Below are 57,671 nucleotides of genomic sequence, written 5' to 3'. Positions count from 1 at the left end.
TATCTTGATCAATGCCTCTTAAGTTGCAGATCGTTGGGAAAGGCAGCATACATCAAGAGACGCAAATGGATAACGAATGTGTCTATTATTGATTGTGTTGCTTCAGTTGTTTCATTTTACGTTGATATCTCAACGCTAGCTAATCAACTCTAGAAACGATCAATCGAATCTTCTTCCAGACATTCAGGCTGTAGGATCCAAGAGGCAAATCCCAGATCCAGCATTTCAAAATTTCCAAGCGCGGGCTGACCAGTCGGGAGGGGATTGGGAAACTTATTAATATAGAGACTCATTTCCGAACTTGTCTGAAAACGGAGGATATTAATGGTCACGAAAAAGGCTAAAGCAGCGACCAGAAAAGTCAAAGATCGATGGAAGGCGAAGGAGTGGTACAAGATTTACGCCCCTAAAATGTTCAATGAGATGCAGATCGGCGAAACGCCTTCTGCCGATCCCAGCTCACTCATCGGTAGGACAACAGAAGTGACAGTGCACGACCTCACTGGTGATTTCTCCAAGATGCATATCAAACTGAAATTCAAGATCAATGAGGTTAATGGTTTCGACGCAAGGACGATTTTCGTGGGACAGGATCTGACGAGCGACTATGTGAGACGACTGACCAGGCGACGAAGAACGAAAACGGATCACGTCGTCGACGCGAGAACGAAGGACGGATATCTCGTTCGCATCAAGCCGATGAGTGTGACTGAGAAACGCATCCAATCATCACAGGAAACAGCAATACGCGCAATAATGACGGAAACGATTCAAAAGCTTGCAGCAGACATGACGATGACGGATCTTGTCAAAGCGATCATTTCTGGCGACCTCGCAAAAGAACTGGCAAAAGCGAGCAAAGTCGTCGTGCCGATAAAACGGATGGAAATCCGGAGAACGGAAGTTCTCGAAATGGGAACGCCTCTACCAGAGGGTGCAGTTACGGCATCTTCGGCGGTCGAGAGTACCAACCCAGGAGGTGAAGGAGAGAGATCTGGAGAACCCCAAAAGACTTCCGCAACTCCTATGGAAGAGAAAATCGGCGACGACGTCGCCGGTGATCACCAGGAAACTCAAGCCGGGGTGGCTCAGCCTGGTGGAGCGTCGGACTCATAGGGCTTTGTTGGTTAATGATAACCCACCAGGGATATCCGAAGGTCACGGGTTCGAACCCCGTCCCCGGCATCACTGGATTGATTAATAGTACATAGTCATTTCTTTATTTTCGAATTTGCAGAGGTTCTGATCGTTTTTAGGGTCTAAGTGCATCTGTCATATGCGTTTGTGGTGATCGTCGGTAGAGATACTTTATCGTTTGCGATTTTCAATTCTGGCGATTTCAATACGATACATAAATATGATCGCAGAAATGCCAAACTGCTCGGTTATTGAGCAGAATGGCTTTATAAAATCTTGTAAGGGAAAGCGCCAGATTTAAAAGAAGATTTACGCACAAAGACATATGAAAAAAATGGCGATGATCAATCATCCCTACTTAAAGCCCGATTTTACCATGAAAAAAGCAAAGAGTAGGAAAACGATCACCAAACATTGAAATTGTCTTGGGGTTGAGAATCTTTGAGGGTCATCATCTATACTGGAAAAGGAGGCGTCGGCAAGACATCAGTGGCTGCAGCGACCGCACTGCGGTCTGCGAGACGCGGCTACAGGACAATCGTGATGAGCACTGATTCAGCTCATTCCCTTTCAGATTCGTTCGAGATTCAGCTTTCTGGAAGAATCAAACGAATCGAAGAGAATCTCGATGGTATCGAGGTTGACGTGCTTTACGAACTCGAACATAGGTGGAAGGAGATTCAGAAGTATCTTTCCGATTTTCTTGCCGCAGTCGGCGTCGAGGGAGTTGCGGCAAAAGAAATGGCAATATGGCCTGGTATGGATCTGATGTCTGCGCTCTTTTATCTTTGGGATTTTCAGAGGTCGAATGCATATGATGTTATCATCATCGATACCGCACCGACGGCAGACACACTAAGGTTACTGAGTTTTCCCGAAATTTCCAACTGGTATTTCGACAAGCTGTATCGCGCATTTCGAAACTTATTGAAAATTGCCAGGGTGACGGTCGGCAAAGTGATGAAAACGCCTTTGCCCTCTGAGGCGGTACTCAGCGACATTGACGAACTCAAAGAAAGAATGAAGGTCGTGAAAGAAATTCTCACGAATCCTGATATCACCTCGGTTCGGCTTGTTGTGAACCCTGAGAAAATGGTGATCAATGAGACAAAACGTGCCTTCACCTATCTTTGCCTTTATGATCTGACCGTCGAATGCCTTGTCGTCAATAAAATTTTGCCAGAATGTAACGAGGTGTATTTTAGGCAAAAGCTGGAAGAGCAGCGATGTTACATGGATCTGATCAACGAAGCCTTTAGCCCTTTGAAGATCCTCAGGGCGGTGCAGATGCCCACAGAGCTTGTCGGGATCAAAGCGCTCGAAGCGCTGGGTGACATGCTGTTTGGCGACGAAGATCCAACTGTCATTTATTCGCGGGAGAAGCCCATGGAAATCTTCGAAGAGAACGGCACTGAAACTCTTTCCTTAAAACTACCATTTTCAACGAAGGAGCAGGTAGAATTATATAAGGCCGAAGATTCATTAATCATTCAAGTCGGCGCCTATCGACGATCGATCACCCTACCGTACTCACTGATCAACAGGGAGGCGGATAGGGCGGAATTCAGAGACGGCCGGCTTCTTGTCAGGTTTAGGAGGCCTGTGCAGAATGACGGAGGAGAAGAAGGAGACAGAAGGGATGGACGAAAGTGTAAAGAAAATCAGTGAATCGATCTTTTCAAGGGAAGCACGTGATCATCTCGTGAGAGCAGGAACGGAGATTCTGCTCGCTCTTGATTCAATGATCCCGGAGTCAAAATTTCCACCTGAGGCACGAAGACATTATCTCGCCGCAAAACGTGAGTTTCTTCTTATGATCAAAAGTGTCATCGATGCAAATCTCCAGGTTATCGACAACATTCAGAAGAGAGAGCGCTCGATCAAGAAGATTGATGTTCAGTGAGTTTTATATTCCAATATCGCTCGCGTGTCGAGAATTTGGATATCATTATCAATTCTTCGTCAATCGTAATGTATAATCAATCTTATTATTAGAACGCTCGCGAAGTCAGGCAATCATTTTATCAATTCATGGTAATCTCCCAATGGGGTCTCGGATGTCTTTATGTCTTGTACCATATCCCGAAAACTGCACGGGTTGCCGCTTCTGCGAACTCGTATGTTCCCTTTCTCATGACAAAGTTGTCAACCTGAAAAAAGCACGATTGAGAATTGTTCGCAAGGACATTATCAACGATATTCCTGTGGTCTGCGCCCAGTGTACCAATCAAGAAGAAGAATGCTGCGCCAATGTCTGCCCTGAAAAAGCGATTTCATTTGACGGTACAGCGCTTGTTGTTGACGAGGAGAAGTGCACGGGCTGTGGTCTTTGCGAGGATGCATGCGCGTACGGAGTCATAAGAGTCGAGGGCATCGCCCAGAAGTGCGATTTGTGCGGGGGTGATCCTCTTTGCGTCAAATTTTGCCCGTTTGGTGCAATTAGGTACGAGGAGATGAAGAAAGAGAATTTCCAGAAAGTTCTTTCGTTGCTGGAGGGTTGATTGTGGAGGGTTACGGAGGCAGTATACTTTACATCAATCTCACGGACGGGAGTTTCAAGAAGCTGGGAATGACGAACAAGTTCAGTTCTAAATACCTGGGAGGGGAGGGCGTCGCGGTCAAGATCTTCACCGATCACGTAAATCCAAAAATTGATCCATTCGATCAGAAGAACGCAATCGTGATGGCACCAGGTCTCCTCACAGGTCTCCCGGCGCCGACGGCTAGTAAGACAGCGTTTGTCTCGAAGTCTCCTTTGACTGGAACGATCGCGGAATCGATCATGGGCGGTGGGATTGGTGCGCAGATGAAAGCGGCCGGTCTCGATGCAATCGCAATTACTGGCAAGAGCAAGCATCCTGCGTTATTGTTGATCGACGATGATCTTGTTAGATTCGAGAACGCATCCCATTATTGGGGAATGTTTACGCGTGATGCCGCGAAAGCAATCAAAGAGGATTACGGAGATTTCGTTGTTGCGACGATAGGTCCCGCCGGGGAATCGCTTGTTCGATATGCATGCATCGAGTGCGAGGATCGACAGGCGGGACGGGCTGGGCTCGGTGCAGTTTTCGGATCAAAAAATCTCAAGGCGATCGCGATCAGGGGGAGCAAAGACATTACCGTTCACGATCCAGATCGACTAATCTCCCTTGCACTCAGGTGGCAGGAAACGATAGAAAAAAGCAACGCGTTCATCGAGGATACAAAATACGGTAGCGGAGAGTTCCTTGAGTGGGTTAATGCGGAGCGTGGTGTTTTTCCGACAAGGAACTGGAAGGAAGGGGTTTTCAACGAAAGGAAAAAGATTGATCCTTATTACTGGGCGCCAAGATATGCGATAAAAAACAAGGCGTGCTTTGCATGCACTAAATCATGTGGTAAACTTTTTGTCGTTCGCGATGGCCCCTATGCAGGCACCGTCCTCGACGGAATTGAGTACGAGACGCTTTATGCACTTGGCAGTCAGTGCGGAAACCCCGATATCGAAGCCCTTGCCAGGGCGAATGAACTTTGCGATCAATACGGCATTGATACGATTTCAACGGGTGTCGTCATTGGATTTGTTATGGAGCTTGTTGAGAAAGGATTGATCAGTGAGGAAGAGCTGGGCTTCGATTGTCGTTTCGGAATTGCTGATGCTGTACCGAAGATGGTCGAACTCATTGGTCAGAGAGATGGCCTCGGCGCTCTCTTTGGAGAAGGTGTTCTCAGGATCTCCAAAACCATTGGCCGCGGATGCGAGGATTTTGCCATGCATGTAAAAGGAATGGAACCTCCAGCATATGACGTAAGGGGTATGAAGGGAATGGGCCTTGGTTTCATGACATCATCAAGGGGCGCCTGTCATCTCAGATCCGGATTCTATGCTCTCGACCTTACCGGAAAATTCTGGCGTTTCAGTGGCGTTGATCGACTGTCACCGATTGGCAAGGGAGAAGCGGTTAAATTGATGGAGGACTTCATGATGGTCTACGATTGCCTCGGTGTCTGTAAGTTTTCCAGGGGATTCTTTAAGATCGAGGGCTTCATCGAGCTGCTGGATGCGGCGATCGGAAAATCGTTTACGGAGGAGGATCTCCTTCTTATTGGCGAAAGAATCAACAACCTAAAGCAACTGTTCAACCTAGGTGCGGGAATCGGAAGGGAAAGCTATCGCTTACCGAAAAGGATCACTCATGAGCCGATTCCCGCAGGTGTTTCGAAAGGGGCAGTCTTAACGGTCGAGGAAGCGGAGAGGATGCTCAGCGATTACTTCACCGCGCGTGGCTGGGATGAAAACGGTTTCCCAACAAAAGAAAAATTAGCACAGCTCGGATTGGGGTGATTTGATTTCCAAAACCAGAACGATTATAAGAGCTGGTCGTAACACGATGAACAGAGGAGTTGTCCTTCATGCATCCGCAGCTCGTTGGAATAGGAACCGCAACTGTCGCAGTATCCCTCAGCGAGTCTAGCAGTTGACGCATTCACCGATGCTCGGCCCCTGATCCGCGCCCACTCCCTCGTAATCTCGATAAGTGAAGGAGATAACTTCAAGATGTCATTTTCCGTCAAAATGCCAATGAGCTTTCCCTGCTTTACGACGGGCAATCGTCTGACCTTTAACGTTGACATTTTCTTGGCCGCAGAGGAGACGCTTTCCTTCGGACCGACGGTGATCAACGGCGAAGACATGATCTCTTTTACTTTGACCTTCGATGGTACCTTGTTCTCCGCGACGACTTTGTTGACAAGATCTCTTTCTGTGATAATGCCAATAGCTTCACCATCTTGAGCGATGACAATACTTCCCACTCTTTCCGCCCTCATCAATTTTGCCGCTTCTTGAACCGTCATCTCCGGATCGCCAATGATCGGCGTTTTCGTCATGATTTCCTCGACAAGGATGTCGTCTGCCCTGCTGCTCATGATAATATGATTGTTGATGAAAGTAGAAATTCTTTTTGAAAGAACTCATGGTTCAATAACCTCTACATAGAACGATGCATAAAAACAGTTGACATCTCATTTCATTTTCGCAGACATCGACAAAAAGATCAAACGGAGATCAAATTGAACTTACTCTTTCTAGTCATTTCTAAGATCCTATTGGCAGGATTGAATGATTTTCGCGTCGGTGTTTTTCCGCTTGAAAATCGCAAGTCTCCATTGCACAAGAGATAAATCTGACCAAAGAAATGGCATTTGAGGAGACGGGAACATTATGAACGACACAGAAGGCGAAGTGGCAGTGAGAATGGCGCGAAAGGTTGTCGATGCGGAGGCACGACGCGAGAAAGTCAAAGATGTCGATCTTCCTGAGAGTTTCAGCGAGAAACGGGGAGTTTTCGTCACTCTTTCAACTTACCCAGACCACGATTTGCGCGGTTGCATCGGCTATCCAGAACCTGTATTTTCTCTCGAGAAAGCCCTGGTTATGGCGGCGCAGTCAGCATGCCACGATCCGAGATTTCCTCCTCTGAGGGAACACGAATTAAAGGGGATCGTGGTCGAAGTCAGCATATTAACACCGCCCCAGATGATCAAAGTCTCCGATCCAAAGAAATTGCCGGAACAGGTCATCGTTGGGGAAGATGGTCTCATCGTCGAAATGGGTCCTTTTCGCGGTCTTCTTTTACCGCAGGTCCCAGTTGAATATGGTTGGGACGTGGAGGAGTTTCTCTCTCACACCTGCATGAAGGCTGGTTTAACACCTGATTGCTGGTTGGATAAGCGGGCAAGATTTTTTAAATTCCAGGCGGAAATTTTCGCTGAAGAGAAACCGTATGGACCTGTTGCAAGAAAAACGCTGAAGTGATTCAATGGAGACCGTTGTCGAAGGACGAGCGTATTATCAAGGAAATCTTGTCGAATGCTGTATCGGTATCGAAGGAGGAAAGATTGTTTCGATCAAAAAGGTCTTGAAGGGAGAAAAGCATTACAATTATTCTAATAAGCTCATTCTTCCAGCTGCTATCGATGCACATGTGCATTTTAGAGATCCCGGCCTAACGTACAAAGAGGACTTCCAGACAGGTACAATAGCAGCCGCGTTTGGAGGCGTATCGTGTATTTTCGATATGCCTAATACGTTGCCCCCAGCAATCTCGAGCGAGACGATCAAAGAAAAGATGGAGTCGGTCGCAAAGAAGGCATGGATCGACTTCGGTCTCTTTGGGGGCTGTGTTTCTTCATTTAAACCTGAATCGATTGCGGATATGGTTATTGGCTATAAATTGTTCATGAGCTCAATAACGGGAGAGCTCCTTGTTCCAGATGATCAATCAATGATAAAAATAATGACATCGGTTTCTAAGACCGGAAAAGTGATCAGCGTTCATGCGGAAGATGAAAGGATGATTCGGAAGCTTCCTGAAATAAATCTTCTGGACCACGATCGCAATAGACCGATTGAGGCAGAGATCAGTGCCATAGAAAAACTCGTTTCGAATTTTTCAGGAAATAGAGTTCATATTTGTCATATCTCTTCGGCACGGAGCTTCAACTCGATTAGAGACACGAAATTCACGACCGAGGTGACACCGCATCATCTCCTTCTTGACAATTCGTGCGAGCTTGGAGCGTTCGGGAAAGTCAACCCACCATTGAGGAATAGAAACGAACGGGAGCTTTTGTTCGAGGCATTCATTCAGGGGAAATTCGATATCATCGCTTCGGACCATGCGCCCCATACGATCGAGGAGAAAGAAGACGATTTCGACGTCGCTCCGTGTGGAATGCCTGGTGTTGAAACAACAGTTCCGCTCATGCTTAATCTTGTGAAGCGTGATCTTATCGATCTCAAGACATTTACGAAATGCGCCTGCGAAAGGCCCGCTGAAATTTTCGGCTTACGCAAGGGGAGGATTGAAGTCGGTTTCGACGGCGATCTCATTGTCGTCGATCACAAGAAGATCGAAAGAATTAAGGCGGAGAATCTGCACAGTAAGTGCGACTGGACCGCTTTTGAAAATTACGAGGCAATCTTTCCGCACGCACTTTTCCTCAGGGGGATGCTTGTGATGGAGGATCGTTCAATCGTCGGCGAACGGGCCGGGAGGAATGTTGTTGTTCGAAGAGAAAAATCTCAGCATTGACCTCTCTCAACTTCGGGGATTCAGATTCAAATGTCTTGAACGGTGCCAGCTCTGCTGTCTTTGTCAGCCAGAGCTTTTGCAGGGGGAAGTGGGATATTTTCTCAAGCATTACAGAGACGCCGTTTGTTTCAAGAAAAGACCGCACCAGCATTATGCAATCAAGTCGAAGCAAAATCAAGGTCCCTGTGTTTTCCTTGTCGACAGAAAATGTATGGTTTACAATTCCAGACCTCATTTCTGCTGTCAATTCCCTATCCATTTTCATGTCTTAGATCGAATCCAAGCGGAGCTTGACCTTTCATGCAGAGGAATATGGAATGATCAGGGAGATGATCTCGAGGGCATCGCATCGCAACTAATTTATGACAAAACTGAAACTTTCGCTAGAACTCTGAAGGAATCAAGAAAGCTCTACTCAGAATTCATTTCGGAGTGTCGAGATGCGGGATTGTGGAGAGATCCTGGAGATTTGAGAATGCAGGTCAATCAAGCACTTGAGAAATTTCTGGATTTGAGATTCCTTGCTCGAATGCTCGAATTATCTGTCGAGGACGATGAGTTAAATTTAAGTGAAATAAAAGATGAAAAGTCATTGAAAATCGAATCTGTTGATATCGCAAGGGTCGCAATGAAAGCAACCCTCGACTCGATATCTGTTTCCAAAATCGTCGACGCGCCAGTATACTGCGATGACGAGGGTTACTGGAACGTTTTCATGACAAAGGGAAGCAAGATCGATTGGTCTAGGATACTTGACGATGGCAGCGTTGAACATATCGAGACTATCGATCCGAAGTCTGTGGAATTGTTGGTACCTGATCAGAACGGAAGGAGATTGCTCTTGAGATATCTGATGATGTTAAATGAACGGGACAGCGTTTTCGGATACGCGTGCTATCTCGTTGATTCTTACCAATACGAGGATTTTCTTTCAAACGTTTACTTTGGTATCATTGGCAGTTCGATTCTCGACTTGCTTTGGAGGGGTTCATTATTGGCATTTCTGCAGGGAAGGAAACTCGATGAAACCGGAGTTAAGGAAGCAATTATTTTTTTTGATATGGATTTACTGGATGCACCGACGATCGGGGCCTTCGTATAATTTCAACCAATCAATAAACGCAAAGATTCAAATAGTCTGGGCGTTATCGGGCAACTGGTGACTGAGTATGCAAAAACCTCTCACGGTTCTCAATCAGGCCATTAACCGCCATGTCATCGTTGAGCTCAAAGCGAACAGGGAGTATAGGGGAATTTTGGACGGATACGATCCTCATATGAATCTCGTGCTCAAGAATGTCGAAGAGCTCGTCAACAAAGAAGTTGTCAGGAAACTCGACATCGCTATTGTGAGAGGCGATAACGTCATCTACATTTCACCTTGATGGTAGTGAAAATGAAAGCGTAAGGAGAGAAGAAGAATGGTCAAAGGTACACCTTCAAAAGGAAAGCATGCAAATCGTAAAACACACATCCCCTGCCGCAGGTGCGGTAAAAAATCCTATAACATTAGGGAAAAATATTGCGCTTCGTGCGGATACGGAAGAACCACTAAGTTGAGATCATATAGTTGGGCTAAGATGCATTGATTGATGAGGTGATGTCCTAATGGACAAGCCCGAGCACAGCTGCGGGGTCGTGGCAGCGGCTTTGAACTGCAACGCGGCCCCGACGCTGAAGAAGGCGCTTCGGGCAATTCAGCACCGGGGGCAGGAGAGCGCTGGCATTGCTGTTTTTGATAAAGGTATTAGATACCTTAGAGGGATGGGGCTTGTCCATGAGGTTCTGACCGGCAGGGACTTTGAATCCCTGAGGGGAAATGTTGGCATCGGGCATGTTCGTTACTCAACGACTGGTGCTTCGAGCTTTGAAAACTGCCAGCCACTTGTTGTTTCAACGTCAGCGGGTGAACTGGCAATAGGACATAACGGTGACATTGTTAATGCGGAAAAGGTCCGCAAAAAACTCCAGTCAGAAGGATGGGCTTTCCTAACGAGCACTGATTCGGAGATCATCATTAGAATCCTAGCGAATGAACTCACACAATATGGAGATCCTATTAGGGCGATCAAGAACACGATGAGGGTACTCGATGGTGCTTACTCGCTCGCACTTATGATCGGGGGGCGTGTCTTCGGTGTCAGGGATCCACTTGGTTTCAGACCCCTTTGCGTCGGCAAGCTTCCGAACGGCTTCGCGATAGCATCGGAGAGCGCGGTCTTTGATGTTCTTCACGGAGAATTCATCAGGGATGTCGAGCCGGGGGAAATTATTGAGCTGACGCCAGATCGCTTTTCATCAACGAAGCTTCCAGGCTCTGCTCACACCGCTCACTGCATGTTTGAATGGGTCTATTTTGCGAGACCTGATTCCATTATTGACGGACGGGAGGTTTACAGCGTCAGGAAAAGAATTGGTAGAAAGCTCGCAGAGGAGCAACCAGTCGATGCGGATGTCGTTGTCGCGGTGCCCGACTCAGGAAGGGGCCATGCCCTTGGATTCGCCGAGTATTCTGGGATTAAATACGAGGAAGGCTTCATGAAGAACCGCTACATCGAGCGGACTTTCATTTTACCTGAGCAGAATCAGAGGGATGAAGGTGTTTTACTCAAGTTGAATCCTATCAGATCGACGGTCAGCGGGAAGCGGGTTGTAATCGTTGACGATAGCATTGTTCGCGGAACGACGATGCGCAAGATTGTGCAAATGGTACGGAGGGCTGGGGCGAAGGAAGTTCATGTTCGTGTCGGTTGTCCCCCGATCAGGGCACCATGTTACTACGGCATTGATATGAAGACGCGCGAACAGTTCATCGCGGTCAACCGTTCGTTTGAAGAGATCTCGAAGATGATTACGGCCGATAGCATCGGATATATCAGCATTAAGGGTTTAGTTGAAGCTCTCGAGATTCCTGAAAGCGATCTGTGTCTTGGATGTCTGACCGCTGAATATCCGACGAATGTGCCTGGAGAAAAGATGCGATTCCAGCAGAAACTTGAGGTTGAATTGTAAATGGATGGATTGTTAATCAATTCACTGATATATGAATGATTGTCTAATCTCGGTTATGCGTTTTTGGAATTATTGCTTCAAGTTTCCGCATCGCTATGAATGGTAAGATTTAATTACAAAAATTCCCTTGAGAGCAGATGCGTGGGCCGGTAGATCAGCTGGAAGATCGCTATCTTGGCATGGTAGAGGTCGCGAGTTCAAATCTCGCCCGGTCCACTTTTCACATAACCTGTCATGTCGATTTTTTTTTTGATAACAATAGTTTTCCATGTACGATGATTTAATTCTCTTCTCTTTTTTTTAGCGTCTATCAATTGCTGGCCTACTCACGCTCGATGTTCGCGTTGTATTTTTGTGCGATTTCGATTTTTCAATTGTGGTCGGTTGCATGGACTTTTGGGAACGCGCGAGAAGTTCCTATTAGCCATGATGGGGGTTAGGCCGATTTCAACCCGTTCTGCTGAGCATCGAGCGGTGCCTTAGTCAATTATCTCTATCTGTGATCTATCTGTGGCTACGAACCTAATTCTTGAGCGACTTCCGTATATGCATGAGCGAATGGTAGAAAACATTCATAATTTCTAACCGCAAACAGCGTCAATAAAAAGTCCGCTAAATACTGAAACATAAAGTTTTCTAACATCCTTCATGGTACCAAACGAAATTTCTCTGAAAACAGACCGTATGCTTTCCTAATTACGCGGTTCATTCAAGAAATCTCGAAGAGTAATTTGCATTTCCAGAGTGAATTTATCTTCCCAATTCCTTCATCATTCTCAACAGAACTTCTTTAAGCCCGGGCAGTTTTCAATCATGCTTGTCGTTCTGAAAGGAGGACATCCTGCCGGCGCATCTGTTCATTTTCTCATAATGATCTGGATCGGCGTGGCTACTTCATTCGCGGTCAATGTGATTCTGATCGGTATGTTGTCTCTCTGATCGATAAAGAATTTATTGCTCAATTTTTCAATGTTAATTGCTTTGGTCTCATCATTTGTCAAATGATTGTCGGAATTCATACAAGCAGGTAATAAAAGCATATCTTCAATTGTCGTGAAATCATTGAGATAAGCGAACACCGAAGGCAGATTCGCCCATTCGTCAGAAGTGGAGGACTTCGCCCGAAAATCAGAGGATTGAAGTAGGAAACTCCAAGGAAGACCATCAAATTTATCAGGCAATTTAGAATTCTCATGAGTCTCAGCGAATTTGATCTAAGGTTCCTAGCATTGCACTTGCCTCCTTCTTTATTCCCCTCTTTTGACGTGATTTGTTGCGCTTTTTTGAGATATAACGGAAATTTGTAACAAGCATTCATTCACACCGATCAATAAACAGGTTTTCTTGTGCTGGATTAGTGTGGCAATATTAAAAAACCTTGAGAGGATATCTAGAAAGGTCGGGGGTATTTGTTATGCTTACCGCTGCAGATTTAAAAGGGATTGTCGTTGCCATCGTCACCCCGTTTACGCGGGAAGACGAAGTTGACATCGAAGGCCTTAGAAAGCTCGTGGATTTCTATGTGAAAAATGGGATTCATGGCATAATGACGACTGGAGGAAACGGAGAATTTCCGCATCTTCTTCCTGAGGAAAGAAAGATGGTGTTAGAGCACGTTGTTGACGCTGTCCGAAGTCGAATTCCCGTTATTGCTTGTACCACCGGTTGCAGTGTTAAGGAGACGATTATTTACACCAAACATGCGGAAAATACGGGTGCGGATGCGGCCATCATCGTTCAGCCTTATTATTTCAAGCTCCCACCGGAACAGATCTTCCGGTATTATGAAGCGATTGCGAATAGCACCGAAATACCGATTGTTGTCTACAACAATCCAGGGTATACAAAAAATCCGATTCCGCCGAAGCTAATGACTAGGATTTTGAACATTAGGAATGTGATTGGCCTCAAGCAGAGCGAATATGATATCAGTCAGACAATCGAGATCATTCGGACGATGGGTGATCAGGTTTCGATCATGACTGGCATTGACAGCCAACTCTTCCCAGCGCTCTGCATCGGAGCAAAGGGAATCTTCTCAACGGCAGCCTGCGTTATCCCGAAGCAGATGGTCGAATTGTACGAAACGTTCATGCGAGGCGATGTCAGAAAAGCACTCGAAATCCATATGAAATTACAGACGATCAATCGATTCTTTGAGTACGATCCAGGATATGTAGCGCCATGCAAAGAAGCCTTGAAACTCATGGGTTTACCGGCCGGCCATGTGAGACCTCCGCTTCCGGCATTGTCTAATGAAGAGCGAGAACAGCTGAAGGAAGCTCTGGTTAATCTTGGGGTTCTGAAGAATTGAATGAATCTTTCAAGTAGCTTTTTTTTCTTTTTTTTGATAATCATCTATTTTCTTTTAGAATTCAAATCGATTATAAGTATGATAAATTGAAAAGGGCAGTAATTTGTGATTTATTTTAACAGATATGAAAAATCGCTTGCTGCATCATTCATTGACTCAAAAAACTTGATCAAATAAAGGGTTTCTATCATCCTACCGCATGCTCAGAATGTTACCTTACCTCGAAATGCCATTAAATCAATAACCCCTCAAATCAATACAATCAGACAATTCGAATCAATTGAGAGGTGATTCTCTGAGGGCAATGGTGCTCGAAGAATGCAAATCCGTCGAGGAAAAGCCTCTCAAACTTCTCGATGTTCCAAAACCAGTACCAGCTCGGAATGAAATAAGAATCAAAATCAAGGCCTGCGGCGTTTGCCATACGGATCTCCATACGGTTGAAGGTGAACTCTCCCTTCCAAAAATGCCTATCGTCCCAGGTCATGAGATAGTTGGTATTGTTGATGAACTCGGAGAAGAATGTCGCCGTTACAAGAAGGGAGAGCGGGTCGGTGTCGCATGGCTTTATTCCTCATGCGGTCTTTGTAAATTCTGCAAGATGGGGCTCGAGAATTTGTGTGAGAATGCAAAATTCACGGGTCTCCATGCAAATGGGGGATACGAAGAATACATGGTCGTAAGGGAAGATTATGCGTATCCTATCCCAGATATTTTTTCAGATGAGAATGCGGCACCATTGCTTTGCGCTGGTATTATCGGATATAGATCGTTCCGTCTTTCTAATATAAAGCCAGGTCAAAAATTGGGACTCTTCGGTTTCGGTGCGTCAGCCCATATTGTTATTCAGATCGCAAACATCCTAGGATGTGATGTTTACGTGTTTACAAGGAGTGAAAAACATAGAGAACATGCAAGAAAACTTGGAGCCAAATGGGTTGGGGATGCACGGGACATTTGTCCAGAGAAACTCGATAGTGCTATCATATTTGCGCCTGCTGGATGGATCGTCAGAGAAGCACTCAAATCGCTCGATCGTGCAGGGGTTTTGGTGATAAATGCGATACATATGTCTCCGATACCCGAGCTTCCGTATGATTTATTATGGCATGAGCGGAAAATTGTGAGCGTTGCGAACGTGACGAGGGAAGACGCAGAACAATTTCTCAAAATTGCCGGACGGATTCCTATCAGGACAGAAGTTCGTTTATTCAAACTTGAAGATGCGAATGTGGCACTCGAATTGATGAAGAAATCGGAAATTGAAGGTGCGGCGGTGCTCAGAATCGAATGAGATTTCAATTACCTTTCTTCATATGGTTTGTTGCATCCTTAATAATGGGTGTTATTTCAGAGAACCGTAGGACCCATACAAAATGGTTGTTGATTCAAATGTTTCCTTCTAAAATTAAAAATCATTGTTTTCGCGCTTTCATAACAATCCTAGCCAGCAATCAATAAATATACACGATCGTCTTCGCGACAAGAGCATGATTATTGATTCCCACGTGCACATTTGGAAACGGACGATGCTACCAAATTCGATACTAAGGGCGTATCTTGAGCCTTTACTCGAGCTAGACGGTCTCATCGATATGAGCGTCGATAGGGAACAGGACTGGCCAATGTCTGAAGTTGATGCGGAGATGCTCATATCTTCCATGGATGTCGCTGGCGTCGACAAAAGTGTGATCTTGCCGCTTGACTTTGGAAGAATTGAGGAACCGCGGGTAGGCATTGAAATGTATAATGAATGGGTCTTTGAATCCTGCCTCACTTACGAAGACAGGCTTATCCCTTTTATCGGTATCGATCCAATGAGGGGGGAAAGAGCACTGGATATTGTTGAAAAAATGGTCAAGAAATTCGATGCAAAAGGGGTGAAGATTTACCCAGGGACTGGTTTTCGTCCTGATGATGACTCAGTCAGAGAATTCTGGCAGCTTATTGATGGTCTAAATCTCGTTGTCGTCTCTCATGCTGGAGCTAGCTGGGGGCCGCTTGATGAAAATTTCAATCATCCAATCTATTTCTGGAATGTTCTTGAGCGGTTTCCATCAATTAAAATCATCATCGCGCATCTTGGCGGAAAGTGGCGATTCGAGACCTATGAAATGGCCAAGGAATTCAAGAATGTGTATGCAGACTGCTCAGCTCTTCAGGGTTGGCTCCCCTCCCAATCAGAAGTCGCGATTTCACGTCTGAAGGAGGCAGCATCTATCATGCCAGATCGTCTAATCTTTGGCTCAGACTGGCCACTCTTTGACATGAGTTATCCGTATTCTCAATGGGTTCGATTCGTCATTGAAAAGGGTTGGGCAAGCGAAGAAATCAAGGAAAGAGTGCTCGGTAAGACCTTTGCCTCTCTGATCTAGTATGTGCTGTGACTCTTACTCAAGTGATAAACTAGATTGTGAATGGATTTCCCCAGCTATTCGCGAAGAAATTTTCACCGATCGGTTTTCGATCTGGCCTTGTCTTTTCGGCTTCGAGTTGTTTAGCTGAGAGAAGCGATGAATCAGTGCCTAGGTATCCGCATACCACGAGCGTAATAACAATGTATTCATCTGGAATTCCCAGGACCTTTTTAATTTCGACGGGATCGTAACCTGCTATGGGATGGGCTATCAATCCGAGATCGGTCGCGCGCAAAAGCATTTGTCCTATCGCTAGACCACAGCTGAAGAGATGGTAATCTCTGCGATCGCTGAGGCGGCAATCGTCCTCAGCCCTCGACGCGACGACGAAAATCAGGGGAGATCGCGTGGCCCATGTATTTCCCTTTGAGAGTGCGCTTTTGACCTTTTGCAGCGTTTCATCATCATGGACAATCACGATGCGCCAAGGTTAGGTTGATTGTTAAAACATGAAGGCGCGAGTCTTATCGCATCTACGAGTTCCTTCACAATCTCTCTTTCGATCGATCTCGTCTCGAGGATTCTCCTCGCCCTTCTCTTTTCAATCGCCTCCTGCACTTCCATATGATTCATCCCTAAGTCATCTATTGGGGCGCATCGCTCATAATCATTGCGTTTTTCCAGTTATCATTCAAGAGCGACTTGATTTGCAGTCGATCAAAAGATTAGTAAACAAGAAATCAATATCAAATAAGTTGATCGACGGATATCTCTCTGAACCTATTCCTGCCCTTGTCCTCTTCATTGGCGGATTAGTCGCGATTGCGATCGCGCTAATCGGCAAGAATCAAAGGAGTTACCTCGATGAAATTCTTGCGGGCATCGGTTTCTTTATTGGTGCATTCATGATTTTTGTAGGCGTCTCAATTTATAAGAAAAGCGGATGGGAACAGTCGTCCACTTTGCTTATTTTTATCGCGCTTGGCCTAGGGCTCTTCTTCCGCGTTGTCAGGAGAATCCGATGGGCGTCTCTGATAAGCCTTATTGCGGGCGTCGTTTTGGGCATTGCACTTCATGGTATCTCAAAATCATTTGCGATTGTCGTGCTAACACCGATTACCATTTTGATTATCATCTTTGTTGTCATGTTTTTAGTATACATTGTACTTAGGGTTCTTGAAGGAGTCATTGACTTCTTTGGAGGCGTTATCAGCTTCCGTCCAATTCTTTTCTTTCTTGGCTTGTTGGCAATTGCCGAATCGGTGATGCTCTTGTTCGGTCATCCAATCCAATCGTTCTTGACCCTTGATTGATGTTGAAAATCTCTAAAGTTTTAAATTGGAGAACTTATATCGAGTTTCTGCGGGCTCGTGGCTTAGCCTGGATATAGCGCTGGCCTTCTATCACGAGATTGCATCGTGGATGCAAGCCAGATGTCTCGGGTTCGAATCCCTTCTTCAGGGGGCGAAATTCCCGACGGGCCCGCCATTCTGTATCAAAAGGTTGATAAGTATCTATACAATCACGGCACGGATAAACGAGGAATATGGATGAAGAGAAGTTCACGCGCATGGAAGAAGCGAGGCAAGATGCGTTGGAAATGGCGAAAGAAGAAAATGCGACGCCGAAAGCGACAGCAGAAGATGAGGAAGGCTTAAGGATCGTATGGGGGTGTGGGGTAACACGGCATCCTCGCGGGCTCCAGTTAATTGGGCGTGATTGTCAACGGGTAGGCTGACCAGTGATGAATAACTGGAGCGATGACCCGTTAATTCGCGTGGGGTCGCTCCCCGCGTGGTGGAAACCCGCTGATCTGGGTTCAAATCCCAGCGCCCCCACTTTTCTTGATTGGATTGGATTTTAATAAACAAATTGAAATAAATATCTTTTTATCTGGATGTCCGAAGCATCGGAACGGAGATTTTGGCTGATTTCTTCCCTTCTATCTCCTTCCCGACTTTCTGCAGGCCACCAATCCTACTGCCGAGCTATACCGAATAGGAATCATTCTGATACGCGGTTCAGCATGATCGGTTATCGGCTCTGTCATCGCCTCGATGCCGAACCGAAATGGTGGAGAAAATGAGGTGTGAAGCAAGATTGTCGAACACAGCACCAGGACGTTGGCCTGCTCGGAGTTCGAATGAGCGTATCGATTCGGTGTCAGTAGCAGGAATGATTATTCAGCCAAGATATCAGGTTGCTTCTTGCAACCGAGCCGTGTTCGATTGATATCATGACTACTCCGGGTAATTCATCAGCATGGCTGGAGGTTCACGATTTTCTGGAAATAGTTGGCAACAAACCGCTCAGTTTTCAATTACTCTGAGAGAGAAAGAAGGTGAATCCGTAACAGATATTCAGATCTTAGGCAGCTGATGCACCTACTACTCAACTGTCGAAATCTTAAACTAGATATCATCCGCTTACGGCGAAGTGTGGAGAATCAATCGACGGTTGGAACGGTCATTGAAGATGCCTGGGAGTCCCTTGAAACTGACGTCGTGTTGTCTTTATTGAAGACTAATGGGGAGAACGGTCTGTCCACTGAAGAGGCTCGTTCACGATTGAGTGTCTATGGTTCGAATGAACTGGTAGGTCGTAAAAGAGTCTCGCCAATCCACATCCTGATTAAGCAATTCAAGAACTTGCTCCTTATTTTGCTGTTAATTGCCACATTTATCTCGGCTTTTATGGGAGAATTGATTGATGCGATAGTGATTATGGTAATTGTCGTATTTGTTGTTGTTCTGGGTTTCGCACAAGAATACAGGGCTGAGAGAGCCCTTGAAGCCCTCAAAAGGATCCTGACCCCCACGTGCACCGTGAGGCGCGATGGCGCAGAAATCCAGGTTCCAGTTAAGGAGTTGGTTCCCGGAGATATTGTGGTCTTGGCGGCTGGTGACAAAGTGCCAGCGGACATGCGCCTTATTGAGGCGACAAATCTCCAAGTGGATGAAGCTCCTCTCACTGGTGAGTCTTTGCCGGTCTCAAAAACGGTAAAACCGTTGCCGAGGAATGTGGCTCGATCGGAAAGGATCAACATGCTTTTTTTCGGGACAACTGTGATTTATGGAAAGGGGAAGGGCGTTGTCACGGCAACTGGAATGAGAACCGAGTTCGGTAAGATCGCAGAGGCTTTGAGTCAAGTCGAGGAGGAGAAGACTCCGCTTGAGAGGCGGATGGATGAGATTGGAAAAAAGCTAGGCTTCATCGCTTTATTTCTCGTGATTCTAATATTGGGCTATGAGACAATCATGAGTTTCTATCTCCATGGAGCATTGAGTTTCGAGTTCTTTTTCAGAGTCCTCTTATTTGCGGTGGCGTTGGCTGTCGCTGCAGTTCCCGAGGCGTTGCCAGCGATCGTCGCCGCAAATCTCGCTATAGGTATGCGCAAGATGGCTGAAAAGAATGCTCTTATTCGAAAAATGCACGCGATTGAGACCCTTGGTAGCACTCAAATAATCTGCACAGACAAGACAGGGACATTGACTAAGGGAGAAATGACTGTAAGACAAGTATACTTTGCGGGCAAACGATACGAAGTGACAGGGGTCGGCTACGAACCCTCTGGTGAGATACTCCTCGGAGGAGAGCCGATATCTATGGAGGAGAGGAAACTACTCACCAGACTAGCTAGGGCGGTTGTTCTCTGCAACGATGCTAGACTCGAATATGATGAGAGTGGAAGGAGAGTCGTGAGGGGAGATACGACTGAAGGGTCGCTCCTGGTGTTCGCAGAAAAAGTCGACTCGTCACTTGCCCAACTTCGCAGTGTTTACAGGCGTTTCAGTGAAATCCCTTTCAGTTCGGAAAGGAAGATGATGACGACAGTCCACGACTTCTCAGACACTGGTCGAATCGCAATTGCGAAGGGTGCCCCTGAGATCATATTGGCCCATTGTTCTCAACACGTGAAATCTGAATCGATTGAGCCACTTCCAGAAAATGAGAGAGATCGCATCTTGTCGATCGCCGAAGAGATGGCATCAAACGGCATGAGAGTTCTGGCTGTTGCAGAAAGAACTCTGTCGCCTAGCATCGACGTCGCAAGTGAAAAAGATGTTGAAAGGGACTTTGTCTTTCTTGGTCTCGTTGGTATGATGGATCCTCCGCGCAAAGACGCGATAGATGCCATAAATGTGGCAAAAAGAATAGGAATTAGGACAATCATGATTACGGGGGATCACAAGCTGACTGCTGTTGCCGTCGCAAGAGAGCTGGGGATCTATGCGGACGGAGATATGGTTTTGACGGGAAATGAACTTGAGCAGTTGTCAGATGAGGAGTACGAGAAAATCGTTGACAAAGTCACTGTCTATGCGCGAGTCTCTCCGTTGCACAAATTGAGAATAGTGGAGGCATGGAAGAAGCGGGATTATGTCGTCGCGATGACGGGAGATGGCGTGAATGACGCCCCCGCTTTGAAACGCGCGGACATTGGAATTGCAATGGGTATCACGGGTACCGATGTCGCCAAAGAAGCATCGCACATGATCCTTGGAGATGACAATTTCGCAACTATAATAAAAGCAGTGGAATACGGCCGGTTGATCTATGGCAACATCAAGAAGTATTTGACATTTTTGCTTCAAGCCAACTTGGTCGAAATCGCCGTTATCACCCTCGGCGCGCTTGTAGTCTTACCACTATTTGGGTTCTCAGGAGAAGGTGCGTTTCCTCTCCTTGCTGTTCATATTCTGTACATCAATCTCGCAACGGATGGCTTACCAGCATTGGCGTTGAGTTTCTCTCCTGGTGATCCGGACTTGATGAGACTGCCACCTCGACCTAAGAATGAACCGGTTTTCACCAAAGATGTTAAGCTTTTCCTGCTTCGCGCACTCGTCATCGAAACGCCCATCCTCCTGCTGGGCTTCGTGGCGGCTTTGCCACTAGGAGTTGAGAGTGCTAGAAGTAGAATGTTTTTGATGTTTATTGCCGTCGAGCTAGTTGTGGCACTGAGTTGTAGGTCATTGACATTCCCCATCAACAAAGTGAGACCTCACAAACTGCTTCTGCTCACCATATTATGGGAAGTTATGCTAATCGTCATATTGCTCCAGATCCCTACGACGAGGGAAGCACTCCATCTAGTATTTCCATCTTATGAAGACATCGTGTGGGTGATCGGCGGAGCGGTAATCGTTCTTCTCTCAATGGAATCACTCAAGCATCTTATCTCTCGCCATCGGAATAAGAAAGGATTGATTTCATTGAAGGCCGCTAGTTGACCCGTCGGAAAAGTGATCAACCATTCATACAGGACGACGACAGTATTGGAGATCATCACGAGCGTTCTCCTGCACGGGTATCAGAGAGCAACAAAGGGTATCAAATAAATGGGTTCCAGTCAGTGATGGCGTTTCCCCTTCGTGAGATGCTGGAAGAAGTCTCGTAAGCATGATTCCATCTGGTTGAGTCCTAGGTTAGCAGAAGCGATAAAACCAGCACCAAGGACATTACTTCTCTGATTTGTGAGAATTTTTGACGGAAGATCGACTGGCAAACGGATTATCAATTCTAAAGGTCTACAGGCGCAAATTATCCGTTTCCGGCCTTCACTTTTCTTCTGGGTTACCGATTATGAGTTCTATAGCTTTCTCGCTTCTTGTCCCGGACTCCTGTTAACTGTTTGATTCCGTTGATTTGAGACCAATGCTTACGAATGCACTCTTGATTCCTTATCCTTCTCCTTCGTCTATTACAGCCCGTCGACGCTTTGATCTTTCATGAGCACCTGCTCAAAATCCCCATACTGAGAAGGCGAAAGGAGTGGAGCTGGGTTGGAATTGCGAGTTAGGGATTCAGGGTCTGTTGGGATTATCGTTTTCGACAATTTTATGGGCTTAGCCGGAACAAAAATGTCGAATTGTGGAGGTCGGATGCACCATTCATAAGGGGCTCAGCCGATGACACAATGCATTAGGTCAAGCTGGATGTGTCAGTTTGAAACTACAATGATTTCTTGAAGTTCGAGTGAGATCCTCTATTCAACGGTCCTCATTTCTCTATTGTGATTTTACTTTGATCATACACTTTGATCATACATCTAGATGGATCTGACTCACTTGTTCCAGAAATCCTAAATTCCGGTGTATTCCAGATGTTTTATTTGGTTTTTGAAATCTTCTACAACCATTTGTTCAACCACTTGTTTATTGAATTGTTCGAGATCGATGACATGTAGCTGCAGGTTGCATATCATAAATATCATAAATACGTAAGTTGGTTGCAATTAGTGCAGATCTCACTAAGCACCCTCACGCAAACGAGTGCATCACTTTGATGATAATTTTTTCTTTTAGAGGTCTTTTTTAAGGTCTCTTTGCATCGACAATCCTCTCAATGGGAAGAATTAATTGAAACTCCTTACAATCTCAAATCATCACTGAGATGGCAATCCCGATAGTCCCAAATATACCTGTTAGCAAAATCATCTGGACATTTGATAACATCCCTGTTACGAATGTTTCCAAATCACCAGGATTATTGAAAGATCCTGATATCGCTCTCAACGCAAAGGGCAGGGCCACCATGCAAAGCATTGACAACGGTGGGATGATACCCGCAATCCCCCCGCCAACAATTACTGCAAAGGCGACGACAGTCAGCAAGGAGAAGAGCCAAGCGGCTTTTCTAGGTCCGAGTGCAATAACCAAATTCCTTCTTCCTCCAGCGCGATCCGCTTCAAGATCTGGAAATTCGTTCAAGAGTAGGAGATTGAAGACAAAGAGACCTGGAGCGATGGAGAGATATAACGATGCCTCAGTTATTCTCGAGGTCTGAACAACATATGCGCCGAGGACCGGAAGAAAACCGAGGCCCAGGCCTGCAGTCACTTCTCCCATGAAAGATCTCGCGAAAACTCGGGTGTACAGTAATGTGAATACAATGCCGGGGATGATTATAGGCAAAAGGATAAGACCGATATCGATCAAAAGATATATGCAGAGCGCAAGTCCTACAAGAAAACAGACTAATGTTGCCTTCCTGACTTCTTCTGGTGTAAGTAATCCGGCCTGTAATATTCCGCTACCACCGCTAAACGGAGTCTTCCTTGTGTGCCAGTCAATTCCCGTCCTATAGTCATCAAGTTCATTGAGCGTGTTGACGGTGATATGCATCAGGATGAGTGCTGAAGTGAAAATTAGGAATTTTATAGAATCAAAGTATCCCTCAAGAAATGCCAAGCTGCTTCCCAGACTCGACATGATGATCGGAAGTATGAGAAATGAAGCCCTGATCTCTTTCAACCAAATCTTCACCTGCATCGCCATGGGTTAACTATCATTGATAATAAAGACTCTTCGTTTCATTCTTATTCCAAATTTTAATCTGACGATTACTGTAAATTTGATATGAAAGCTAATACTTCTAAATCACGATTGAAATTATAGCTATTTTCTTCTTGTGATCGCAATGTATGACTTATTCGAATCAGGATTAATTAGCGGTAGCGCCTTGATTGCCTCAATTCATCACAATTGTCAAGACTAGCGGGATCGATCGGAATATTCTTTTTTTTGGATTTCTTAATTGGTGAGTTCATCCCTTTAGGAAATAAAGATGGAGGAATAGATAATAGGTGTTATCAAGAGACCTCTGGTATGCCAGTTTAATTTGAACACTGCAAATTCCAATTAATTAGCATTGAGGGCAAGCAAAGTAAGTATTTTATATAGCGTTCCTTTTCTACTCTCCCGAGGATAGACATGGCTCTTTGGCAAGGACGGTCGCGGAGAAAACCATCCGGCGGTAGACTGCGGCCAAACAGGAAGAAGCGTCGATTCGAAATTGGTACAGAAGTACAGCCGACCCACCTTGGGGAAGAGAGATTAAAGAAGTATAGAACGATGGGTGGTAACTGGAAGGTTAGAATGCTCTCGGCGAAATATGCGAATGTAGTGGATCCTTCAAATAAGAAGACGGTGCGCGTGCAGATCGTGACTGTAAAAGAGAATCCCGCCAATCCTAACTATGTACAGCGAAACATCATCAATAAGGGTGCAGTCATCCAGACGGAACTGGGTCTTGCCAGAGTAACTTCCCGACCTGGTAAGGACGGTGCAGTCAACGCCATCCTGATCAAATGAGTTGCCAACTTATTTATACGAACTTCTTCTTGTTCCGTTCATGGTCTTCGACGAGGACACGGCCTGGGTTCTCTGGCCAGAATATTTTGACATCAGGCGGAAACGCTCGCAAGGAAGAAAGGTTCGGCGGTCGCTGGCAATCAACGATCCGACTGTGGATTTATTGGCAAAAGCGGTTGAAAAATTGGGATTGGAGTATAGAATCGAAAAGGACAAGGCATATCCGTCGAACTGGTGGGATCATAAGGGAAGGATTCTCGTCGAAAGGTCGATGCCGAAGTCCAAGTTGATTGCACTGGTCGCCGCGGAACTGTCAAGAATTCAACGGTCCTGAGGCGTTTCGACTTCCTCTACAAGTTTCTTACCTGCGGAAACACTGTCGACCGAGTGAATTACCGCACCTGTGTCTGCGATTGTCCGTTCAACTTCCTCAAAGTCGATCGATGTTCCCTCGATCGTGATCTTGATACTCTCTGTCTCCTGGTCAACTTCTTCTAATGTACAATTTACGCCAGAAACCCCGCTCAACACGCTCAACCGTTTGGAAAGTTCGACAATCGAGGGATGGTGAGGTTTGAGAACGTCGAGAACCAATCGCTTGATGTCGCTCAATTCAGATCACTTTCCAATTTTGAAATGCAACCGAGATATAAAATCGTTATGAAAGATCATCTATGTTTTAAAGAACTGGTTTTTGTAGGTTTATGGTTCTCGATTTCTTCTGGTGAAATATTCGATTCATTTTGTATTTCTCTAGTTGTTTTCCAATGTTGTTAAGCGCATAAGGTAACTAAATTTAACGCGATCGCGAGAAAGTTATAACTATTGTTGCATCGAATGTTGATTATGTGCTTATCGCGTTCATATCGGACATCCATGCCAATCTGATCGCTTTCGATGCTGTGCTCAGGGATATAAAAAAATACAGACCAGATATGATCATCTGCGCTGGGGATATTGTTGGGTATTATCCATATCCCAACGAAACTGTTGAGCGCGTTGTATCCTGTGGAATCAATTCAATCGTTGGTAATCATGATCGCGCTGTTGTGAGAATTAATCCTGTCGGCATGAACAGGATCGCGGCTGAAGCGATTTTGTGGACGGCAAAGAATATCAAAGCTGAATATGTTGATTATCTCCGCTCTCTCCGTTCACGGATGAACACGCGGATCGACGAATTGGCGGTGGGAATTTATCACGGGTCGCCGAGGGATGATGATGAATACCTTTACGAAATTGATGCGACCGAAGAGTTGCTCGAAATGAGCGAATCGTGGCTTGTCGTCACGGGTCATACACATATACCGTTCGTTAAGAAAATGAGAAGAGGGATGGTCATCAACGCTGGCTCTGTGGGACAACCAAGGGATGGTGACCCGCGTGCGAGTTACGTCCTCTTCGATTCAAGTTCAAGGGAGGCGTGGATTAAAAGGGTTGAATACGATGTTAGTGAGGTTGAGAAAAAGGTGAAGGAAGTCGGACTTCCTCACTTCCTGGGAGAGAGATTGAAGTACGGCTTTTGATAATTCGACAGTCGAGTGAATGAGAAACGCATCAGCGGAGAACCGAAAGATCAAAACGAAGCGATGAGGCGAAAACATGATGTCTCAGCGAATGAAAGCCCAGCCTATCCCAGATCATCCTATTCTCGAGATTACGAACGACGAGAAAATTCTCTGTGCAGGCGACCTGCATATCGGGATTGAGGAGGAGCTGGGAAAAAAGGGTATACACGTGCCAAGCCAGACGCATAGAATGGAGGAAGAACTTCTCGCGTTAGGCAAATTTCATGAGCGATTGATTCTCCTTGGCGACATCAAACATCAGGTACCAGGGACAACGAGACAGGAGAACATCGAAATTCCTCGTTTCTTGAGGAACATGAGAAACGTTTTCAGGCGAATCGACATCGTTAAGGGGAATCACGACGGAGGTATCGAGGATTACCTGCTCGACGGCGTCGTTCTGCATTCCTCAGCTGGTTTCTCGATCGGGAATATCGGATTTCTTCACGGGCATACGTGGCCTTCAATAGAACTTGCTTCGTGTGAGATTCTCGTCATGTCTCACAATCATCCAGCAGTGATTTTTGAAGATGGACTCGGGAATGTGCAGACTGAGCCGTGCTGGTTGAGAGCTTCCCCGACTGAGATAGTTTTCGAATATTTTGATACCTTCCCAAAGGAGATCATCATCATGCCCGCCCTCAATCGAATGCTTGGCGGCTCGCCGGTTAACGCGGAAGAATGCGAGCTACTCGGCCCCCTTTTTACAAACAAAATCGTCGATATTGCCAACGCCGAGGTTCATCTGCTCGACGGCGTCAATCTTGGCAGGGTGAAAGATATCACTGTTTCCTATCGAAGTAGACGCTCTTCGTCGTCGCGCTGAGCGGAATTCCAATGACTACTCTCGAGTTGATGAACCCCGCCTTTCTTGCGGCCACTCCTACTCTATACATAACTCTATTGTCAACGTTGTGAATGCTTGCAGTCTTTACCGCCGAACCAATCGCAATGCCTAGATCGAGAAGTCTGAAAACGCAGTTCGGTCCAACGAAATCCCCTTCAAGATGTCTTACCTTCATTTCCTCACATAAAAATCCACATCCAGCACAATCAACGCCGTTCGGAGGGTGATCGCGCAATCCAAGGAGCAAGACAGCGCTTGACTCGAGTACATTCTTTCCATCCCTCGTGAATCCCTGCTCGTTCCTCTCCTTTGCCATCTGAATCATCGTCTCGCCGAGTTTCTTTACGTCATCGCCCGTCAAAATCTTAATCTCGACGTAATCTTTGCCGAGTCCTTTCGGAGCGGTTTTCGCGGAGATCGCCATCAAATCGGCGACAAGTTTGACCGCACTCTCCATTTGATACACCTTCGTCCGTAATCCAAACCTTCTCCTAAATCATTTTCGTATGTCACGGGTTCTCAAAAATAAAATCGGATCATGATAGATTCCCAGCCACAAAAGAATGAAGATGTGAGAAGATTGGGAAAAGGTTGAAAAGAAGAAAATGTTTCAGAAATTTGAGATCCTTTTGTATTCTGTTCCATCGGGTTTTCTGATGCACACAGTGAGTGGCATGTGGCCCGGCAATGTGTGCGTCGCGCAGGAGTTGCAGGGATCATACGCTCTGTACGCCATTTCAATCATGTTGAGCAACCCTGGTGAGACTTCCCAGTTCTTGATGAGGGCCTTCGCCGCCTTTGCCACACTGATGTTGATCGGCGCGTTGTTGTTCGTTGTGCCAACGATCAGATTGACATTTTGAACGATACCGTTTTCATCGGATACGTAGTGATGGATGAGGACACCTCTCGGCGCTTCGACGCAACCAACACCTTCTCCAGGTGTTTTTGTCTTCGTTTTAATGTCTTTGCTCGTGATCTCTGGATCCTGTGCAAGTTCAAGCAATCTCTCGGAGGCGTAGAGAAGTTCGATAACCCTAGCCCAATGATACGCTTGCGTGTGGTGAATTGGCCCCTTCACGCCAGCGTCCCTGAAGAATCCTATCATCTTCTCGTACTCTGCCTGTGCAAGCGGCGTCGCGAATCCGCTTGACACATTAATCCTTGCTAGGGGTGCGACACGGTAGACACCGCTATCTGGCCCGTCAACAAGCCCTTTCCATCCAATTTTTTTCAAGAAACAGAACTTTTCGTAGCTCCATGGCTCGACATGTTCGCCGATGTACTCGAGATAATCCTTTGGATCGAATTTGGCGATTTCGTTTCCCTTTGGATCGATCGCTCTGAGCACGCCGTCGTAGAAATTGATCTTATTGTTTTTGTCCACAAGTCCAACATAGTTCGTTTCGTTGTAGAAGATGTTCGGATCGGTGATGATCGAGAGGTAATCTTTGTTCTTGAGGACGACGTTCTCAAAAAGTTGGCATGTAAACTTGGAAAACTCGACGCAGGATTTTGCCATCTTTTCGATCTCTTTTCTTTCGTCTTCACTGATAGGCTTCGACATACCGCCGGGAATCCCGCAAACGGGGTGAGTTGCCTTTCCACCGAGCATCTCCTGGATTTTCTGGGCGTAAGACCTGTGTCTGATGACGGCCCCTCCAATCTCAAGACCGACAGCGTCGACAACGCCTAGGATGTTTCTCTTGCCCGCTGGCGCAGCGGGACCCAAGACAAAGTCAGGGGCGGCGAGAGCATAGAAATGAGCGATATGGCTGTGAACGTAATGCGCCGAGTAGAATAGTTCCCTCAGCTTCTTCGCAGCGGAAGGTGGATCCGCGTCGTACACAGCGTCAAGTGCCTTCGTCGAGGCCATGTGATGAGCGCCAGGACAGACGCCGCAGAGTCTTGCAGTTAGCTTGTTCATTTCGTCGACCGATCGTCCGATACAGAATTTTTCAAATCCTCTGAGCTCTGGAACCTGCCAGTAAGCGTTCTTCACATTGCCGTTGTCATCGAGAAAGATTTCAATCTTGCCGTGTCCTTCGAGTCTTGTGATCGGATCGATCGTGATCCTCTTTTCCTTGATCTTTTGAGTCTGATCCCATACCTCGGGTGTCATTGTTTCACCACCACTTTTTCTTTGATTTTCTTCTTCTCCTTTACCCTCTTCTTAATGATCGATTTGGGCATTGTGAAGGCGTAGAAGGTTCCAAGTGGATCTTTGACCTGTGACATCATCTTGATAATGTCATCTTCAGATAGCTGTGTTTCTTTGTCAGAAACCTTGAAAATCGACGCGAGTGCGCTCAGCATGCTGCCACCCTGATCCATCACCGCTGCGGTTGGGCCCATGCATCCTCTGCATGGCTGGTTCGCCTTTAGGCATTTCGCACCGCACCCCGCTCTCGTTGCCGGCCCGAGGCATATGACGCCCTGCTCGAGCATGCATTTTTCTGGATCAATGTCGATTTCGAATGGGAGGTAAATTCTGTCGACCGCTTTGACGGTCTTTTTCCTTCCGCACTCATCGCAGAGAGTTTTCTCAGAGGCGATGACAGCTCCCTTGGGAGGAAGTGGCGCACCTTCAGTCAAATGTTTGACCACGATGTCAAGGAACTGATTGATCTGCTCGACAGTAGGGGGACAGCCTGGCATGTAATAATCGACGTCGACAACATCATCGAGCGTTAGAACCTGGTCGTATAAAACAGGAAGCTCGAGCGTACCCTCTGGTACCTCGCATTCTGTCAATGGAATCGTCCCCTCTTCGTTGACCGTCGAGAATGTATGCTTATAAACATGTTCGAGGATTTCTTTGCTATTCGACAGGTTTGCAAGACCTGGTATCCCGCCAAAACAAGCGCACGAACCGAATGAAACCATAATCTTTGACTTCTTTCTCAGCAGCTTTGCGACATGCTCGTTCTCGCTGTTTCTGACTGCACCGTTGTAGAATGTCACCGTAATGCCTCCGTCTGGAAGCGCTTCAACGTCCTTCAATTTCGCATCAACAGCGATTGGCCAAAACGCGATATCCGCGATGCTTGCGACGCCCAGTATCTTTTCGTCGATGTCCAGCAGAGCCACGTCGCAGCCTCCGCAACCTGCCCCCCAATATTGTGCAATTTTCACTTTTTCCATCATTAAGCCTCCTTCTCAGGGACCGTTAAAGCGGAATAAAGAGGAGAGTTTCCCTCTCTGCCCGCGTACTCAACCTTTCGCCACCTCATGAGAGCGATCAAGTGTCTGACGATATCCATTTTTGGGATACCCGTGAGGTCATGGAGTTGATGAACAGTTTTCGGCCCGTTTTCGAGTTCTTGAAGAATCATATTTCTCTCAATTTCTATTGTTGCTGCGTTGTGAAGAACGATGTCGTACCTCGTCTCGCTGACCACCTCTCCAAACACGTTGCCCTTCGTCGTGAGGATCGGTTTCTTTCCGAGGAGCCACCTCATACGTTCGCTTTCCATCATCCTGATCGCTGCATCGATCTTCTTTTCGACCCTGATGTTCTCACTCCTCCTTGATGGGGTTCGGCCCCAGTTCTTTGATTGTTTCGATGAACTCCTTGATCGTTTTTTGGAACTTTTCACCCTCCGAAGCGGATATCCATTCAAGTCTGAGCCTATCGGGATTGAAACCATATTGTTCGAGGAGCATCCTCAACATCGCGATCCTTCGTCGCGTCCGATAATTACCACCGATGTAATGGCAGTCGGCTGGATGGCAACCAGCAACAAGCACACCGTCAGCACCTTTAGCGAAAGCTCTGAGAACGAATTCCGGATCGACTCTCGCTGAACACATCGTTCTGATCACGAGGAAGTTTGGCGGCATTTGGAGTCTGCTGACGCCGGCGAGATCTGCGCCCGCATACGAACACCAGTTACAGCAGAAAACGATGATCTTCGGCTCCCACTCTTCCTGCGTTTCCACGGAAACAGTATCAACTTCGCTGATCGACATCTTCAATCACCTCCTGAAAGCGCAGCGTCGATCATCGCGATCATCTGCACTGTCTTGAATCCCTTCTGCTCCATCGCACCTGATGGGCAGGCGGCGACGCAGGCACCGCACCCTTTGCACAGCCCTTCATTAACCACGGCTCTCAGTTTCTCAGGGTTCGACGGATCTTTCACGATCTGGATTGCCTTATATTCGCAGACAGGCTCGCAAATCCCGCAACCATCGCAGATGTATTCATTGACGGCCGCGATGATCCCTTCGGTCTCGAGTTCCTTCTTTGAGAGGATCGTCATTGCTCTCGCAGCAGCCCCGCACGCCTGTGCAATGGTTTCATCAATGAACTTCGGCCAGTGAGCGAGGCCAGCGAGGAAAACACCTTCGGTTGCGAAATCGACCGGTCGCAGTTTCATATGTGCCTCGAGGAAGTAGCCATCCTTGCTCAGAGGTACCTTAACCATTTTGGCGATTTTCTCGTTATCGGGATTTGGTCTTATACCAGTGCTCAGCACGACGTAGTCCAGCTTGAGTGCGATTTCCTCGCCGAGTGTTTGATCCATGACTCTGACGACAAGCGCATCCCTGTCTTTTTCAACGACCGGCGGAGTTTTCTCGGGAAATCTCACGAAATTGACGCCGAGACCAGCAGCTTCTCTATACAACTCTTCCCTGAATCCATATGTTCTGATGTCTTTATGCAAGACGTAAACTTCCGTGGCTGGTGATCGCTTCTTGATTTCGATCGCATTTTTAATCGCGTGCGCACAGCAGATCCTGCTGCAATACTTAATCTCTTCATTTCTCGATCCTACGCACTGAATCATCGCAATCTTTTTCGCCGTGAACATACCGTCCGCGAGTTTCTTCTCAAGTTCAAGCTGCGTCATCACCCTGCTATCTTGCCCGTACAGATACTCCGTTGGCCTGTATTCCTCTGCCCCTGTTGCGATGATAATCGCCCCGGCCTCGATCTCCGAGTCCTTCGTCTTGACCTTGAAGTTGCCGACGAATCCTGTGACATCTGTCACTTCACTGTTGAGATGGACGGTGATGTTTCTCGATTCCATAATTTTCCTGATCGTTTCATCGATGAACGCCTGTGGCCTCTTACCGCCCTCGGGGAGTTGCAACTTTGCGAGGTTGCCTCCCAGGCGATCCGTTTTCTCAATTAGATGCACATTAAAGCCTTGTGCCGCGATCTCAAGAGCTGCGGTCATTCCCGCAAGCCCGCCACCGATGATGACTGCTGTTTGGTTGACAGGCAGTTTGAACTTCTTCAGTGGCTCTGCAAGTCTCACCTTGGCAACCGCCATCCTGACGAGGTCCATTGATTTCTTCGTCGCTTTTTCCGGTTCGTGCATGTGGATCCATGAGCATTGATCTCGGATGTTAGCCATTTCAAAAAGATAGGGGTTTAGACCGGCTTCCCTGATCGTGTTCTGGAAAAGAGGCTCATGTGTCCTCGGTGTGCAGGAGGCGACGACAACGCGGTTGAGTCTGTGTTCTTTGATCTTTTCCTTGATTCGCTCTTGTGTGTCTGATGAACATGTATAGAGGTTATCTTCTGCATAAACAACGCCCGGAAGCGTTCTTGCGTATTCGACAACCGAAGGAACCTTGACGACGCCGCCAATGTTGATACCGCAGTGGCAAACGAAGACACCGATTCTTGGCTCCTGACCGGCGACGTCGATCTCTGGCGGATACTCTTTGACTGTCACGAGAGTGTTTCTTGCGCTACTGATGAGCGATGCGGCCTTTGCCGCAGCGCCGGATGCCTCAGCAACAGTCGTCGGAATATCCTTCGGCGAAACGAAAGAACCACTGACGAAAATTCCGGGTCTTGATGTGGAAAGCGGGTTGTAAGTGTCGGTTTCGCAGAATCCATGTTTGTTGAGCTTGAAGTTGAGTCGTCTGCTTAGCTTCTCTGCATCGCTGCATGGTGTTAATCCGACAGAGAGTACAACGAGATCAAATTCCTCGCTGATCGTGTTTCCATTCTCGCTGTACCTGACGATGAGGTTCTTCGTCACAGGATCTTCCTCAATTGATGCGACTCTGGCGGCGCGATGGATCTTGATACCATATTCGTTCTCAGCTCTCTCCCTGTAATCCTCGAATTCTTTCCCAACCGCCCTGATGTCCATGAAGAAAATATGGGATTCGAGATTCTCAGAATGCTCGCCAGCGATGATCGCCTCCTTGATCGCGTACATGCAGCAGACCGAGGAACAGTAGGTCCGACCGACCTTTTCGTCTCTCGATCCTACGCACTGGACGAAGGCGATCTTTTTTGGGATTTCGCCGTCAGACGGTCTCATAACCGTCCCTAGATATGGTCCGGAAGCGCTCAGCATTCGTTCGAATTCGATGCTCGTTACAACGTTCTTGTAAACCCCGTATCCATATTCTTTCTTCAACGTGGCATCGAATTCTTCAAAACCTGGAGAGAGAATGATCGACCCGACCGAGATTTCCAAAGCATCATCGGATTTGTCGTAAACTACAGCTTTCGCTCTGCACTCCTCGGCGCAAACACCGCACCCGATACATACGTTCTTGTCGATGCTGTAGACGAGTGGCACCGCCTGGGGGTACATAATATATATCGCTTTCCTCTTCTTCATTTTCTCGTTGTATTCGTCGTAAGTTTCAACAGGACATTTCTCCGCACAAACACCGCATCCAGTGCATTTCTTCTCATCAACTCTCAGAGTTCTTTTCTTAAGTGTGACTCTGAAATCACCTGGCACTCCATCGATCATCTCAACATCCGCATTGCAGATGAGTTCGATGTTGTGGTGCCGACCCGCCGCGACGAGTTTGGGTGCGAGAATGCACATCGAGCAATCGTTCGTTGGGAAAGTCTTGTCGAGCTGAGCCATTGTTCCGCCGATGCTTGGTCTCTTTTCAACAAGATAGACCTTGAATCCTGAGTCGGCAAGATCGAGTGCGGCTTGAACGCCAGAAATTCCACCTCCGACGACCATCACAGCTCCTACAGGTGTCGCCATTTACACACCTCCCACAAGAATCGCCCTATACTTGGGCGACGATCCTTCGATTCCGCTCAACGCAATGAGATTCTTGGATCTCAGAACAACAACGTGATCAAGTGTCGTGTCTGGAGTTTCCCCAATTGCGTCCGCAAGTTCTTTTACAGAAAGCGCTTTGTGCTTTGTCAATTCAAGAATAAGGCTTCTCTTGAATTCCGCCTGAGCAACGGACTTGAGTATCGCATCCATCCTTTCTTGGTCGATCTTTTCTCCGTAGACATTGCCCTCAGTGGTCAGCTTAAGCTCCTTTCCTGAGAGCAGCTTAACCCTGAAAATTTTCGCTGCCTGGATCGCTGCGGATAACCTTGTCATCAATTCCTCATTGTTCTTGGCGGGTGATGGACCGATTTCTTTTATCTGCCTGACAAAATCTGTAACGACATTGGCGAATTTTTCACCCTCTGACGCGGAAACCCATTCCAGTCTCAGGCGCTCAGGCTCGATGCCCGCAAGTGCGAGAAGCTCCTTCGTGAGTTTGACCCTTCTTTCAGTGTAATAGTTCCCTGTGATATAGTGACAATCCCCAATGTGGCATCCGCCGATCATGACTCCATCGGCTCCAGCCTTAAAGACCTCAAGGATGATGTGAGGACTGACTCTCGTGCTGCACATGACTCTGACAATCCTGATATTGGTCGGATATTGATAACGGCTGACGCCGGCGAGATCTGCGCCCGCATACGAACACCAGTTGCAAAGGAATCCGAGGATTTTTGGCTCGAAATCGCTCATTCGATCACCTCCTGTAGTGCCGCTTTTGCTTCTGCAATCAGCTGCATATCTGTGTAGTGCGAGAGGTCGATTGCACCCTCTGGGCATGTTGCACCGCAACATCCGCATCCCTTGCAGGCCGCTACGATCACCTCTGCAACCCCATCCTTATTCTTCTGAATGGCCTTGTACGGACACACTTCGATACACGTACCGCAGCCAGTGCATAGCGTCGGGTTGACTTTTGCTGTTAAGGCTTCTGTCTGGACAAATCCCCTTGCGAGTGGTATCGTGGCTCGTGAGGCAGCTGCTTGCGCCTGGAACACGCATTCCGTGATATCCGCAGGTCCCTTTGCCGTGCCGCAAACGAAGATGCCGTCCGTTGCGAAATCAACCGGGCGGAGTTTGACGTGCGCCTCTAGGAAGAATCCATCTTGTCCCAGTGGCACTTTGAGCATCTTCGACAGTTCCTTTGCATCCGGGTTGTTCACAAGAGGCGTTGATAGAACAACCATATCGACGGTCATCTTTCTCTGCATCTTGAGCGTGTCATGCCAGTAATCAATGACCAGCTTGTCCCCTTCTTTGTAGACTTTCGGCCGGTTTTCCGGCGTGTACCTCACAAATCTTACATGCTTTTCCCTGCTCCTATTGTAATTGAGTTCGTGCTCCACGCCGTAGGCCATGATATCTCTGTTAAATATTGTGACTTCGATTTTACCTGCAGCTGGTGTGGGTGCCTCTTCCTCCTCCTCTCCACGCTCCCTTCTTCCTCTTCTCCTCCTTCTTCTTTCAAGAATTTCCTCCGGCGCTTTCATCTCGACTGATACTTTTTCAACAATTTCCCCTGTTTCAAGACCAAGCATGTTCTGATAATTCTCGACGACGTTTAGCGCGTTCTTGATTGCGACATTGCAACAGATTCTGGAGCAGTATGACTTGTCCTGACCCCTCGACCCAACGCATTGGATGAATGCAATGCTGTTGATTTTCGGCAGAGCTTTTTTCTTGCAGAGAATTTCAAATTCCGTTAGAGTCACGACGTTTTCATAGAGATCGTATCCATAGAGTCCTTCTGGTACATATTCAATCGCGCCAGTTGCAACAACGATGACGCCAACCTTGTCCTTGATCTCCTTTCCATTCGCATCGATCACGATGTTGTAATTGCCGATGAATCCTTCGACTGATACAAGCCTTGAATTGAGACACTTGATGATGTTGGCATTTGCCATCACCTTGTCGATGAGCGGCTTGATCGTCTCCATTGCATCCTTGCCGCCAAGGTAGAGGTTATTCAGGTTTCGCACGAAACCTCCAAATTCACTCTCCTTTTCAACCAGGTAAACAGGGAAACCCTGCTGTGCGATGGAGAGTGCGGCAACCATGCCTGAGACACCACCTCCGATGACGAGCGCCTTCGGTTCGACCTCGATCCTTGCCTCTTCCTGAGGTTGCAGAAGCCTGACTCTTGCGACCCCCGCTCTCACCAGGTCTTTCGCCTTTTGTGTTGCCTTCTCCTTTTCTTTCATATGAACCCAAGAACAGTGCTCCCTGAGGTTTACGAAAGTGAAGAGGTATTTGTTTAAACCAGCCTCCTCACACACACCTTGGAAAAGAGGTGCATGTGTCCTCGGTGTGCAGGAGGCGACGACAACGCGGTTGAGTCTGTGTTCTTTGATCGCGTCTCTGATCGATGCCAGACCGTCTTCCGCGCAAGTATATAGATTGTTTGTCGCGAAAACGACACCAGGAAGCGTTTTCGCATATTCGACGACGGCGGGAACATCCACAAAGCCACCGATGTTCGTTCCACAGTGGCAAATAAACACACCGATTCTCACAGGTTCTTCATTCATGCGAACACCCTCGACTCAAGAAGCACTTCAGCGGCCTTTGCCGCCGCGGCCGATCCCTGCGCAACCGATTCCGGAATATCGGCCGGTCCAGCGCAGTATCCAGCAACAAAGATGCCTGGCACATTCGTCTCGACAGGCGCCAGTATTCGATCCTTCGATTTGATAAATCCGAATTCATCAAGGGCCAGTCCAAGAACTTTCGCGAGTTCCACAGTCCCTGGCCTTGGAACGAGTGTCGTTGCCAAGACAACCATATCGAATGCCCTGCGTTCAGGTCGGCCCGCGACATCATAAGAAACAATGGGATCATGATTCTCCGTTTCCTCCTGCACCGTGCCATCGGAATTGATGTACTCAACACCGTAATCCGTCTTCGCCCTCACTACGTACTCGTAAAAGCCCTTTGCACATGATCTCATGTCTTTGTAGAAGATCGTTGCTTTGATCTCCTCATCATGTTCCTTTGCCAGCATCGCTTCCTTCGTCGAGTGCATGCAGCAGACGGCGCAGCAGTACGGATGATTCAGCTGCACGTTTCGGGAGCCAACGCATTGGATGAATGCGATTTTCTTCGGCCCTTTCCCGTCCGACCGCCTTTTGATATGGCCGCCGGTGGGACCGGCGGCATTGATCATCCTTTCGTATTCCATCGCAGTGAAGACGTTGGGGAATCTCCCATAGCCGTATTCGGATGCGATCTTCGGATCCCAGACATCGAAACCAGTCGCGACGATAATCGCGCCAACCTCAAGTTCAATAATTTGATCTTTCATGTTGTAATCGATTGCATCCCGCTTGCAAACCTTCTTGCACACGCCGCACTTTCCTTCAGTCAGGTATTTACAGTGATTTCTGTCGATTGTTGCAACTCTTGGAACTGCCTGCAAGAATGGCATGTAAATTGCTCTTCGTGTGGTAAGTCCCATTTCGAATTCGTTCGGAATGTCTTTAGTTGGGCACTTCTGGAAACATTCGCCGCACCCTGTGCATTTTTCCTCGTCAACATAACGCGCTTTCTTCAGCACTTTAACCTTGAAATGGCCCTTGCTCCCTTCCAGACCGATAACTTCTGAATAAGTCATAACGTTGATGTTTGGATGCCCGTAGCAGTCAGCCATCTTCGGCGCAAGAATGCATATAGAACAGTCGTTCGTTGGGAAAGTCTTGTCGAGCTGAGCCATTCGCCCCCCTATGCTGGGCTCTTTCTCGACAAGATGTACGATCACACCTTTGTCAGCCAGATCCAGAGACGCTTGTATGCCGGCGACACCTCCACCGATCACCAATACTGCTCTTTCCAACTCAATTCCCTCCGTTCTCTCTTATTCCCTCAGACGAGTTTGAAATAAGACCTTTACGACGGTCTTTTCCAAAACAGTCGAAATTCGAAAGTGAATATCTCCACAATTGGAGCGACGTTCCAAATCTCATCTCGATGATCATGTTGCCCTTACCCCCCGCCTGGGACGTCGCTTTGCGCTTGAGTCTGCAGATCCCTTCTTCCAGTGGCCATCAGCTCTTTCAGTCCATTATCGCCTGACAATTCGACAACCTTCATTTTAAACGATTTTTTCTTGACGACTTCCCTTTCAAATCTCTGGCAGTTCGGATAGGTGCAGGGTTGACATTTGCGTTCCGCGCAGGAGAGTTCTAGAAGAATGTATCTCTGCCTCATTTTGTCTGGATCAGGCGCTGGCGCTGATTCAAAAACTCGACTTGAAATAACCTTTCCTTTCCCTTTTTCACGGACAAAACGCTGACAATTAGGGTAAGTGCAAGGGTTGCATTTTCTTTCGGCGCACGAGAGTTCAATCATCAAGTACCTATTCTGTAATTCGAGCGGGATGTTGTCGGCCATCATCGGTCACCTCCTTTCTGCAGCTGCTCGGCGAGGACATTCCCGAATTCCCTCACGAGTATTTTCACGTTTTCATGAGGAATCGGAAGTTTCGGACTTTTTAGTAAGCAATTGAAATGGATTACGCATTTGGGGCAGAAGGTGAGCATCGCATCCGCCCCCGTTGCTGCCGCCTCGAGAAGCCGATCCAACTGCAGTTTTTGCGAAACTTCTCCGCAATTCGTAAATGCATTAACACCGCAACAACCTGCTTTTTCTCTGTTATTTTGCATCTCAATGAGCTCCATTCCTAAAGCATTGATGAGGTCCCGTGGCGGATCATAGATGCCGAGATGTCTTCCTAACCTGCACGAGTCGTGGTAGGTAATTTTCCCTCCTTTGGAATCGAAATTCAATTTTCCGTTGTCGATGAGATCGAGCAGGTACTCCGACATGTGAACGAGTTCAAAATCAAAATCGCCAAGAAAGTCCTGATAGTCAATCTCGAAGGTTCTTAAGCACTCAGGACATGAGAAAATGACGGTTTTAGCACCAGAATTGCGAATCACTTCGACGTTTTTATCCATCAGCTTCAGCATCGAATTTTCATCACCAGCCCAGAGCAAGTCATGCCCGCAGCAGACCTCATCGTTGCTGACAACTGGTTCGATCCCGGCGGCATTGAGTATCTTGACATAGTTGCCTGGCGTATTCTTTAGCTCCCCTGCCTTGTCGGAGAAGAGTGTTCCCAAATGAACAGCGCAACCCGTGAAATAGAAAACATCCCCCTTCTCTTTGATTTTCATCTCAGGGGTGACCCATTTCAGCCTGTTCTGTTTGCCCCCTCTCGCCATAAGGCGCTGATAGGTGTGCACTGCACCGGATTGAGAACAATCGGGCAAGTTTCCCGCTTTCATCGCTCTCGTTCTCAGTCCAAGAATGAACCCTGAGTAGTTCACTTCGTAGGGACACATATCATTGCACATTTCACACGTGATGCATGACCAGATGTCTCTGTCCTTGCTCAAGCTGTCTGAAACGCCTTCGAGTACTCTCAGTACAATCAGGCGCGGTGCAAATTTCGGATTGATGCGAGCGACTGGGCAAACAGATGTGCATTTGCCACATTCAACACAATCGTGTGCTCCCGTCTCCTCGATCAGTTCATCCAGCCCGACCATCACTTCACCTCTTTAAAGGGGCTCGGACCGAGTTGTTTCAGCTCTTCAGTAAACGAGCGCATCGTCTCAGCGAATTTCGCGCCTTCCGAAGCCGAAATCCATTCGAGCCTCAGTCTTCTCCTGTCGATTCCCAGAAGCTCCAACAGTTCGCTTGTGATTTTGACTTTTTCTTGGCACTTTTCGTTGCCAGAGATATAGTGGCAATCCCCGATATGGCAACCGGCGACGAGAACGCCGTCTGCACCGAGTTCGAACGCCCTAAGGATGAATTGCGGCTCTACCCTTCCGGAACACATAACCCTGATAATCCTTGCATTGGTCGGATATTGATAACGGCTGACGCCGGCGAGATCTGCGCCCGCATACGAACACCAGTTGCAGCAGAATGCGATGATCTGCGGTTCGAAACTGTTCATGCGACCCCCTCCCTCAACGCAGCTTCCACCATTGTCAGGATCTGCTCGTCAGTGAAATGCTTTGTCGTGATCGCGCCGGTGCAGCAAGCAACAGCGCATGCGCCACAGCCTTTGCAGAGTGCGGGGTTGATATACGCTTTCAAGACACCAGGTGCAACTTCCCTGACTGTAGCGGCTGAGAATTCACAGACCTCTTCGCATCGACCGCATCCCCGGCATCTCGCCTCATCGACACACGAGACCACCGCTTCAGCTTCAAGTTCATCTTTCGACAGAATTGTAACAGCTCTCGCAGCGGCGCCGCACGCCTGTGAGATACTCTCCTCAATGAGTTTAGGCCAGTGAGCGAGGCCAGCGAGGAAAACACCTTCGGTTGCGAAATCGACCGGTCGCAGTTTCATATGTGCCTCGAGGAAGTAGCCATCCTTGGTCAATGGCACCTTGAGCATCTTGGCGAGACGTTCGTTATCGGGGTTTGGCCTCACCGCGGCGTTCAGCACGACGAGATCAGGATGGATAATAAAGTCTTCCATCAGGAATTGATCCTTGACAGTTAGTTCCAATTGCCCGTCTGTTTCCTTCAGAACTGGTGGGCTATCTTCTCCATATCGAAGGAATACAACGCCGAGGCGCGCAGCTTCTGTGTAGTAGACTTCGTTGAACCCATAAGTTCGGATGTCCTTGTAGAGGATGTAAACGGTCGTCTCGGGATGCCGTCGCTTGAGCTCAATTGCGTTAGCGATTGACGTGAAGCAGCAGATTCTGCTGCAATTCGGAAACTCACGATTTCTTGAGCCAACACATTGTATGATTGCTACTGTTTTTGCATCGATCTTGTCCTCCGCGAGCATTTTGCCGAACTCGGTCTGCGTCACGACACGAGACGATACGCCATAGAGATATTCTTTCGGACGGTATTCGACACCGCCTGTCGCAACAACAATGACTCCATGTTCAATCTTCTCGCCGCTGGAAAGTGTCGTGGTAAAATTGCCAACATACCCAGAAATATCTTCGACTGTCGTCTCGAGATGAATTTTGATAAGAGGATTCTCGCTCACTTTTCTGACAATCTCGTTTAATATCTTTTTTGGATCTGAACCTGTAATCAGATAATTGATCCTTCTGAGATTGCCTCCCAATTCCCTTTCCTTTTCCACGATGTGAACCGGGAAACCCTGCGCCGCGATCTCAAGAGCTGCGGTCATTCCCGCAAGCCCGCCACCGATCACGAGCGCCGCTTTCTTGACTGGAACTTTTTGGGTAGGAAGCGGATTCAGAAGTGCAGCTCTCATGACAGACATTCTTACCAGATCTTTCGCTTTTTGCGTCGCTTTTTCCTTTTCCTTCATGTGAACCCATGAGCATTGATCTCGGATGTTAGCCATTTCAAAGAGGTAAGGATTAAGCCCCGCCTCTCTTAGTGTGTTACGGAAAAGAGGCTCATGTGTCCTCGGTGTGCAGGAGGCGACGACAACGCGGTTGAGTCTATGTTCTTTGATCTTTTCCTTGATTCGCTCCTGTGTGTCTGATGAACATGTATAGAGATTATCTTCTGCATAAACAACGTGGGGGAGTGTTTTTGCATATGCTGTGACAGTGGGGACATCAATGATGCCACCGATGTTGATACCGCAGTGGCAAACGAAGACACCGATTCTTGGCTCCTGACCGGCGACGTCGATTTCTTCTGGAAATTCGGTCGCGCTGACTAGTGTTCCTCGCGCACCGCTTAATAGTGAACCGACCTTTGCGGCGACCCCACTTCCCTGTGCGACCGTGTCAGGGATATCTTTTGGTGAAGAGAACGTGCCGCAGACAAAAATGCCAGGCACGTTTGTCTCGAGCGGGGAAAAGTCTGAAGTCCAGCAATAACCGAATTCGTTAAGCTTCACTCCGAGTTTCTTGCAAAGACGTTGCGCATCATCGGATGGTACCATCCCAACTGATAAAACAATGAGATCGAAAGTCTCCTCGACAAGCTCATCTTGTTGATTTTCAGTTTCCCTATAGTATCTGATAATAAGGTTTCCAGTAGCATGGTCTTCTTCAATTCCAGCAACTCGCGTGTTCCTCGAGATTTTGATGCCGTATTCCTCTTCAGCCCTTATTCTGTACTCTTCGAATTCCTTGCCAAAGGCTCTGACATCCATGAAGAAGATATGACATTGGATATCTGGCTCATGTTCCTGTGCAATAATCGCCTCCTTCAGCGCTGCCATGCAACAGATTGACGAACAATATCCGTGACCGAGCTGCGCATCACGCGACCCGACGCATTGAATAAATGCGATTCTTTTTGGTATATCGCCGTCAGACGGCCGGATGATATGGCCTCCAGTTGGACCAGAGGCGCTGAGCATACGCTCGAATTCAGAATTCGTGATTACGTTGGGAAAGATTCCGTAACCATATTCTCTTTTCTTGAAAGCCTTGAATTTGTCGAAGCCCATGCTTAAGATGATCGCGCCAACTTCGATCACCCTCGATTCCTCGTCGTATGGTTTGAATTCAATCGCCTGCGCGCTGCAGACCTTTTGACATTCGCCACACCCAATGCACATGCCCTTTTCAATTGTATAAACAAGGGGAACGGCCTGAGGGAAGGGGACGTAGATCGCTTTTCTGGGAGCTAGATTCTCATCGAACCAATTTGGACCTTCGATCGGGCAGTGTTCCGCGCAGATCCCACAGCCAGTGCATTTTTGAGGGTTGATATATGGGTAATGTTTGGTAACGGTCACTTTGAACTGTCCTGCTCTGCCTTCGACTTTTGTGATTTCGGCATTGCTGATGATTTCGATATTGCGATGCCTACCAGCTGAGACAAGTTTTGGCGCCATAATGCACATCGAGCAATCATTCGTCGGGAAAGTCTTGTCGAGCTGAGCCATTGTTCCGCCGATGCTAGGGCTTGAATCCACCAGGTAGACCTTAAATCCTGAATCAGCGAGATCGAGTGCAGCCTGCACTCCACCTATGCCACCACCGATGACAAGTGCCGCTCCAACCAATTCCTCTGGCATCAGAAAATCCCTCCCCTAACCGGTGTTGGGCCGAGTTTCCTCAAATCTTCAACCATCTCCCTGCAAATCTTAGCAAACTTGTCTGGCTCGGATCCTGCGATCCATTCAAGTCTCAGACGTTTCGGCTCAAGTCCTATCATTGGCATGATATCCTGAAGGAACTCCATTCTGTACGCGGCCTTTTCGTTCCCAGTCACATAAAAACACCCTCTAGGGTGGCAGCCAGCGACAAGCACTCCGTCTGCGCCATGCTTGAAGGCTTGCAATACGAAAACCGGATCGATTCTCCCGGTACACATGACTTTGATGATTCTGATATTCGGCGGATACTGCAGCCGCGATGTGCCCGCGAGATCCGCGGCGGCGTATGAACACCAGTTACAGCAGAAAGCGATGATACGCGGCTCGTATTGCTCCGTCATTTTGTCCCCCCATATTTTGAAATGATTTCATCTGCTGGAACGACATGTGCTTCGAGACCAAGACGTCGTGGATCGGCTCCCAAAGCGAGTGCGATGAGTTCGGTGATGTGGAAAACAGGTATACGCGTCAACTCAAGTCGCTCCTGCACCGTATCAAGCTGCAGGAGGCAGTAAGGACAGGGTGTTACGATAAGATCTGCTCCAGCATTGATGATATTCATCAATTTATCCCTTGAAATCGCAGCTGCTAGATCAACAACATACGATCTAACTCCGCCACCCGCCCCACAACAATCAAGCTTGTTTTCGTAATTGATCGATTCTGCACCTAGGGACGCGACGATCTCATCAACCATAATTGGATTGACCGGATCTTCGATACATTCTCTCTCTGTTGGACGCAGGTAATGGCATCCATAATGAACAGCGACCTTCAGTCCTTTGAGGGGGTTCACGACGGCCGATTTTATTGATTCCAGTCCAATATCTCTATAAAGAACATCAACGAAATGTCTAACCTTTATTGGCTCCAGGACCCTACGGCCTTCGGGTGTTACTCTCGGAATCCCTGTGTATTTCATGAATACATTCTTGAGAATTCTGTTGACCATTCCGAGTTTTTTCGGATCAGATAATTGCTCGGTGGCCATTAAAAACGATGAAAAACAGCCGTTGCAGAAAGTGACGAGTTCTTGTTTTCGATCCTGCGCGATGCAGAGATTTCTTGCTGCAAGGGCGAGCCATGTCTCTTTGTCAGAAGAGTAGAAGATGCCCGGCACGGGACAACACGTCGCCTGCGGGATATCGCTGAAAAGTTGGTTACATCCGAGCTTTTCGAGGATGACTTTGATCGATCGCTCAATACCAGGATACCTGTTCGGTATGATGCATCCGTAGAACAACCCGTATTTAGCAGCTGTCCTTGCGTCCTTCGTATCAATCACCCAGATCGATGCCAATGAGTTTGTCGTAACCAGTTGCTCTCATGATTGTTCTGATGTCCATGATCGCCTTGGATCGGTATCGTTCGTCAAATGGCTTCTCGTTCAATCCAATCTTTTTCCTCAGATCCAGGATCTTATCTGAAATCTCGATCGCCTGCCCAAGATTTGCCACATTATTTGATATCGAGACAACGAATGGCGGTGGGCCGAGCTCTCTGACAACTATATGCCTTAGGGCAACAATCAACTCCGCTGGATTCATGCCCGCTGGGCAGTGTTCATAACAGCGATGGCATGTCGCGCAAACCCAGGGAGTTGACAAAACTTTTTCTTTCAATCCCATTTGGCACATTTTGATAATATTTCTGATCTTATTTTCTGTCTTCAACGAAACGGGACAGACGCCCGTGCAGTTTCCACACTGAAGGCAGACCTGGACATCGCCCCCGCCCATTTCGATGATGGCTTTAATGAAGTCGCGGTCGCATTCTTCGTCAACAATTGGTACCTCCTCCAGCAGTCTTTCTTTCTCACTGATAATGAATTCTTTTTTTGCATGACCCATATCCATATCACTCCGCCTCCAATGCCGCTTTTATTTCGCTGAAGATCTGGTCATCGGTGAATTGCCGCGCATGGATCGCCTTGGCAGGACACGAGACGACGCATGTTCCGCATCCTTTGCACAGGGCTTCTGTTATCTTCATTTTCATTCCGCTTTCTGTCATAACAGGAGTTGGAGCGCCATAAGGGCATATATCGATGCAGAGGCCGCATCCGATGCATTTTTCTGTTTCTATGAATGCGTTTAGCGATTCCGCTTTTGCGACTTTTTTTGAGAGAAGTACAGCCACTTCAAGTGCCGCTGCCCTCGCCTGAGCCAGGGACTCTGGAACGTCTTTCGGCCCCTGTGCGCAACCGCAGACAAAAATGCCTTCCATCGATGTCTCGACGGGTTTCATTCTTGTGTGTGCTTCTTGTATGAATCCATCCGGGCTCGTTCTCAATCGGAGCATTGATGCAAGCTCCTGGGTGCCTTCAGATGGAACCAACGAAACGGAAAGTACGACGAGGTCATACATTCTTTCTGTGATTTTGTTGAGGAGTGTTTCTTCAGCTCGTACAATGAGATTCTTCGTTTCCTTGTCTTCAATGATTCTAGCTGGTCTGCCGCGTGTATATTCAACCCCATAATCTTCTCTTGTTCTGTGGAAAAACTCTTCTACACCCTTTCCTACGGCCCTTATGTCGATATAGTAGACCGTGATGTCCGTCTCGGGGTGGACTTCTTTGATCGCCTGGGCATTTTTCATCGTGTACATGCAGCAGACTTTCGAACAATACCCTGCGTTGATCTTCCTGTTCCTCGATCCAACACATTGAATGAATGCGATTTTCTTCGGTATCTTTCGATCAGATGGCCTGACAACGATTCCACCCGTTGGACCGGCTTTGTCGAGCATACGCTCGAGTTCCATGATTGTTATCACGTTATCGTATTCCTGATATCCGAGATATCCATGAATCCGTGGCTTATATGGTTCGAAGCCAGTTGCGACGATGATTGCGCCAACTTCGAGATCAATTTCCTGCTCATGATCCTCGAAATTCGGCGCTTCAAATTCGCAAGCCTCGAGACATGCTGAGCATTCTTGACCCTTTAAACGAAGGCATGCTTCTTTATCAATCACGTATTTTCTTGGAAGTGCCTGCTGATAAGGCATAAAGATCGCTTTTCTCTCTGAAAGGCCATAATCGTATTCATTCTTCTTGACAACTGGGCAAACGACGGCACAATTGCCACATCCCACGCACTTCTTTTCATCTACGTACCGTGGTTTTTTCAGGACTTTAACTCTGAAGTTTCCAACATGTCCAACGATTTCTTTGACCTCAGAAAGCAGAAGAATATTGATATTCGGATGCGTAATGACATCATTCAATTTTGGCATGATCGTGCAGCCCGAGCAGTCACACGCTGGAAATGTTCCAAATCTAAAGTTGAGCGATTGAGGTTTCCCCGGCGCCTCGTGACACCAGAGTAGGCAGGTAAACATGGCCGCCATGTTACCTCCGAGCATCGGTTTCCTTTCGACGAGATGCACTTTAAAACCGAGTTCCGCAAGTTTGTATGCCGCTTCAACACCGGCAACTCCTCCCCCAATGACGAGCACTTCTTGTTTTAATTCAACGTCGACGCCCTCAGCAGGTACCAGTGTTTTTGCTCGGCTCACACCCATTTTGACGAGATTTTTTGCTTTTTCCGTCGCTTTGAATGGCTCGTTTGCATGAACCCATGAACACTGTTCCCGGATGTTTGTAATATGCAACATATTTCTGTTTAAACCAGCTTTCTCGATATTATCTCGGAAAATCTTTTCACATATTCTTGGCGTGCAAGCTGCGACGACAACAGAAGTGACACCTGATTTTCTAATTTCTTCTCTCATCTGCGAAAGACCATCTGGGGAACAGAGGTAATCATTGCAAATTGAAAAAGTCACGCCAGGCAATTGAGATGCATAACCTCTGACGTTTTCACAGTCAACGACGCTATTGATATTTGCACCGCACTTGCAGATGAACACGCCCACTTTGGCATCCGTTTGCGAGTTCACATCATTCGCCCCCGAGGCCGCCTCCTGCTTTAAAAAGCAGACTCGACTTTTGCGATTGTTCTTCTTTTTGACGATCTTTCAATCTCTCGGGTTTGTAGACAAAAGGCTTGGTGTATTTTAACATTATGGCATTTCACCTCGGGCGCTTCGAAAGACCGAGATCAACGATGGTTAATATAATTTTCGACAATTGTTGAATAGGCGCCTTTTCCGTTCGAAAGAATGTTTTGATTCTCGCGAGAATTATTGGCAAAAACGTTGCGTTATTGCGTTAAACCTTGATTCCAAAGCATCAGCACTTCGAGGATCTTTGAATGTAAATCGAGTATTGTCGAAGCAAGCATCTTAGAGAACTTCCTTATTATGTGACAAAAAGGGGAGAATGCAGGAACGATTCTCGAAATATCGGATGATCTTGCCTGCTACTGCCGACGTGTAAGGTAAGGATTGCGAATTATGACAATCGTTCGAAGTTTCGGGATGTGATTTTCAAACCTCATAATCACCGAAGATAATTATGGAAGAACAGATTTAATTTGAAGAGGTAGTCCTCGTTTTTGTGATCGTTTCGGTCCTTCTTGTCGTTGTTGCGATTACCTCAGTACTGATAATTCTTTTTTATATGGCTAAATCAAAAATCCTTGAGCCGGTTAGCCTTACATCGAGGGTAAAGGGATCTTTGCACGATTTATATGCAATCCTACGGCGAGCGCCAAAATCAACTCGGCCAAAAGTGCAGATCCGAGGTTCTAAGAATAAGCCTTTTGTATGTCAGATCTGCCTCGGAAGGATAAAGAATGGACTGGACTATGCGGTCTGCAGTTGCGGTAAAATCTTTCATTTGGTTTGTATTCAGCGTACTGGATTCTGTCCTTATTGCGAAGAAATCTTTTCAGATGATAATTCAAAATGGAAGTTGATTTCGAACGAGGAAAAAACATTGTTTGCTGCTGGCAATAAAGTTGATAGGCAGTTAGTCGATTCATTCAAGTGTCCAATTTGTGGCACTCAAAATCCCTTAACCAGTGATTCCTGCAAGTGTGGCGCGATCTTCGTACATGAAGGGGAGATATTTCTTTGTCCTTCGTGTGGAGCATTTGTTCGAGAGCAAGATAATATATGTTCGAATTGCGGCGAAGTCTTCGAAAGATATGAACTCGATATCTGCCCCCTTTGTGGTGCTACTATCGAGAACGCGGATGTATGCGACAGGTGTGGAGCAGTTTTCGGCAACAAATGTCCTGAGTGCGGGCATGAGTTAAAACCCGATGAGTCAATCTGTATGTATTGTGGAACGGTTTTCGAATTGATTTAACCCGTTTCGTTTTCTCCAGATGGTGAAATTAATTCCAGCAATGATTACAGGCCTTTCAAAAGGATCAGAATTCCTGCTCAATGGCCTCATGATCGGATTTAAATACTGGCATCTAGATAAAGTCATATTAATAGGATGGGTGCACGATGAAATCGATTTTAGACAGGGTTTTGGAAACAGGTGAAGGAAGACTTACAGAAATAGATGATAAGCGGACTTCCTCTGGCCAGACAACCGCAGATGACGAAGAGCTGAGGCGAATCGTCGAGACGCTGAAGGTTAAAATTGCGATCATTGGTTGCGGTGGCGGTGGCTCCAATACAATAAGGCGGCTCTACCAAGCGGGTATCGTCGGGGCCACCTTGGTCGCAGCGAACAGCGATGCGAAGCATTTATTATCGATTGTTGCGCCAAATAAGGTTCTTCTCGGGCGGAATCTAACAAGAGGTCTTGGAGCTGGTGCAATTCCCGATGTTGGTATGCGGGCCGCTGAGGAGGCAAGAGAAGAGTTAGCAAGGTATCTCGACGGCCAGCATATAGTCTTCGTGACGGCTGGGCTAGGAGGCGGGACGGGCACCGGTGCCGCACCAGTTGTCGCTGAGCTCGCGCGTCAGAGAGCTTCGTTGGTCATGGGCGTCGTCACCTTGCCATTCAAGGCCGAGGGTAAGATCAGAATGGAGAATGCACTGAGAGGTCTCAATCGGTTGAGGGAGTTTTGTGATACGACAATCGTCATTCCGAACGACAGGTTGCTGGAGATCGTTCCGAAATTGCCGCTTGAGGCAGCATTCAAGGTTGCAGATGAGGTACTTGTGCAATCAATAAAGGGTCTTACTGAAATTATTACAAAGCCTGGTCTTGTCAATGTGGATTTCAATGATATCATGACGATAATGAAAAACGGCGGAGTTGCGATGATCGGCATCGGCGAATCCGATGCGGACGAAGGAAGGGTCGATTGCGCGGTTGAGGAGGCACTCTCATCGCCGTTGCTCGGCGAGCTCGACCTCCACGAAGCGAGAGGAGCGCTGGTTCGCATTGTTGGTGGCCCCGACATGACTGTCAGCGAGGCTGAAAAGGCAGCCGAAATTGTAAGCAAGACGATCAGCCCTGTGGCGCGAATTATCTGGGGTTGTTCGGTTGAGCCAGAATGTGAGGGTAAGGTCCGCGTAATGGTCGTTTTAACTGGTGTCAAGTCAAATCAATTTCTGGGTCGTGAATTCCAGCCCAACGGAGAGATCGATCGTATTCGGTGAGTCTGTCAATGGTCCCAAAAACGATGAGGGGCAGAAGGAGATACATCGCTTTTAGGATCACAGGAAATGAAAGAATTTCATTGGAAGAGCTTGAGACACTTTTGAAAGAATCGTACATAGGTTATCTCCCAAGAATTCCGAAGATCATTGAGTTCGATGGAAATTATGGGATCATTCGTTGTTCTAATCTGGAAAAGGAAAAGGCGATTGAGATGTTGAATCACATCAAACTCGAAAAAGGCTGTTGTAACATCGAAACGTTGAAAACATCGGGGACGCTGAAATCCTTAAGATCTCGAACTTTCAAATATCGGTCGGTTGACGATTGCGTCGATTGAGGTGGCAATGATTACTTGTGTTCATTTCGACTCGGCATAATCCGATTCTCCCAACCTTATTTCTGAGGCTGGCAATACATTTTCGCAGCAATACATATATATTGGTGGAGAACTTTAGGCTCCCTCGTACCGAGACGGAAGGAGTGATGATATGCAGCCAGGTCAAATGGCATATGATCGAGCAATAACGGTATTCTCGCCTGATGGGAGGCTCTTCCAGGTAGAATACGCACGTGAAGCTGTGAAGAGAGGAACGACCACTGTAGGATTGAAATTCAAGGACGGCGTCGTTTTAATCGTGGACAAGAGGATCGCGAGCAGATTGATGGAGCCAAAGTCGATCGAAAAAATCTATCAGATTGACGATCACATGGGTTGCGCGACCTCGGGTCTTGTTGCTGATGCAAGAATTCTTGTCGATCAAGCGAGGATTATCGCGCAGATCAACAAGATCACCTACGACGAGGCGATTAGTGTTGAAGCCCTTGTGAAGCGTATCTGCGATTTTAAACAGAATTACACGCAATACGGTGGTGTTAGACCATTCGGAACGGCATTACTCGTAGCGGGAGTTGACGAGCAGGGCGAACACCTCTTCGAGACTGATCCGAGCGGGGCTCTAGTTTCCTATAAAGCAGGGAGCATTGGAGCAGGAAGAAATGTCGTCATGGAAGTTTTCGAAGAGGAGTACCAGGAAGGCATGGACATGGAAGCTGCTATTCTGCTTGGTCTTAAGGCGCTGAAAAAGGCGACCGAAGAGGAAAAACTCAATCCAAAGGCTGTAGAGATCGGAATCGTCAGGCGTGGTGAGAAGTTCAGGCGTATGGAAGAGTCAGAAGTCGAGGCATACGTTGAAAAGGCAAACGCTTTGTAATCGGGGTGTAGATGGTCGATATTGAGGAAGCGATTATCGCTCGTCTCGAATCCCACGGCGAGACTTTCGAAATTCTCATCGATCCGAAAGTTGTCAATTTAATCAGGGAAGGAAAGGAAGTCGAATTGACCGATTACATGGTGATTGATGAAATCTTTCGCAATGCCAGAAAAGGCACGCATCCTTCAGAGGAGAAGATCAAGGAAGTCTTCGGAACGACCGATCCTGTTGAAGTTGCGAAGCAAATCATTCTCAAAGGCGAAGTGCAGCTGACGACTCAGCAACGCAGGGAAATGCAGGAAAGCAAGCGAAAGAGAATCATCGCGGAGATCGCGAGAAATGCAATCAACCCGCAAACGGGAGCACCTCATCCACCTCAGAGAATCGAATTGGCGATGGAGGAGGCGAGAGTTCATATTGATCCATTCAAGCCTGTTGAAATGCAGGTGAAAACCGTTCTTGAAGCACTGCGCCCAATCATCCCAATTCGATTTGACAAGGTGAGAATTGCCGTCAGACTTTCTGGCGATGAGTATGGCCGGTGTTACGAGGATATTACGCAGATGGGAAAGATTACGAGGGAGGAATGGCAACCAAATGGCAGCTGGATCGGCATTGTTGAGCTCCCCGCTGGGATGAGAGATGAGTTTTTAAATCGCCTCAATGAAAAAACAAGAGGCAATGTGGAAACGAAGATCCTCAAGTGAGTTGCGGAGTATTAATCATTACCAAAATAGAATGAAAGTGAGACACGAGAACATGAAAGAAGGTGAAAGAGATTTCAATAGGGAAAAGGAGAACGTAGCGAAGCCCGTCAGGGAGATTGTCGTTCCTGGCGATCTGCTTGATTCTGGAAAGCTCAAACCGGGTGATGGGACATACGTATCAAATGGTAAGATCTATGCCTCTCAGCTCGGAATCAAGAGCATCAAATCGAATTTTGTTAACGTCATTCCGTTGGGAGGCCCCTACATCCCATCGCCTGGAGATACTGTCATAGGTAAGATCGTTGATATCGGTCCATCGAATTGGCTCGTTGATATTAATTCTCCCTATCCCGCTCCTTTACACGTCACTGAAGTGCCATGGAAGGTGGAATTCGGCGACACTGCACGGTATCTCAATGTCGGTGATACGATCCTTGCAAAGGTTCTGCTTGTCGATGAAACGAAGAGGGTCCAGGTCACGATGAAAGAGCAAGGTTTGAGAAAATTGCAGGGCGGTCAGATTATCGATATATCCCACAGCAAAGTGCCACGCGTTATCGGTAAGGGCGGCTCGATGATACAGATGATCAAGAGCTACACGAATTGCAGGATTTTTGTGGGACAGAATGGGAGAATTTGGTTAGATGGGGATATTGAGAACATCGTTTATGCGATCCGAGCAATAAAGATGATAGAAGAGGGAGCTCAGACACTTCGTTTGACCGAAAGAGTCAAAGAATACCTCGAGTCGATGACCCGTTCTGGCTTGAACGGAAAGCAACAATAATGTATCATTAGTGGTGATTTTATGGAGGCAATGAGGTTGATTGATGAAAATGGCTTGAGGGTTGACGGTAGGAAGGTTGATGAACTCAGGCCTATCCGAATCGAGGCAGGCGTTCTGAAAAGGGCGGACGGCTCTGCCTATGTGGAATGGGGAAAAAACAAGGTGATTGCAGCTGTTTACGGTCCCCGGGAATGTCATCCCAGGCATCTGCAAGATCCTTCAAAAGCACTCGTTCAATGTAGGTACAATATGATTGCGTTTTCCGTGATGGAACGAAAAAGGCCGGGACCAGATCGAAGATCCGTTGAGATCTCGAAGATTATTGCGGAAGCTCTTGAGTACGTGATTTTCACGGAGTACTTCCCGCGCACGTCGATCGATGTGTACATTGAAATTTTGCAGGCAAACGCTGGCACGCGGTGTGCGGGTCTCACGGCGGCTTCTGTTGCGCTTGCTGATGCAGGCGTACCGATGAAGGACTTGGTCCCTGCCGTCGCCGTCGGGAAAGTTGATAATCAGGTCGTTCTCGATCTGAGTAAAGAAGAAGATAATCATGGTCAGGCGGATCTGCCGATGGCGATCATTCCGAGGACAGGCGAAGTTCTGCTCATGCAGATGGACGGTCACATGACGGTTGAAGAATTCAACAAAGCAATCGACCTGGGTTATAAAGCATGCGAGAAGATCTATCAACTGCAGAAGGACGCGTTAAGGCGAAGATATGCAGTGGAAGAGATTGAAACGTTTGAAGAAGCACAGCACACACAAAGTGCAATGGAGGAATGAAAATGGCACGCTCAGTGATGTCAGAAATTAAGAAGGATCATATTCACAAGCTCCTCGCGCGAGGAAAGAGGGTTGACGGTCGGAACTGGGATGAATTCAGGGAGATCACAATTCAAACGAATTTCACCGAGACTGCAGAAGGTTCTGCGAGAGTCAAGCTGGGGAATACTGACGTGCTCGTCGGTGTAAAAATGGAAACGGGTATTCCTTTCCCTGATACGCCCGATAAGGGCGTCCTTGCGACGAATGCGGAACTCATTCCATTAGCTTCGCCAACTTTCGAGCCCGGTCCCCCAGATGAGAATGCAATTGAACTCGCACGTGTTGTCGATAGGGGAATCCGCGAAAGCGAGATGATTGATCTCGATGCGCTATGTATTGTGCCGAATGAGGAGGTTTGGATTTGCTTTGTCGATATCTATGTGTTAGATTACGATGGAAATCTTTTCGACGCTTCTTTTTTGGGAGCGGTCGCGGCACTCAAGTCGACGATTGTACCAGCTTCACGCTACGGGAAAGGAGAGGATTTTAAACTGCCGATCAGGTGCCTTCCTATGTCGGTGACTGCGGTTCAAATAGAAAATTCTATATTGGTTGATCCGACTCTCGATGAAGAGAAGGTCGCTGCCGCGCGTCTCACCGTGACGACGGATGAAAATGGCGACATCAGAGCCATGCAAAAAGGTCTGAAAGGATCACTCACGATCGATCAAATCAAGAAGATTATCGAGACCTCTCAACGGCTCGGTAAGGAATTAAGGAAACTGGTTGGGTGATGCAAATGTCGAGGGGTACTGAGAAGGTAGGAACAGCTGGAAGGTTCGGCGCAAGGTACGGTGTTCGTGTTAGGAAGTTGATCAGGGATATCGAGAAACTGCAGAAGAATACGTACGAATGCCCGAATTGCCATCACGTCAGCGTCAAGAGAATGTCCTCTGGTGTTTGGGTCTGCCGTCATTGCGAAATGAAATTTGCCGCCGGCGCTTATTCGCCGGTCACGAGAAGGATCATATCGGAGGAGGTCGCGCTCAAAGAGAGCACAAAAGGAGGTAATTGAGATGTATAAATGTGGAAAATGTAACAAACCGATTCATTCTAATGTCAACACCGTGGGCATTCAGTGTGAGGCATGCGGTTCCAAGATCTTCTATAAAGAAAGGCCAAACGTGAAGAAAGTGATTAAAGCAAGGTAGGATCGGAATCGAAATGCACAGGGCCACACTGAGACTTCTTTCACCGAGAGCGGATGTTGTCTACGGTGCAATCTCTCCAGAGATTGGAAGAGAGATACCGAGGACGAGAGTTCAATCTCATTTCAATCGAAATGAACTCGTCCTTGAAATTCAGGCAACCGATCTTTCTGCTTTAAGAGCGGCCCTCAATTCCTATCTTAGGTGGATGAAATTGGCAGAAGATATTTCAATGACGATAGGTGAGTCATATGGATGAATTGAGTCCGAAACTTCAAAATCAAATCGCACAGTTCCAGCAACTGCAACAGCAGCTCCAAGCGGTTCTCACACAGAAATTTCAGATGGAGGCGCAACTGAGGGAAATTGAACGAACGCTCGAGGAGCTTGGCAAAGTGACGGATGACGTTCCGATCTACAAAAGCGTCGGTTCATTGTTAATTAAGGCAAAAGATAAGGAAAGTGTCGTAAAGGAGATTCAGGAAGATAAGGAAACGCTGGAGATCAGGGTTAAGACCCTCGATCGCCAAGAAAAGACACTGCGGGAACGTTATCAAACGTTGCAGGATCAGATTTCCAAAGCCCTCGGCGCAAAGCAAGAAACGGCTGGATAAATGTTTTTAGATCATCGGGACCACGCAATCCTTTTATTTTTCATTCATTTATTATTGCAAGTGTTTTGTGCGAGCACTGACAGTCATTTCGTAGAAATCGATCAGAGATGAAATCTCTTATCTCGCAGAACTTGATTAATTACTGACCTCGAAAGGTGCATATATTTCGTCGACACTCATCGAATTTTGGATGCTAAGCGCAATCGTACAGAAACTCCAGATGGGAAAGAAAGTTGTTCTCCTCCATGGCAACGCGGATCCCGATGCCCTCGGCTGCGCTTTCGCAATCTGTCGAAGCTTTCCGGACGCGATCATCGCAGCACCAGGTGGACTCGATCGGGTATCAAAAATCATCGCGGAAAAGCTGAATATCAGGGTGTTTGAAACGATCGATTTATCTGATTATGATACCTTTGTTGTTGTCGATACCTCTTCTCCTGACCAGCTGGATATCTCGGTCCCATTCCCGGAAAAATGCATTGTGATTGACCATCACGCGTTCTCCGATCGATGGTCTAATTGCCTTTATTACTGTGACGATTCGAAAAGGAGTTGCGCAGAAATTGTTTTCGAAATCCTGAAAACCGCGGGAATTGAAATTACTCGAGATATGGGTCTGGCACTGCTGTCAGGAATGTTAACTGACAGTGGACACTTTGCGTTCGCGACACCATCTTTGCTCAGGGATTTCGCGGAGATCATGGAAAGGGCGAATATCAACATGGACGAGATTATGAGTTTCATCGATATTGAGCCTGATATATCCGAAAAAATCTCACAGCTCAAGGGCGCTCAGCGCTTGAGGTTCGAAAGAACAAATGGTTACATCGTTGCGATCTCTCACGGCAGCGCGTTTGAGAGTTCAGTCTGCAAATCGCTGATTATGCTCGGCGCCGATGTGGCATTCGTTGGATCGCAAAGAAATGAGTCTTTCAGGGTCAGCGCAAGGGCGAGGCCGGAAATTGTTAGAAAGGGGCTGCACCTCGGAAAGATGCTTGAGGACATCGGGACGGAGACTTCGAATGACGGCGGAGGGCATGGAGGTGCTGCAGGTTTAATGGGTGTTGGTGATATCGAGGCGATTCTCAATATTTGCATGCAGCGCGCTCTTGACTTTTTAAGAAAGCTCGAACAGCCAGCAGTCAGTGAACGGTAAACTCAGATTAACGCATCTCAGCAATGATCTTCCGCATCGCTTCCAGTCTATCTGGTTTCCTCTCAAAGTAATCTCTCACGGGTCGCAGGATTTCGATGAGAGCTTCGCCTGCCCCATTCTTTAGATCCATTGGATGAATATGTGAAGAGGCGTAGGCCTTTTCAAGTTCATCATAACTGGAAAAGCTGATAGGGCCGCCATACTTACTTGGTCGCTCGATCCTGACCTCTTTTATCTTATTAAAAATCACATATTTGTAAAGGAGGAGGATCGGATTCCCTTCAACATCTGGCGGGCAAAATGCCTTTCCGATTTTTCTCTTGATGTCCTCGGGAGAATCATGGATGAGAATGCCACTGTCGGGATCGCTTTTCGACATCTTCGATGCGATTGGATCCATCCTATTTCCTCCGCGAAGGCTCGGCAAGAGCGGCGTATGAAGTGCGATCGGCTTCTTCCATCTCAGTCTTTCAGCGGCTTCACGTGCGAGCATGTGAGCCCGGCGCTGATCCATACCAGCGTAGGCAACGTCGACATCGAGTTCAAAAATATCGGCTGCCTGCATCAAGGGGTACATTACTTTTGATGAATCTAGATCAGCTTCCTCTTCCTGTCTGCCCATGATCGTCATCGCCCTCTTGATCCTCGTAAGCGTCGAGACCTTGCCGATCCTGATAACCTTTTCCCAATACGAGATACTTGACATAAGTTCCGATGCCAGGCGGAATTTGACCTTGCTCTTTTCGATGCCGAGAGCCTCAAAGCAATCTTCCATGTATCGAGCACAAGTCCTTATTTTCTCGACGTCCCCTGTCAATTTATCATTGATAAAGGCATGCCAGTCTGCGAAAAAGATCGTGAATCTAAATCCCGTATCGATGAAATCAATGATTTTATTTGCGCAAATCATCCAGCCGAGATGCACGAGTCCAGACGGTTCGAATCCGATATATGCATGCGGAGACGTCTCTGTTTCAAGTAAATTCCTTAGTTCTTCTTCTGTCACAATTTCCTCTGTATTTTTTGCCAGAATTTCATAGCGGGTTCCTGCGTCCATATGGTTCAATGCGAGAAATCACTCATCCTAAAAAAACATTTGTGCTCACTCTATCCTAATTCACTTTGGCGACTTAAATTTTGACGGCATGAGTCAAGACATTTATTGACGCTATCAAGACTTCTGCTCAGATTTCCTTTTATGAACTCATAATCACTTATCGCAACTCTAATTATCTTTCTCAATTTTTTAAATGAAAAATCTCAAAAAATTGAATTAAAAATGTAACGGCGGATGGTGAAATTGAGATCATCCGCCCGCGGTTACAGGGAAGACAGAAATCACGTCCCCATCCTTGATCTCGGTCTGGAGGCCATTGATGTGTCTAATGTTCCGTCCGTTGACAAGGATGTAAATAAGGTCAGAAATCTGAGAACCCTTAGGGTAAAGGATTTTTGAAATCTTATCTCCGTATTTTTCAATGAGCGCGCCCAAGAAGTCCTGCACCGTCTTGCCGCTCGTTTCAATCTTGGCTTCAGTTGTTCCAATCGAAGACGCGATGTGTCCGAAAGTCTTGAAGATGACCCTCACCATGTCTTTCCCTTTTTTATATGTTTAGAGATTATAGCTTTTTCGCCGCATCTTCAGCTGCGAGATTAACAACATCCATGACCATGGACGTGGGCGGGCAATACGCATTCTCGAAGGCTGCGACAAATTCCTCAACTGTCGTTCCCTTTACGATGGCAGCCGTTAGCCAGTTGACCCGTCCCGTGATCTCTTCTCCACCGACAATCTGCGACCCGAGTATCTTGTGCGTATCTTTGTCGACAAGAATCTTGACTGTGAGCTTCTTTCCACCAGGATAATATCGAGCTCTCGTGAGACCGGTTGCTTTGCCCTCGACAACGTTGAGGCCATAATATTCCGCGAGTCCTTTCGACAATCCCGTTCCACCGGCTTCCAGATCGCCAATCTTACTGATGAACGCGCTCAGAACTCCGGGGTAGAAGGCATATCCTCCGGCTGCATTGATACCAGCAACCCGTCCCTGTCTTACTGCACTGGAACCTAACTGGCTCATCGTTGGGCCAGGCACGACGGCGCTTTCGACCATGATCACATCCCCAGCAAGGTAAACATCCTTGACGAGTCTACCCTTCTTGTAAGGTTGCAATGTTGGGCTTACCCTTACGGCACCG

At 47.2% G+C, this 57,671-nt stretch carries 55 protein-coding genes, 4 tRNA genes and 2 pseudogenes (1 of these 61 running past the window's edge); 37 read left to right on the top strand and 24 right to left on the bottom strand.

Annotation, left to right across the window (positions count from 1 at the left end):
- Positions 1–324: 324 nt before the first annotated feature.
- From H5T41_04610 to H5T41_04585, 6 genes and pseudogenes are all read left to right on the top strand, one after another.
- Positions 325–912 (top strand): annotated as a pseudogene (locus tag H5T41_04610) (30S ribosomal protein S3ae).
- A 165-nt stretch (positions 913–1,077) separates the two neighbouring features.
- Positions 1,078–1,185 (top strand) — tRNA-Met (locus H5T41_04605).
- Positions 1,186–1,578: 393 nt separating this feature from the next.
- Positions 1,579–2,805 carry an ArsA family ATPase gene (locus H5T41_04600; GenBank protein MBC7108053.1) on the top strand — a complete coding sequence of 409 codons (1,227 nt, stop codon included), beginning with the start codon at positions 1,579–1,581 and terminating at the stop codon, positions 2,803–2,805.
- Entirely contained in the window at positions 2,777–3,040 is a 264-nt protein-coding gene (locus tag H5T41_04595) for a hypothetical protein (protein ID MBC7108052.1), read from the top strand. Before H5T41_04600 ends, H5T41_04595 begins: the two co-directional genes overlap by 29 nt.
- A gap of 154 nt (positions 3,041–3,194) precedes the next feature.
- Entirely contained in the window at positions 3,195–3,638 is a 444-nt protein-coding gene (locus H5T41_04590) for a 4Fe-4S dicluster domain-containing protein (protein ID MBC7108051.1), read from the top strand.
- Between the two features lie 2 nt (positions 3,639–3,640).
- The gene (locus tag H5T41_04585; protein MBC7108050.1) at positions 3,641–5,464 is read left to right on the top strand and encodes an aldehyde ferredoxin oxidoreductase family protein; all 1,824 of its coding nucleotides are present in this window, start codon (positions 3,641–3,643) and stop codon (positions 5,462–5,464) included.
- 23 nt (positions 5,465–5,487) lie between these two features.
- On the opposite strand, the gene H5T41_04580 is transcribed toward H5T41_04585, so the two are convergent.
- Positions 5,488–6,048 (bottom strand): CBS domain-containing protein, encoded by a 561-nt coding sequence (locus H5T41_04580; GenBank protein ID MBC7108049.1) that lies wholly within the window; start codon positions 6,046–6,048, stop codon positions 5,488–5,490.
- Positions 6,049–6,343: 295 nt separating this feature from the next.
- Here H5T41_04580 and H5T41_04575 point away from each other — a divergent pair, with 295 nt between their 5' ends.
- From H5T41_04575 to H5T41_04530, 10 genes are all read left to right on the top strand, one after another.
- On the top strand, positions 6,344–6,937 hold the full coding sequence (locus tag H5T41_04575; GenBank protein MBC7108048.1) for a TIGR00296 family protein: 594 nt from the start codon (positions 6,344–6,346) through the stop codon (positions 6,935–6,937).
- 4 nt (positions 6,938–6,941) lie between these two features.
- On the top strand, positions 6,942–8,216 hold the full coding sequence (pyrC, locus tag H5T41_04570; GenBank protein MBC7108047.1) for a dihydroorotase: 1,275 nt from the start codon (positions 6,942–6,944) through the stop codon (positions 8,214–8,216).
- Complete coding sequence (locus tag H5T41_04565) at positions 8,188–9,318, top strand: YkgJ family cysteine cluster protein (protein MBC7108046.1); 1,131 nt, start codon at positions 8,188–8,190, stop codon at positions 9,316–9,318. Before pyrC ends, H5T41_04565 begins: the two co-directional genes overlap by 29 nt.
- Before the next feature lie 67 nt (positions 9,319–9,385).
- On the top strand, positions 9,386–9,601 hold the full coding sequence (locus H5T41_04560; GenBank protein ID MBC7108045.1) for a small nuclear ribonucleoprotein: 216 nt from the start codon (positions 9,386–9,388) through the stop codon (positions 9,599–9,601).
- A 36-nt stretch (positions 9,602–9,637) separates the two neighbouring features.
- The gene (locus H5T41_04555) at positions 9,638–9,805 is read left to right on the top strand and encodes a 50S ribosomal protein L37e (protein ID MBC7108044.1); all 168 of its coding nucleotides are present in this window, start codon (positions 9,638–9,640) and stop codon (positions 9,803–9,805) included.
- 19 nt (positions 9,806–9,824) lie between these two features.
- The gene (gene purF, locus H5T41_04550) at positions 9,825–11,228 is read left to right on the top strand and encodes an amidophosphoribosyltransferase (protein ID MBC7108043.1); all 1,404 of its coding nucleotides are present in this window, start codon (positions 9,825–9,827) and stop codon (positions 11,226–11,228) included.
- 143 nt (positions 11,229–11,371) lie between these two features.
- Positions 11,372–11,444, top strand: a tRNA-Ala gene (locus H5T41_04545).
- 1,198 nt (positions 11,445–12,642) lie between these two features.
- Positions 12,643–13,542, top strand: coding sequence for a 4-hydroxy-tetrahydrodipicolinate synthase (dapA, locus tag H5T41_04540; GenBank protein ID MBC7108042.1), 900 nt, complete (start codon positions 12,643–12,645; stop codon positions 13,540–13,542).
- Positions 13,543–13,837: 295 nt separating this feature from the next.
- On the top strand, positions 13,838–14,836 hold the full coding sequence (locus tag H5T41_04535) for a zinc-dependent alcohol dehydrogenase family protein (protein MBC7108041.1): 999 nt from the start codon (positions 13,838–13,840) through the stop codon (positions 14,834–14,836).
- Positions 14,837–15,071: 235 nt separating this feature from the next.
- Positions 15,072–15,917, top strand: a complete 846-nt coding sequence (locus tag H5T41_04530; GenBank protein MBC7108040.1) for an amidohydrolase family protein — start codon at positions 15,072–15,074, stop codon at positions 15,915–15,917.
- A 31-nt stretch (positions 15,918–15,948) separates the two neighbouring features.
- On the opposite strand, the pseudogene H5T41_04525 reads toward H5T41_04530, so the two are convergent.
- Positions 15,949–16,523: pseudogene (locus H5T41_04525) on the bottom strand (nitroreductase family protein).
- 131 nt (positions 16,524–16,654) lie between these two features.
- On the opposite strand from H5T41_04525, the gene H5T41_04520 reads away from it, so the two are divergent.
- The 4 genes from H5T41_04520 (at position 16,655) to H5T41_04505 (ending at position 21,133) form a co-directional block, all read left to right on the top strand.
- Positions 16,655–17,212: a hypothetical protein gene (locus tag H5T41_04520; GenBank protein MBC7108039.1), complete on the top strand. Its 558-nt coding sequence runs from the start codon at positions 16,655–16,657 to the stop codon at positions 17,210–17,212.
- Positions 17,213–17,263: 51 nt separating this feature from the next.
- A tRNA-Arg gene (locus H5T41_04515) sits at positions 17,264–17,387 on the top strand.
- Positions 17,388–17,566: 179 nt separating this feature from the next.
- A tRNA-Trp gene (locus H5T41_04510) sits at positions 17,567–17,737 on the top strand.
- A gap of 600 nt (positions 17,738–18,337) precedes the next feature.
- Entirely contained in the window at positions 18,338–21,133 is a 2,796-nt protein-coding gene (locus tag H5T41_04505; protein ID MBC7108038.1) for a cation-translocating P-type ATPase, read from the top strand.
- Positions 21,134–22,279: 1,146 nt separating this feature from the next.
- On the opposite strand, the gene H5T41_04500 is transcribed toward H5T41_04505, so the two are convergent.
- Entirely contained in the window at positions 22,280–23,173 is an 894-nt protein-coding gene (locus H5T41_04500) for a prenyltransferase (protein MBC7108037.1), read from the bottom strand.
- Between the two features lie 441 nt (positions 23,174–23,614).
- On the opposite strand from H5T41_04500, the gene H5T41_04495 reads away from it, so the two are divergent.
- Positions 23,615–23,995, top strand: coding sequence for a 30S ribosomal protein S8e (locus tag H5T41_04495; GenBank protein ID MBC7108036.1), 381 nt, complete (start codon positions 23,615–23,617; stop codon positions 23,993–23,995).
- A 40-nt stretch (positions 23,996–24,035) separates the two neighbouring features.
- Positions 24,036–24,329 (top strand): signal recognition particle protein Srp19, encoded by a 294-nt coding sequence (locus H5T41_04490; GenBank protein ID MBC7108035.1) that lies wholly within the window; start codon positions 24,036–24,038, stop codon positions 24,327–24,329.
- Here the strand turns inward: H5T41_04490 and H5T41_04485 are convergent.
- Positions 24,317–24,607, bottom strand: coding sequence for a DUF211 domain-containing protein (locus H5T41_04485; protein ID MBC7108034.1), 291 nt, complete (start codon positions 24,605–24,607; stop codon positions 24,317–24,319). The two genes, H5T41_04490 and H5T41_04485, sit on opposite strands and share 13 nt — an antisense overlap.
- Before the next feature lie 236 nt (positions 24,608–24,843).
- Here H5T41_04485 and H5T41_04480 point away from each other — a divergent pair, with 236 nt between their 5' ends.
- Positions 24,844–25,521, top strand: coding sequence for a metallophosphoesterase family protein (locus H5T41_04480; GenBank protein ID MBC7108033.1), 678 nt, complete (start codon positions 24,844–24,846; stop codon positions 25,519–25,521).
- 79 nt (positions 25,522–25,600) lie between these two features.
- On the top strand, positions 25,601–26,389 hold the full coding sequence (locus H5T41_04475; GenBank protein ID MBC7108032.1) for a metallophosphoesterase: 789 nt from the start codon (positions 25,601–25,603) through the stop codon (positions 26,387–26,389).
- Here the strand turns inward: H5T41_04475 and H5T41_04470 are convergent.
- The 17 genes from H5T41_04470 to H5T41_04390 form a co-directional block, all read right to left on the bottom strand.
- Positions 26,346–26,867: a hypothetical protein gene (locus H5T41_04470; protein MBC7108031.1), complete on the bottom strand. Its 522-nt coding sequence runs from the start codon at positions 26,865–26,867 to the stop codon at positions 26,346–26,348. The genes H5T41_04475 and H5T41_04470 overlap by 44 nt on opposite strands.
- Positions 26,868–27,020: 153 nt before the next feature.
- Complete coding sequence (locus H5T41_04465) at positions 27,021–28,532, bottom strand: Ni/Fe hydrogenase subunit alpha (GenBank protein ID MBC7108030.1); 1,512 nt, start codon at positions 28,530–28,532, stop codon at positions 27,021–27,023.
- On the bottom strand, positions 28,529–29,554 hold the full coding sequence (locus tag H5T41_04460) for an oxidoreductase (GenBank protein MBC7108029.1): 1,026 nt from the start codon (positions 29,552–29,554) through the stop codon (positions 28,529–28,531). Before H5T41_04460 ends, H5T41_04465 begins: the two co-directional genes overlap by 4 nt.
- Positions 29,555–29,556: 2 nt before the next feature.
- Positions 29,557–29,889 (bottom strand): hypothetical protein, encoded by a 333-nt coding sequence (locus H5T41_04455; protein MBC7108028.1) that lies wholly within the window; start codon positions 29,887–29,889, stop codon positions 29,557–29,559.
- A 40-nt stretch (positions 29,890–29,929) separates the two neighbouring features.
- Complete coding sequence (locus tag H5T41_04450) at positions 29,930–30,382, bottom strand: hydrogenase iron-sulfur subunit (GenBank protein MBC7108027.1); 453 nt, start codon at positions 30,380–30,382, stop codon at positions 29,930–29,932.
- 2 nt (positions 30,383–30,384) lie between these two features.
- Positions 30,385–33,393, bottom strand: a complete 3,009-nt coding sequence (locus H5T41_04445; GenBank protein MBC7108026.1) for a CoB--CoM heterodisulfide reductase iron-sulfur subunit A family protein — start codon at positions 33,391–33,393, stop codon at positions 30,385–30,387.
- A complete protein-coding gene (locus H5T41_04440) occupies positions 33,394–34,167 on the bottom strand; it encodes a hydrogenase iron-sulfur subunit (GenBank protein MBC7108025.1) in 774 nt (257 codons plus the stop codon).
- Positions 34,164–36,005, bottom strand: a complete 1,842-nt coding sequence (locus tag H5T41_04435; protein MBC7108024.1) for a CoB--CoM heterodisulfide reductase iron-sulfur subunit A family protein — start codon at positions 36,003–36,005, stop codon at positions 34,164–34,166. The genes H5T41_04440 and H5T41_04435 overlap by 4 nt, the downstream gene beginning before the upstream one ends.
- Entirely contained in the window at positions 36,002–37,306 is a 1,305-nt protein-coding gene (locus H5T41_04430) for a CoB--CoM heterodisulfide reductase iron-sulfur subunit A family protein (protein ID MBC7108023.1), read from the bottom strand. The genes H5T41_04435 and H5T41_04430 overlap by 4 nt, the downstream gene beginning before the upstream one ends.
- A gap of 149 nt (positions 37,307–37,455) precedes the next feature.
- Positions 37,456–37,866 carry a hypothetical protein gene (locus H5T41_04425; protein ID MBC7108022.1) on the bottom strand — a complete coding sequence of 137 codons (411 nt, stop codon included), beginning with the start codon at positions 37,864–37,866 and terminating at the stop codon, positions 37,456–37,458.
- The gene (locus tag H5T41_04420; GenBank protein ID MBC7108021.1) at positions 37,863–39,023 is read right to left on the bottom strand and encodes a (Fe-S)-binding protein; all 1,161 of its coding nucleotides are present in this window, start codon (positions 39,021–39,023) and stop codon (positions 37,863–37,865) included. The genes H5T41_04425 and H5T41_04420 overlap by 4 nt, the downstream gene beginning before the upstream one ends.
- Complete coding sequence (locus H5T41_04415; protein ID MBC7108020.1) at positions 39,023–39,439, bottom strand: hydrogenase iron-sulfur subunit; 417 nt, start codon at positions 39,437–39,439, stop codon at positions 39,023–39,025. Before H5T41_04415 ends, H5T41_04420 begins: the two co-directional genes overlap by 1 nt.
- Positions 39,436–42,465, bottom strand: coding sequence for a CoB--CoM heterodisulfide reductase iron-sulfur subunit A family protein (locus H5T41_04410; protein MBC7108019.1), 3,030 nt, complete (start codon positions 42,463–42,465; stop codon positions 39,436–39,438). Before H5T41_04410 ends, H5T41_04415 begins: the two co-directional genes overlap by 4 nt.
- Positions 42,465–42,887, bottom strand: coding sequence for a hydrogenase iron-sulfur subunit (locus H5T41_04405; GenBank protein ID MBC7108018.1), 423 nt, complete (start codon positions 42,885–42,887; stop codon positions 42,465–42,467). Before H5T41_04405 ends, H5T41_04410 begins: the two co-directional genes overlap by 1 nt.
- Positions 42,884–43,846, bottom strand: coding sequence for a CoB--CoM heterodisulfide reductase subunit B (locus tag H5T41_04400; GenBank protein MBC7108017.1), 963 nt, complete (start codon positions 43,844–43,846; stop codon positions 42,884–42,886). The genes H5T41_04405 and H5T41_04400 overlap by 4 nt, the downstream gene beginning before the upstream one ends.
- Complete coding sequence (locus tag H5T41_04395) at positions 43,824–44,396, bottom strand: 4Fe-4S dicluster domain-containing protein (protein ID MBC7108016.1); 573 nt, start codon at positions 44,394–44,396, stop codon at positions 43,824–43,826. Before H5T41_04395 ends, H5T41_04400 begins: the two co-directional genes overlap by 23 nt.
- A gap of 7 nt (positions 44,397–44,403) precedes the next feature.
- Complete coding sequence (locus H5T41_04390; protein MBC7108015.1) at positions 44,404–46,449, bottom strand: CoB--CoM heterodisulfide reductase iron-sulfur subunit A family protein; 2,046 nt, start codon at positions 46,447–46,449, stop codon at positions 44,404–44,406.
- 559 nt (positions 46,450–47,008) lie between these two features.
- Between H5T41_04390 and H5T41_04385 the strand changes: the two genes are divergently transcribed.
- The 13 genes from H5T41_04385 (at position 47,009) to H5T41_04325 (ending at position 55,472) form a co-directional block, all read left to right on the top strand.
- Positions 47,009–47,764, top strand: coding sequence for a zinc-ribbon domain-containing protein (locus tag H5T41_04385; GenBank protein ID MBC7108014.1), 756 nt, complete (start codon positions 47,009–47,011; stop codon positions 47,762–47,764).
- A 146-nt stretch (positions 47,765–47,910) separates the two neighbouring features.
- A complete protein-coding gene (ftsZ, locus tag H5T41_04380; protein MBC7108013.1) occupies positions 47,911–49,020 on the top strand; it encodes a cell division protein FtsZ in 1,110 nt (369 codons plus the stop codon).
- Positions 49,021–49,028: 8 nt separating this feature from the next.
- Positions 49,029–49,358, top strand: coding sequence for a hypothetical protein (locus H5T41_04375; GenBank protein MBC7108012.1), 330 nt, complete (start codon positions 49,029–49,031; stop codon positions 49,356–49,358).
- Positions 49,359–49,509: 151 nt separating this feature from the next.
- Entirely contained in the window at positions 49,510–50,232 is a 723-nt protein-coding gene (gene psmA / locus H5T41_04370; GenBank protein ID MBC7108011.1) for an archaeal proteasome endopeptidase complex subunit alpha, read from the top strand.
- Positions 50,233–50,243: 11 nt separating this feature from the next.
- The gene (locus H5T41_04365; protein MBC7108010.1) at positions 50,244–50,939 is read left to right on the top strand and encodes a ribosome assembly factor SBDS; all 696 of its coding nucleotides are present in this window, start codon (positions 50,244–50,246) and stop codon (positions 50,937–50,939) included.
- A 52-nt stretch (positions 50,940–50,991) separates the two neighbouring features.
- Positions 50,992–51,726 (top strand): S1 RNA-binding domain-containing protein, encoded by a 735-nt coding sequence (locus H5T41_04360; protein ID MBC7108009.1) that lies wholly within the window; start codon positions 50,992–50,994, stop codon positions 51,724–51,726.
- Positions 51,727–51,747: 21 nt separating this feature from the next.
- Positions 51,748–52,512 (top strand): exosome complex exonuclease Rrp41, encoded by a 765-nt coding sequence (locus tag H5T41_04355; protein MBC7108008.1) that lies wholly within the window; start codon positions 51,748–51,750, stop codon positions 52,510–52,512.
- Positions 52,513–52,514: 2 nt separating this feature from the next.
- The gene (locus H5T41_04350; protein ID MBC7108007.1) at positions 52,515–53,288 is read left to right on the top strand and encodes an exosome complex protein Rrp42; all 774 of its coding nucleotides are present in this window, start codon (positions 52,515–52,517) and stop codon (positions 53,286–53,288) included.
- A 5-nt stretch (positions 53,289–53,293) separates the two neighbouring features.
- Positions 53,294–53,569, top strand: a complete 276-nt coding sequence (locus tag H5T41_04345) for a 50S ribosomal protein L37ae (GenBank protein ID MBC7108006.1) — start codon at positions 53,294–53,296, stop codon at positions 53,567–53,569.
- Between the two features lies 1 nt (position 53,570).
- Positions 53,571–53,705, top strand: coding sequence for a DNA-directed RNA polymerase subunit P (locus H5T41_04340; GenBank protein ID MBC7108005.1), 135 nt, complete (start codon positions 53,571–53,573; stop codon positions 53,703–53,705).
- Positions 53,706–53,718: 13 nt separating this feature from the next.
- A complete protein-coding gene (locus H5T41_04335) occupies positions 53,719–53,961 on the top strand; it encodes a hypothetical protein (GenBank protein ID MBC7108004.1) in 243 nt (80 codons plus the stop codon).
- Positions 53,954–54,316: a prefoldin subunit beta gene (locus H5T41_04330; GenBank protein ID MBC7108003.1), complete on the top strand. Its 363-nt coding sequence runs from the start codon at positions 53,954–53,956 to the stop codon at positions 54,314–54,316. The genes H5T41_04335 and H5T41_04330 overlap by 8 nt, the downstream gene beginning before the upstream one ends.
- Positions 54,317–54,506: 190 nt before the next feature.
- Complete coding sequence (locus H5T41_04325; GenBank protein MBC7108002.1) at positions 54,507–55,472, top strand: DHH family phosphoesterase; 966 nt, start codon at positions 54,507–54,509, stop codon at positions 55,470–55,472.
- A 7-nt stretch (positions 55,473–55,479) separates the two neighbouring features.
- On the opposite strand, the gene H5T41_04320 is transcribed toward H5T41_04325, so the two are convergent.
- The 3 genes from H5T41_04320 to H5T41_04310 all read right to left on the bottom strand — a co-directional run.
- Entirely contained in the window at positions 55,480–56,529 is a 1,050-nt protein-coding gene (locus H5T41_04320) for a tyrosine--tRNA ligase (GenBank protein ID MBC7108001.1), read from the bottom strand.
- A gap of 249 nt (positions 56,530–56,778) precedes the next feature.
- Positions 56,779–57,063: a MoaD family protein gene (locus H5T41_04315; GenBank protein MBC7108000.1), complete on the bottom strand. Its 285-nt coding sequence runs from the start codon at positions 57,061–57,063 to the stop codon at positions 56,779–56,781.
- Between the two features lie 28 nt (positions 57,064–57,091).
- Positions 57,092–57,671 carry the 3' portion of an FAD-dependent oxidoreductase gene (locus tag H5T41_04310; protein MBC7107999.1) on the bottom strand. It continues 770 nt past the right edge of the window, so the window shows 580 of its 1,350 coding nt (coding positions 771–1,350); its start codon lies off the right edge, out of view — the gene reads right to left on this strand; it ends in the stop codon at positions 57,092–57,094.

The organism is Methanomassiliicoccales archaeon (genome assembly GCA_014361295.1).
Taxonomy (GTDB): domain Archaea; phylum Thermoplasmatota; class Thermoplasmata; order Methanomassiliicoccales; family JACIVX01; genus JACIVX01.
Note: the sequence above shows the minus strand (reverse complement) of the source record. Positions and strands in the feature narration are given on the sequence as shown.

Coding starts and splice junctions, on each gene's coding strand:
- H5T41_04470 (MBC7108031.1), bottom strand. CDS start 26,867: ATGGAGAGTGCGGTCAAACTTGTCGCCGATTTGATGGCGATCTCCGCG.
- H5T41_04445 (MBC7108026.1), bottom strand. CDS start 33,393: ATGGCGACACCTGTAGGAGCTGTGATGGTCGTCGGAGGTGGAATTTCT.
- purF (MBC7108043.1), top strand. CDS start 9,825: ATGGACAAGCCCGAGCACAGCTGCGGGGTCGTGGCAGCGGCTTTGAAC.
- ftsZ (MBC7108013.1), top strand. CDS start 47,911: ATGAAATCGATTTTAGACAGGGTTTTGGAAACAGGTGAAGGAAGACTT.
- H5T41_04530 (MBC7108040.1), top strand. CDS start 15,072: ATGCTACCAAATTCGATACTAAGGGCGTATCTTGAGCCTTTACTCGAG.
- H5T41_04405 (MBC7108018.1), bottom strand. CDS start 42,887: ATGACGGAGCAATACGAGCCGCGTATCATCGCTTTCTGCTGTAACTGG.
- H5T41_04335 (MBC7108004.1), top strand. CDS start 53,719: ATGCACAGGGCCACACTGAGACTTCTTTCACCGAGAGCGGATGTTGTC.
- H5T41_04325 (MBC7108002.1), top strand. CDS start 54,507: ATGCTAAGCGCAATCGTACAGAAACTCCAGATGGGAAAGAAAGTTGTT.
- H5T41_04465 (MBC7108030.1), bottom strand. CDS start 28,532: ATGACACCCGAGGTATGGGATCAGACTCAAAAGATCAAGGAAAAGAGG.
- H5T41_04590 (MBC7108051.1), top strand. CDS start 3,195: ATGTCTTTATGTCTTGTACCATATCCCGAAAACTGCACGGGTTGCCGC.
- H5T41_04315 (MBC7108000.1), bottom strand. CDS start 57,063: ATGGTGAGGGTCATCTTCAAGACTTTCGGACACATCGCGTCTTCGATT.
- dapA (MBC7108042.1), top strand. CDS start 12,643: ATGCTTACCGCTGCAGATTTAAAAGGGATTGTCGTTGCCATCGTCACC.
- H5T41_04330 (MBC7108003.1), top strand. CDS start 53,954: ATGGATGAATTGAGTCCGAAACTTCAAAATCAAATCGCACAGTTCCAG.
- H5T41_04495 (MBC7108036.1), top strand. CDS start 23,615: ATGGCTCTTTGGCAAGGACGGTCGCGGAGAAAACCATCCGGCGGTAGA.
- H5T41_04420 (MBC7108021.1), bottom strand. CDS start 39,023: ATGGTCGGGCTGGATGAACTGATCGAGGAGACGGGAGCACACGATTGT.
- H5T41_04435 (MBC7108024.1), bottom strand. CDS start 36,005: ATGAATGAAGAACCTGTGAGAATCGGTGTGTTTATTTGCCACTGTGGA.
- H5T41_04560 (MBC7108045.1), top strand. CDS start 9,386: ATGCAAAAACCTCTCACGGTTCTCAATCAGGCCATTAACCGCCATGTC.
- H5T41_04410 (MBC7108019.1), bottom strand. CDS start 42,465: ATGCCAGAGGAATTGGTTGGAGCGGCACTTGTCATCGGTGGTGGCATA.
- H5T41_04440 (MBC7108025.1), bottom strand. CDS start 34,167: ATGAGCGATTTCGAGCCAAAAATCCTCGGATTCCTTTGCAACTGGTGT.
- H5T41_04345 (MBC7108006.1), top strand. CDS start 53,294: ATGTCGAGGGGTACTGAGAAGGTAGGAACAGCTGGAAGGTTCGGCGCA.
- H5T41_04455 (MBC7108028.1), bottom strand. CDS start 29,889: ATGATGGAAAGCGAACGTATGAGGTGGCTCCTCGGAAAGAAACCGATC.
- H5T41_04360 (MBC7108009.1), top strand. CDS start 50,992: ATGAAAGAAGGTGAAAGAGATTTCAATAGGGAAAAGGAGAACGTAGCG.
- H5T41_04320 (MBC7108001.1), bottom strand. CDS start 56,529: ATGGACGCAGGAACCCGCTATGAAATTCTGGCAAAAAATACAGAGGAA.
- H5T41_04355 (MBC7108008.1), top strand. CDS start 51,748: ATGGAGGCAATGAGGTTGATTGATGAAAATGGCTTGAGGGTTGACGGT.
- H5T41_04475 (MBC7108032.1), top strand. CDS start 25,601: ATGTCTCAGCGAATGAAAGCCCAGCCTATCCCAGATCATCCTATTCTC.
- psmA (MBC7108011.1), top strand. CDS start 49,510: ATGCAGCCAGGTCAAATGGCATATGATCGAGCAATAACGGTATTCTCG.
- H5T41_04340 (MBC7108005.1), top strand. CDS start 53,571: ATGTATAAATGTGGAAAATGTAACAAACCGATTCATTCTAATGTCAAC.
- H5T41_04415 (MBC7108020.1), bottom strand. CDS start 39,439: ATGAACAGTTTCGAACCGCAGATCATCGCATTCTGCTGCAACTGGTGT.
- H5T41_04555 (MBC7108044.1), top strand. CDS start 9,638: ATGGTCAAAGGTACACCTTCAAAAGGAAAGCATGCAAATCGTAAAACA.
- H5T41_04350 (MBC7108007.1), top strand. CDS start 52,515: ATGGCACGCTCAGTGATGTCAGAAATTAAGAAGGATCATATTCACAAG.
- H5T41_04460 (MBC7108029.1), bottom strand. CDS start 29,554: ATGGAAAAAGTGAAAATTGCACAATATTGGGGGGCAGGTTGCGGAGGC.
- H5T41_04575 (MBC7108048.1), top strand. CDS start 6,344: ATGAACGACACAGAAGGCGAAGTGGCAGTGAGAATGGCGCGAAAGGTT.
- H5T41_04580 (MBC7108049.1), bottom strand. CDS start 6,048: ATGAGCAGCAGGGCAGACGACATCCTTGTCGAGGAAATCATGACGAAA.
- pyrC (MBC7108047.1), top strand. CDS start 6,942: ATGGAGACCGTTGTCGAAGGACGAGCGTATTATCAAGGAAATCTTGTC.
- H5T41_04450 (MBC7108027.1), bottom strand. CDS start 30,382: ATGTCGATCAGCGAAGTTGATACTGTTTCCGTGGAAACGCAGGAAGAG.
- H5T41_04490 (MBC7108035.1), top strand. CDS start 24,036: ATGGTCTTCGACGAGGACACGGCCTGGGTTCTCTGGCCAGAATATTTT.
- H5T41_04395 (MBC7108016.1), bottom strand. CDS start 44,396: ATGGGTCATGCAAAAAAAGAATTCATTATCAGTGAGAAAGAAAGACTG.
- H5T41_04375 (MBC7108012.1), top strand. CDS start 49,029: ATGGTCCCAAAAACGATGAGGGGCAGAAGGAGATACATCGCTTTTAGG.
- H5T41_04595 (MBC7108052.1), top strand. CDS start 2,777: ATGGACGAAAGTGTAAAGAAAATCAGTGAATCGATCTTTTCAAGGGAA.
- H5T41_04500 (MBC7108037.1), bottom strand. CDS start 23,173: ATGCAGGTGAAGATTTGGTTGAAAGAGATCAGGGCTTCATTTCTCATA.
- H5T41_04425 (MBC7108022.1), bottom strand. CDS start 37,866: ATGATGGCCGACAACATCCCGCTCGAATTACAGAATAGGTACTTGATG.
- H5T41_04365 (MBC7108010.1), top strand. CDS start 50,244: ATGGTCGATATTGAGGAAGCGATTATCGCTCGTCTCGAATCCCACGGC.